The following is a 55945-nucleotide window of genomic DNA, read 5'->3' on the forward strand; positions in this document are numbered from 1 at the left end:
CGCAGGGTGAGCCGACGCAGGTCGGGAAGGGTGGCGACCGAGTCGAGGTTCGCCACGGGACCCTCGACCGACAGCTCCTGCAGGTCGCGGTAGCCGGACAGGAACGACGGCAACCGCCGCTGGCCGCTCACGGCCAAGGACCGCAACGCGGACAGTCGGGCCAGCAGGTCGAGGTCGGCGCCCACCGGCGCCCGGACACCCAGCCGCAGCGTGTGCAGGTCGGCCGGGAGGAACCGCAACCCCGACAGGTCGACCGGCTCGCGACCCTGCATCGTGTCGATGCCGAAGCCGGTCAGGGCCGGGTACTGCCGCAGGAACTCCAGGTGCTGGATGTCGCGCCGGTAGTTGCCGAAGACCCGCAGACCCAGCTGTGGCCGGCCGGTCGCCCAGGCGCTCAGCACGGCGTGGTCGTCGGGCCCGAGCGCCTCGTGGAACTGCACGCTCGTCACCTCGGGGCCGACGGCCTCCAGCTCGCGCGCGTGCAGCGGCGGCGAGGCCTGGACGCGTCCGGGAGCGACAGTGGTGATCATCGACGGCGAATGTAGCGGCGGGACGGACGTGCGGTGGGCGAAACGGACCATCTGCACCCGTGCGGCCGCAGCGGGGCCGTCGTGCCAGCATGGCGCGTGTGAACGGGAGCATGAGGTGACCGGACCGCTGACCTTCGTCCTCGCCACGGGGTGTCTGCTGTTCGCGCTGTGGGTGGCCTTCCTGCTGATGCGCGACCGCCAGATCGGCCGGGCGACCGTGCTGGCCGCCGCGGCGCTCGAGGTCGGGTTCGTCGTCCAGGCGGTGCTCGGGATCGTGCTGCTGATCGGCACCGACCGGGACGTGAACGGCATCGTGTTCGTGGCCTACCTGATCGGCGCGCTGATCGTGCTGCCCGCCGGGGTGTGGTGGGCGCGGGCCGAGCCGAGCTCGTGGGGCACCGGGGTCCTGGTCGTCGCGGCCCTCGTGGACGCCGTCCTGCTGGCCCGCCTGCACGACATCTGGAACGGCCGGGCGTGAGCGCACCCGATCCGGCCACCCCGACGACTCGGCGTGGGCCCGGCCGCGTGCTCATCGCGGTCTACGCCGTGTTCGCGCTCGCGGCGACCTCGCGCGCCGTCTTCCAGATCGCCACCCAGTTCGCGGTGGCGCCGCTCGCCTACGTGCTGTCGGCACTGGCGGCGGTCATCTACATCGTGGCCACGGTGGCGCTGGCCCGCGGCGGCCGGACGTCGGTCCGGGTGGCGACCGCGGCGTGCACGGTCGAGCTGGTGGGTGTCCTCGCGGTCGGCATGCTCAGCGTGCTGCGGCCGGACGACTTCCCGGATGCCACGGTCTGGTCCGACTTCGGCGCGGGCTACGGCTTCGTGCCGCTCGTGCTCCCGGTGCTCGGCCTGCTGTTCCTGCGGCGGGTCCGGCACGAGGACGCGTCGGGGGACGACGGGTTGATCGTGGGCTGACACTGGTCAGCGCTTGGTGGCGTACAGGCAGCCGCTGGACCGGCCCAGGTAGTGCAGGCCCGTCCGGTCGCCGGCACCGAACACCGCGGCCTTGCGGGTCATCGTCGGGTACATGATCTGGTTGCGGTCGGTGGTGTGGTCCAACCCGACGGCGTGCCCGAGCTCGTGCATGACCAGCTGTCCGCGGGTCCCCTGCCAGCCGGTGGCCGGGCCGGCGCCGAAACCGTGCGCGAAGTGGTAGCCGGAGTTCAGCACCACGTAGCCCTGCAGGAACCGGCCCCACTGCCGGCCCTGGGCGTCCCAACCCGTCGTCCACGAGCCCCCGCCGTACCCGGCGACGGCGTACGTGCCCTTGCTGGGCTTGGGCAGGAACCGGGTGAGACCGGGCTTGCTCCAGGCGACGACGATCTGGGTGTCCTTCGGGTACGCCGCGGTCCCCTTGCCGGGCACCACGGAGGTCTGGCCGCGGTAGACCAGCGGGAGCCCCGTCGCGGCCCGGATCCGCTTGGCGGCCTCGATGACGTCCGCCGTGGCGCCCGCGCCGCCGCCGACCGAGCTGACCCGGTACCCGATCGCCGCGCACGGGTTCCACCGGGCCACCGGCGCCTTCGCGTTGACCTGTCGGGACAGGAACCCGTAGTGGGTGGAGGCGGCGGACGCCGAGCTGGCGGCCCCGGTCGACCCGGTCGCGCCAGTGGGCTGGTCGGCGGTCGGCGACGTGCCGATGCCGCCCAGCACGGCGGCGGTGGCGGCGAGCGCGACGACGAAGGTCTTCACGCCAGCCCATCGGCTCGGCGGGCCCGCAGTGTCGAGGTCGCCGCCCTGGTCCAACCGGTTGGCGGCGTGGGTGTTCAGTTGCGTGACCAGCGCGCGGGAGTGCTGGGCCGAGCGAGTGACACCGTCCGGGTGAGCGGCTCGGGCCAGGGGGGGCCGGGCTCAGGGCAGGCGGTCCAGCAGCCAGGTGGCGACGTCGATGTGCCCGGGCAGCACGGCGCCGTCCTCGGTGCACCAGGCGATCGTCTGGACGATGCTCCACCCGCGGGCCCGATCGGCGTCCAGACCCAGCTCCCCGACCAGCCGGTCGAGCCGGTACCGGACGTCGCGGGCGGAGTGCCCGAGCTCGGCCGACCGCACGATCGGAGCCACCGCGAACTCGCGCTCCCCGACCAGCGGGAGGGGGTCGATGACCAGCCAGGGCTCCCGCTCGGCGGCCAGCACGTTGTCGCCGTGCAGGTCCTGGTTGACCAGCACCTGCGGGCCTTGCGACCCGGGGAGCCAGCGCAGCAGCTCGGCCGCCGCGTCCACCAGCCGCCGGTCGACGCCGCGGCCGGTGCGCTCCCACATCGGCTCCAGCTGGTCGAACCAGTGCGCGGCCTCGTCCCGCAGGGTGGTGAAGGGTCGGTCGGTCGACACCCAGGTGCGCGGCAGCAGGCCGACGAGGACGTCCAGGGCGACCTGGCCGCCGGCGCTGGACAGCGGGTGGCCCGGCTCGCAGCGCTCGAGGAGCATGCCGGCCCCGTCGGGCGTCGACGCCAGCAGCCGGACGGCGCCCCGCCCGTCCAGGGTCGCGAGGGCGGCGCTCTGCAGAGCCCCCTCCCGGTCGGCGACCGAGACCTTCAGTGCGGCCGGGACCCCGTCCGGCGTCCAGGCGCGGTACACCCGTCCGCCCCAGCCCCGCTCGTACGGCTCGCCGAGACGGACCTGCCAACGCCCCGCCAGCGCGGTGGCCCGGGCCAGCAGCTCGGCGTCCCCGACGGTCTCGTCCACTCGCAGGAGCCTAGGGTGGCGAGCATGGTGAGCACCCCGGACATGACCTACCGCCCGCTCGGCCGCTCCGGCCTCATGGTCAGCAGGGTGGGGGTGGGCTGCAACGCTTTCGGTGCCCGCATCGACGCCGAGCAGACCCAGGCGGTCGTCGACGCGGCCATCGAGGTCGGCATCACCCTGTTCGACACCGCCGACATCTACGGTCGCGGTGAGAGCGAGGAGCTGCTCGGCCGCGCGCTGGGCGCGCGCCGCGGCGACGTCGTGGTGGCCACGAAGTTCGGCATGGACATGCAGGGCGACAACGGCCCGGACTGGGGCGCGCGCGGGTCCCGGCGGTACATCCGCAAGGCCGTCGAGGCCAGCCTGCGCCGGCTCGGCACCGACTGGATCGACCTGTACCAGCTGCACGAGCCCGACCCGGTGACGCCGATCAGCGAGACGCTCGCCGCGCTGCACGAGCTGGTGCTGGAGGGCAAGGTCCGCACCGTCGGCTGCTCGAACTTCGCTGCCTGGCAGGTCGCGGACGCCGACTGGACCGCCCGCACGTCCGGCTACGAGCGCTTCATCAGCGCGCAGAACAAGTACTCGCTGCTGGATCGCGACGTCGAGGACGAGCTGGTGCCCGCGTGCGAGGCGCTCGGCCTGGGAGTGCTGCCGTTCTTCCCGCTGGAGTACGGGCTGCTCACGGGCAAGTACCGGCGCGGCCAGGCCGCGCCGGACGGGTCGCGCCTGCAGCAGCAGACGGCCCGGCTGGAGTCCGCCGACTGGGACGCGATCGAGGCCGTCGAGGGGTTCGCCGGCGAGCGCGGGGTGAGCGTGCTGGACGTCGCCATCGGTGGGCTGGCCGCGCAGCCCGCCGTCGCCAGCGTGATCGCCGGGGCGACCCGCCCCGAGCAGGTCTACGCGAACGCCGCCGCCGGCGCCTGGGAGCCGACGCTCGAGGACCTCGCGGCCCTGGACGCCATCACGACGCAGGCGTAGTCGGGTATCCGATGTCACCATGGGTGTGACGGGGGCGGCGGCCGTCCTCGCGTGACCCTCGTGGAGGCCGGCGGTGACGGACACGGTGCCGCGCGCCGTCCAGCCGGCCCCTGCCTCGCCTGACCTGCGGACGCCCGCCCCGCCCCCTCGCCCGTCGTTGCGGACGGCGGCGCACGAGCGCGTCCTGGCCACCTGGGGCCGGTTCCTGACGTGGCCGTCGTGGGTCCAGGTCGTCGTGATCTACCTCGGCACCCGGGTGCTCAGCGCGGTCGTCATCGAGCTCGCGGCCCGATGGGGGCAGAACCCCGCCGGGGTCGGCGTCCTGAGCCCGCACTACCTCGACATGGTGCGGATCTGGGACGGCGAGTGGTACGAGCGCATCGCCCGGCACGGCTACCCGCACACGCTGCCGCACGGCGAGGTCGGCACCGTGGACTACAACAGCTGGGCGTTCTTCCCGTTGTTCCCCATGCTGGTGCGCGGCGTCCTCGTCACCGGGGTGTCCTTCTCGGTGGCCGCCACGGTGGTGAACCTCGTCGCCGGAACCGCTGCGGCCGTGGTGATCTGGCGGTTGTTCAGCCAGCGCCCGGGGCACGACCGGTTGGCCGTGCTCGCGGTCGGGATCTGGTGCCTGCTGCCCTCGGCGCCGGTGCTGCAGGTCGCCTACACCGAGGCGCTCGCTGCGCTGCTGCTGTCGGGTGCGTTGCTGCTGCTGGTCCGCCGGCAGTACCTGTGGGCCGTGCCCGTGGTGCTGCTGCTGGGCCTGACCCGGGCGGTCGCCGCGACCCTGCTGCTGGTCGTGCTCTGGCACGGCTGGCTGCGCTGGAGGGGACGGGCCGGCGACCCGTGGCCGGTGTGGCAGCAGGCGTCCTGGGCCGCGCTGGTCGTCGCAACGGGCGTGTCCGCCGTGCTGTGGCCGGTGATCGTCGGCGTGGCCACCGGCGTCCCCGACGCGTTCCTGCAGACCCAGGCGGCGTGGGGTCAGAAGCCGGCGGACGGGCCGTTCCTGCCCTGGCTGGAGTGGGCCTGGACCGGGCTCGGGCTGATCGGCGTCGCCCTGCTGCTCGGGGTGGTCGCCCTGTCGGTCCGGGTGCTCGCCGGCCGGCACACGGCGTGGCTGGTGCCCGAGCTGCGCGTCTTCGGCGTCGCCTACCCGGTGTACCTGCTGGCGGTGGTGCGGCCGATCACCAGCATGTGGCGGTTCCTGCTGCTGGACCTGCCGATCGCGGCGGCGCTGGCCAGCCTGGCGGCGCGCGGGTCGCGGGACCGGGTCGGCAGCGGCTGGTGGTGGCGGGTCGGGGCGGTGGCCGTGCTCGCGCTGGCCGCGCTGAGCTGGTGGACCGCCGTGTACCTGACCCGGATCCCGTGGGGCGACTCGCCGCCCTGACGTGAGCTGCCCCGCGATGGCAGACTGCGCCCGTGCCTGAGTTGCCCGAGGTCGAGGGACTGGCCGCCTTCCTGCGCGAGCACGCGGTCGGCCACGTCGTCGCGCGGATCGACGTCGCCGCCTTCAACGTGCTGAAGACGTTCGACCCGCCGCCGACGTCGCTGCACGGCCTCGAGGTCACCGAAGTCGCCCGGCACGGCAAGTGGGTGGACCTGGACGTCGATGGTCTGCACCTGGTCTTCCACTTGTCCAAGGCGGGCTGGCTGCGCTGGTCGACGAAGCTCAACCCGACGCCGTTGCGGCCGGGCAAGAGCCCGATCGCCCTGCGGGTCGTGCTGGACGACGACACCGGGTTCGACCTCACCGAGGCGGGCACCCGCAAGCGGCTGGCCGTGTACGTCGTCCGCGATCCGGCGTCCGTGCCGCAGATCGCCTCGCTCGGCCCGGACCCGCTGGACCCTGCCTTCGACCGGGCTGCCTTCGGGGCCCTGCTGGCCGGGCGGCGCACCCAGGTGAAGGGCCTGCTGCGGGACCAGTCCGTGCTGGCCGGCGTCGGCAACGCCTACTCCGACGAGGTGCTGCACGCCGCCAAGCTGTCGCCCTACGCGCTGGCCGGGTCGCTCGACGAGGGGCAGGTCGACGTCCTGTACGAGGCCCTGGAGTCGGTGCTGCGCGAGGCCGTGGCCGGGTCGGCCGGGCGGCCCGCGGCCGAGCTCAAGGACACCAAGCGCGCCGGGATGCGGGTGCACGGCCGCGCGGGACAACCGTGCCCGGTGTGCGGCGACACGGTCCGCGAGGTGAGCTTCGCCGACTCGGCGCTGCAGTACTGCCCGACCTGTCAGACCGGCGGCAAGCCGCTGGCCGACCGGCGGATGTCCCGACTGCTCAAGTAGAGCTGCTCACGGAGTGGTCGCAACAGGCGGGCGCCGCGGCGACCGTGGCAGGATCGTGCGCATGACTGGTGTGCCCGAGATCTCCGTCCAGGACCTGCCCGCCGACGCGGTGCTGCTCGACGTGCGCGAGCAGGACGAGTGGGACGCCGGGCACGTCGACGGCGCCGTGCACGTGCCGCTGAGCGAGGTGCCCGCGCGCCTGGGCGACCTGCCCGAGGCCGACCCGCTCTACATCATGTGCCGGTCCGGCAACCGGTCCGGCCGCGCGGCCGCCTGGCTGAACGCGCAGGGCATCGACTCGGTCAACGTCGCCGGTGGCATGAAGGCCTGGGCGTTCGCGGGCAAGCCGATGGCCGCGGCGTCCGGCTCCCCCACCGTCATCTGACGCCGCCCCCTGCGCCGCCCCTTTCCCGCATGTAGCGCGCTTCACGTGGTGATCGCGGCCCCATAGCCACGTGGAGCGCGAATGGTGCGAGGTCGAGGGTGGGCGACACGGTGATCGGCTAGTCTGCGGATGTATCGGCTCAGGGCTAGAGAGCCCGATAGTGTCCGATCGTGGACCCGATCCGGAACCCCTACGCCCCCGGCGCCGGCCAGCGGCCGCCCGAGCTGGCCGGTCGGGACGCCGAGCTGACCGCGTTCGACGTCGTGCTCGAGCGCGTCGCCCGCGGCCGTCCCGAGCGCTCGCTCGTGCTCACCGGCCTGCGCGGGGTGGGCAAGACCGTGCTGCTCGGCGCGCTGCGGTCGGCGGCGGTCCGAGCCGGGTGGGGCAGCGGCAAGCTCGAGGCCCGACCGGACACCTCGCTGCGCCGACAGCTCGCCGCCGCCCTGCACCTCGCGATCCGCGAGCTCGGCCCAGTAGAGGACGCCGACGACGGCACCCGGCACGTCCTCGGCGTGCTGAAGAGCTTCGCGCTGCGGGACGCCGGCCCGACCAGCAAGCTCCGCGAGCGCTGGCAGCCCGGGATCGACGTCCCGGCCGTGCCCGGACGCGCGGACTCCGGGGACATCGAGATCGACCTCGTCGAGCTGCTCGGGGACGTCGCGGGGCTGGCTGCCGAGCGCGGCCGCGGGGTCGCGATCTTCATCGACGAGATGCAGGACGTCGGGCCGGACGACGTCTCCGCGCTCTGCGCGGCCTGCCACGAGATCTCGCAGCAGGGCATGCCGCTGATCGTCGTCGGCGCCGGGCTACCGCACCTGCCGGCCGTGCTGAGCGCCAGCAAGTCCTACAGCGAGCGGCTCTTCCGGTACGTGCGGATCGACCGGCTCGACCCGCAGGCCGCCGGGCTGGCCCTGCGCTCGCCGGCCCACGAGGAGGGCGCCGACTGGACCGACGAGGCGCTCGCGGCCATGTACGACGCGACGGCCGGCTACCCGTACTTCGTGCAGGCGTACGGCAAGGCGGTGTGGGACGTCGCTCCGCGGTCCCCCATCACCGCGGACGACGTCCGGGTCGGTGCACCCGAGGCCGAGGCCGAGCTGACGGTCGGCTTCTTCGGCTCGCGGTACGAGCGTGCCACCCCCGGCGAGCGCGAGTACCTGCGAGCGATGGCGGACATCGAGAGTGCGGACGCGGAACCCGCCCAGGCCGGGGTGCCGACGTCCGCGGTCGCCGAGCAGCTGCAGCGCAAGCCGCAGTCGCTGTCGCCCGCCCGCGACGCGCTGCTGAAGAAGGGCCTGGTGTACAGCGCCGAGCGGGGCCGGATCGCGTTCACCGTGCCGCACTTCGGCCGCTACCTTCGCTCGCACGGCTAGGGACCTCGGCGGTGGCGGAGGTGGCTGGGGCGGCGCTGGAGGACCTGTGGCGCGGGCTGGCGCCCCAGGTGCTCGGCGCGGTCGTGCGCCGGTACGGCAGCTTCGACGCCGCCGAGGAGGCCGTGCAGCTGGCCGGCCTGGCGGCAGCGACGCAGTGGCCGGTGGAGGGGGTGCCGGACGACCCGAAGGCGTGGCTCATCACGGTGGCCTCGCGGCGGCTGATCGACCAGTACCGCAGCGACCAAGCCCGCGAGCGGCGTGAGCTGGAGGCCGTGGCCATGGCGCCGTCCGACACGTTCGTCGCCCCGGCCGCGGACGCCGACGACTCGGCCGGGCAGGACGACACCCTCACCCTGCTGCTGCTCTGCTGCCACGAGTCGCTCACAGCGCCGTCCCAGGTCGCGCTGACCCTGCGGGCCGTCGGCGGGCTGAGCACGGCGCAGATCGCCCGGGCGTTCCTGGTGCCGGAATCGACCATGGCGCAACGGATCAGCCGGGCCAAGCAGCGGATACGGGAGGTCGGCGCGCACTTCACGATGCCGACCGGCGACGCGCTGGCCGAGCGGTTGGGCGCGCTCCTGCACGTGCTGTACCTGGTCTTCAACGAGGGGTACACGGCGACGGCGGGGCCGGAGTTGGCGCAGGTCGAGCTGAGCACCGAGGCGATTCGCCTGACCCGGCTGGCCTTCGAGCAACTCCCGGACGACGGTGAGGTCGCCGGCCTGCTGGCCCTCATGCTGCTCACCGATGCGCGGCGTCCCGCGCGCACCACGGCGGCGGGCGCGCTCGTCCCGCTCGCCGACCAGGACCGGTCGCTGTGGCGTCGTCCGCTCATCGACGAGGGCGTCGCGTTGATCACGAAGACGTTGTCCAGCAAGGCCGTGGGGCCGTACCAGGTGCAGGCCGCGATCGCCGCCGTGCACGACGAGGCGCCGACCGCTGCGGAGACGGACTGGCGGCAGATCGTGGTGCTCTACGACCTGCTGGAGCGGTTGTCGCCCAACCCGGTCGTCTCGCTGAACCGGGCCGTGGCGGTGGCCATGGCGGGCTCGCCCACGGACGGGCTGGCCGTCGTGGAGGCGCTGGCGGCTGATCGACGACTCAGCGATCACCACCGGCTGCACGCGGTGCGGGGGCACCTGCTGGAGATGTCCGGTGACCCGGTGGGTGCCGAGGCCAGCTACCGCCGCGCCGCCCAGCTCACCACGAGCCTGCCCGAGCAGCGGTACCTCATCGAGCGGGCGGAGCGCCTGTCTCGCAGGTGATCTGTGATGTCACCGCTGGTCCGACACCACCGCGGCGAGCCCTCGGCGGGCGGTCTCGACCATCGACGGGTTGGTGTGCTGGTAGTACGGCAGCGCGATGGCCGCCCCCGACACGACGAGACCTTGCGCGCGGAGCCAGGTCGCGTCGTCCGGCTGGACGATCTCGCGGAAGGTCCGGCGGCTCGGGCCGTCGAGCACGTGCCAGGCCGCGGTGATGTCGTACGCCGGGTCGCCGGTGGCCATCGCACCGAAGTCGAGGACGCCGGCCAGGACCCCGTCCCGCACCAACAGGTTGCCGGGCAGCAGGTCGGCGTGCAGCCACACCGACGGTCCGGTCCACGCCGGTGCTGCGAGGGCGTCGTCCCAGATGCTGGTGACTCGCTCGACGTCCAGGAGACCGTCGCAGCGCACGATGAACTCACGGAAGGCCGGATCGCGGCCGACGAGCGGGCCGCCGCGCCCGAAGTCCTCTTGCGAGCCGGGCGGTGGGACGTCGGGGATCGCCTGCAGCTCGAGGACGACCTCGCCGAGCCGGCGGGCCGTGTCGGCGAGCGACGTGAACTCCTCGGCAAGGGCGTCGTTGCCCGGCAGCCAACGCACGACCGCCCACGGGAACGGGTAGTCCGCGGCCGGCGCGCCGGTGGCGACGACCTCGGGGACGTCGAGGGTCAGGTGCGGCCCGACGACGGGCAGCCAGCGGATCTCCTTGAGCAGCCCACCCACCGCACCGGGAGTCAGCGGCAGCCGCAGCGCGAGGTCGTCGCCGAGCCGGAACACCGCGTTCTCCGTGCCGCCGGACGCCACCCGCCGTACGGGCAGCGACGCATACCGGGGCAGCTGCTCGGCGACCAGCCGCTGCGCCAGCGCGATGTCGATCTCGACCTCGTCGTCGTGCAGGCGGGGCGGCGGCATCCGCACATGCTCGCGACCTGGGTGGTGGCAGGCAAGCGGATTGACGGCTACCAGATCGTCCGGAGGCCGGTCAGTCCGTGGAATGCCGCATCGCTGGTCACCAGGGTCAACGACTCCACCATGCACTGCGCCGCCAGCACTCGGTTGGTCAACCTCGTCGTGCGAGGTCGAGGACCTGTCCCACGCGCGCGGCGGCCTGCTCGGCCGACCAGTCGAGGTGGTCCACGTCGACGACGAACTCGACCTTGCTCCAGCCCGGCACCGCCGCGCTCGTGGCCCAGTCCAGCACCCAGACCTGCTCGGCCTCGGCGAACGCGATGCAGGCCTCGCGCAGGGCCTGCGGCTCGACGTCGGCGTAGATGACGAAGGCGTTGGTGTGCGGGGGATCCGGCGTCACGCGCACTCCCTCGAGGGCGCCGATCGCGGCCGCCCGCTCCCCGGCCAACCGGTGCAGCTCGGCGAACTGCCCGAGCCGGTCGCGCAGCCCCGCGCGGGCGGCGACCGCGTACGGCATGGACGAGAACAGCGTGCCGCCGTGCCGGTGCCGCCACTGGCGCACCTCGTCGACGACGTCGGACGGACCGGCGAGCGCGGCACCAGCCGGCGCCCCGAGTCCCTTGTAGAAGGACACGTAGACGGTGTCGGCCAGGGCGGCGATCTCGGCGAGGTCGCGGCCGTAGAACGGCTGGCTCTCCCACAGCCGCGCGCCGTCGAGGTGCACGGCGATGCCGCGCTCGCGGGCCGCCCCGGTCAGCGCGACGAGCTCGTCCCAGCTGGGCAGCAGGTAGCCGGCGTCGCGCAACGGAAGCTCGACCACCAGGGCGCCGAGCGGGCCGGGGTGCCCGGCCAGGTCGTCGGCCACGAGCGGGCTGGGGCCGTCCGCGAGCTCGCGCATCCGGATGCCGTGCAGCTCCTCGAGCGCGGCTTCCTCGTGCACGACCAGGTGGGACAGGGCGTGCACCCCGACGGCCCGGTGGCCCGTGCGATCCGACCAGACGCGCAGCGCGCACTGCTGCGCCATCGTGCCGCTGGGGACGAACGCCGCGGCCGGCTTGCCGAGCAGCCCGGCCACCTCGACCTCCAGGGCCGTGACGTCGCCGCCGGCGGCGTAGAAGTCACTGCTCGGCTCCTCCGCCGAAGCGGCCAGCGCCTCGAGCTGCTCGCGCGGGGTCCGGTGCGGGCGGCCCTGCAGGAAGCGGGTGCACTGCGCGCGGGCGGCGAGGCGACGCTCGTTCACGGCCTTGAGGTCGTCGGGTCCAGGCATCCCGACACCCTAGGGCCGCCGCCGAGACGAGGACGGCTCGCACCACGAGCCTCTGCCCGGATCGGCCCGAGCCGTGCCAAGATCGTGCGCGTGAACGGCGGCCCCGAGGTGGTGGCGCACCGTGGCTCGAGTGCCGAGAAGCCCGAGCACACCCTCTCCGCGTACCTGCGTGCCATCGAGCAGGGCGCCGACGCCCTCGAGTGCGACGTCCGGCTCACCGCCGACGGGCACCTGGTGTGCGTGCACGACCGCAAGGTCAACCGGACGTCCAACGGTCGCGGCGTCGTCTCGACCCTCGAGCTCGCGCACCTGGAGCAGCTCGACTGGGGATCCTGGATGCAGGACTGGGACGACGCGGACTCCGTCGAGACCCCCGACCGCGACCACGGCCGGCTCCTGACCCTGCGTCGCCTGCTGGACGCCGTCCGGGACTGCGGTCGCCCCGTCCAGGTGGCCATCGAGACCAAGCACCCGACCCGGTACGCCGGGCTGGTCGAGCGCACGCTGGCCCGGGTGCTGGCCGAGTACGGCTGGGACGGCGCGCACCCGCAGTTCCCGTCGCCCGTGCGCGTCATGTCCTTCTCGTCCCTGGCGTTGCAGCGGATGCGTCAACGCTCGCCGGACGTCCCGCGGGTGCTGCTGGTCGAGGACCGGATCCCCGTCCGGATGCGGGACGGAACCCTGCCCAAGGGCGTGGGGACGGTCGGGATCGACGTCCGGCTGCTGCGCCGTCACCAGGGCTTCGTGCGCTCGGTGCAGGGCCTCGGCGGCAAGGTGCACGTGTGGACCGTGGACCGGGACGAGGACGTCGAGCTCTGCCTCGCCCTCGGGGTCGATGCGATCATCACCAACCGCCCCCGGCACGTCCTGGAGCTGCTCGGACGCGGCGTGCACCCGGCCTGACGGGCATTCTGCCCAGAAGGGGTGCACCTTGGCCGTCCTCGGGTTAGTGTGAGCCGGTAGCAACGGGTGACGCGCCGTGACTCACGGCAATCCAGCACAGTATTTGTCCGTTTTGACGGCGACCGGGGCGAGCAAGGGAGGTTCCGTGACACAGGTGGCCACGCGCATTCCGACCCGCACGCGCACCTTGCGGGTGCCGCACGCCTTCGCCTCGGTGCCCCGCACCCGGCGAACGGTCGTCGAGGACCTGCGCGGCCGCGACGTCCCCTCGGCCGTGGTCGACGAGGTCGAGATCGTGGTCACCGAGCTGCTCGGCAACGCCGTCCAGCACGCTGCCGCCCTACCCGACGGCACCGTGCGCGTGCACTGGCAGGTCAAGGGCGGGGTCGTCGAGCTCGACGTCACCGACGGCGGGGGCAGCACGACGCCTCGCGCCCAGCAGCCCACGGTGTACGCCACCCGCGGCCGTGGCCTGCGCATCGTCCGTTCGCTCGCCCACGAGTGGGGTGTGCTGGACGAGGACCGGGGCCGCACGGTCTGGGTCTGCCTCGGTGGACCGTCCCGCCGCCGCCGTCCCTGAGCGCCGCCGTCCCTGAGCGAGCGCCTAGAGTCTTCGCCCATGGGCAAGTCCTCGCGCCGTCCCTCGACCACCTCCACCGCCAGCGCGGTCGCTGACGCCGACGTCCCCGTCGTCGGTCAGCGTGAACCGTGCCCCTGTGGTTCCGGCAAGAAGTACAAGGCCTGCCACGGCCGGGCCCGCGCCGTCGCGGCGCCGACGCCCACCGGCCGGACGTTCGAGGGCCTGCCCGGCGAGCCCGACTGGGTGGCGCTGCGCGAGGTGGTGCCGGCCGCGACCGCGACCCTGACCCTGGCTCCGGCCCTGCGCCGCAAGAAGTCCGGCGACCAACCGGCGTTGAACGAGATCACCGTCGCGACCGTGCTCCCGCTGGCCTGGCCGGCCATGCGTCGCGCGGACGGTCGGGTGCTCGTCGGGCTGCAGACCGGTGGTGGCTCCGGCGACCCGAGCCGGGACGTCGGGTCCGCGGCCGCCGCGGCGGTGGCCGCCGAGCCCGGCACCCCGATCACGCTGACCGACCTGCCGTCCGACGGCCCGCGCCTGCAGGCCGTCGTCGCGCCCGACGCGACCATGACCGTCACCCTGCACGAGGGCTTCGACTTCTGGGTCGAGGGCGCGGACGACCTCGACGCCGAGGTCCGCGAGAGCCTGGAGCGGGCCAACTCCGCGGTGATCCCGACCGCCCGGCTGACCGGGGTCGAGGCGGCGTACTGGTGCCAGATCGGCGACCGGACGCACCTGCGCTGGGTGCTGCCGCAGGGCGAGGACGAGCTGCTGGACGGCCTGGCCCGCCTGCACGCGACCGGCGAGAGCAGCCTCGGCGACGGCACCCGGTACGTCGGGGCGTTCCGCGCGCACGGACTGCTCGTGCCGGTCTGGGACCTGCCGCAGGAGTGGACCGCCGACGACGTCGAGGGGCCCGCCGCGGCGTTCGCCGAGCGGCTGGCCGAAGCGCTCGCGAAGGACGAGCCGCTGACCTACGACGAGCGTCGCGCCCGGGCCGGGGTCGTCAGCCGCCAGCTCACCCTGCGCTGACCTGCACGGCGCGTTCGGCGGCCAGCCCGACCAGGCCGGACGGCGAGAGCAGGTCGCGCACGATCGCGAGGGCCTGCTCGCGGTCGCGCGCCGGCAGCCGGACGTCGAGGGCCTGGCGGGTCCAGTCCGTGATGTCCTCGAGCGCTCGGCGGCAGGCGTAGAAGGCGAGCAGCTCGGGATCGAGGGCCGCGTCGGTGATGCCGTAGCCGGCGTCGAACGCGGTCCGCTGCTCGGTGTCGGCGGGGCCGAAGAACGGCAGGCCAACCCGCCCGAACATCAGGTCGCACTCGCGTGGGGCCAGCACCGCGTCGTCCCAGTCGATGAGCCAGACCTGGTCACCGCGGACGAGGAGGTTGCCGCGGTGCGGGTCGGCGTGGCAGAGGACGAGCCGGAACGTCCGGCGGCTCAACCGGTCGGCCTGCTGGACGACGCCGTCGATCACAGTCGCGAGCGCCTGCGCGGCGGCCGGCCACTGCTCGGCGAGTGGTCGTGCGTCGTCCACCAGCTCGCCGTGCCAGAGGTCCTCCGACCGCAGCACCGCGGCCAGCTCGGCCGGCACCGGTGCCGCGTGCACAGCGGCCAGCACCCGGCCGAGGTCGGTCCACTGCGCCAGCGTGGGATCGACGTCCGCTGCCCGGTCGCCCGCGATCCAGGTCATGACGGACAGGCGTCCACCCGGCCGCTCGCTCCACGGTCGGCCATCGGTGGCCGTCAGGGGTTCCGGGACGCCGGGGACCCCGGTGCCGGCGAGGTGCTGCGTCACGAGCAGCCCCGCGGCAGAGCCGCCGGTGCTGAGCTTGACCGCGAAGGAGGACCCGTCGTCGCAGGTGCCACGCCAGACCTGGGCCTGCCGGTCCGCGCCGTGCGGGACGGCGACCAGCGAGGACAGCCGCAAGCCAAAGTCGTGCGCGACCCAGCCCACGACCTCACCCTCGCTGCTCACCCGGCCACCCTGACACCGCGGCCGCAGCGCGTCCTGTGAATTTCGGACGTAGCCTGGCGCGATGGAGTACCGACGGCTCGGCCGGCTCGGCCACGAGAGCTCAGTGATCATCTACGGCGCGGCGGCGCTCGCCGACGTCGACCAGGACACCGCTGACCGCTCGATCCAGCAGGCCCTGGACGCGGGGGTGAACCACCTCGACGTCGCGGCCAGCTACGGGGACGCCGAGCTGCGGCTGGGGCCGTGGATCCCGCAGATCCGGGATCGGGTCTTCCTCGCGACGAAGACCGGCCTGCGCGAGCGCGAGGCGGCGTGGGCGCAGATCAACGACTCGCTGGAGCGGTTGCAGACCGACAGCGTCGACCTGCTGCAGCTGCACGCCGTCGGCGACCTGGACGAGCTCGACCTGTGCACCCGGGACGGCGGCTCGCTGCAGGCGGCCCTGCGCGCGCGGGACGAAGGGATGGTGTCCGCGATCGGCATCACCGGGCACGGCTCGCAGGCACCCGCCACGCACCTGGAGGCGTTGCGGCGCTTCGACTTCGCGACCGTGCTGAGCCCGCTGAACTACCGGCTGGCCAGCGACCCGGCGTACCGCGCGGACTACGAGGCGCTCGGCGCCGAGGTGCAGCGTCAGGACGTCGGCCTGATGATCATCAAGTCCGTCGCCCGGCGGAACTGGCCCGGCGTCGGAGCGGGCGAGGACCGGGGTCAGCAGGCCTACGACACCTGGTACGAGCCGTTCGACCAGGCCGAGCGGATCCGCGCCGCGGTGTCCTGGGTGCTGTCGCACCCCGAGATCACCGGACTGGCCAGCGCGGGCGACGTCCGGCTGCTGGCCGACACCCTCGCGGCCGAGGCCGACCGGCTGCCGGTCCCCGAGGCGGAGGCCCTGCTCGCCGGCGTCGACGACTACACGTCCCCGTTCCTGAACCAGCCCGCCTGACCCCACCGCCCGCCACACCGCAGATGTCCCGCTTTCCGGGCTCACAGCGCGCGGATGGCCCCGAATAGCGGAACATCTGCGCGGGCCGGGCGAGAGTTTGGGGGCGGGGTTACGGGGTGAGGGAGTCGCGCTCGATGGGGCAGGACATGCACCGGGGGCCGCCGCGGCCGCTGCCGAGCTCGCTGCCCGCGATGGCCACGACCTCGATGCCGGCGGCCTCGAGGCGGGTGTTCGTCTCGCTGTTGCGCTCGTAGGCGACCGCGACCCGCGGCGCGAGCGCCAAGGTGTTGTTGCCGTCGTCCCACTGCTCGCGCTCGGCGGTGACCGGGTCGAGGCCGGTGTCCAGCACGTGCAGGCGCTCGATGCCCATGGCCCGCGCGGCGACGTCCAGGAACGGCCCGGCCGCGTCGACCCGCAGCACGTCCTCGCCGTTCAGCGTGATCGCCAGCGCCTGCAGCGAGTGCGCGACGTTGGGGTACATGACGATCGCGTCGACGTCGACCATCGTGCAGACGGTGTCCAGGTGCATGGTGGCCCGCTCCTGCGCGATCGGCACCGCCAGCACGGTGTGCGCGAGCCCGGCCCGCAGCAGCCGCCCGGCCAACCGCTCCACGCCGGCGGGCGTCGTCCGCTCCCCGGTGCCGACCGCGACCACGCCGGACGCGAGCAGCAGGACGTCGCCGCCCTCGACGTGCTCGAGCTCCGGCTGGTACGCGAGCGGGGTGCCGGCGAACCGCGGGTGGTGCTGGTAGATCGCCTTGGTCAGCGACGTCTCGCGCCGACGCGCCGGCATGGCCAGGCTGGTGACGGCGACCTGCGGACCCACCCAGGCGCTGGAGTCGCGGGTGAACAGCAGGTTGGGCAGCGGGTCGATGACGAAGTCCTCGGGCGAGGCCAGTGACGACACCACTCCGGGGCGCAGCATCGGACGCCGGGCCGAGAGCTCGTCGTGCCGCAGCCCCGAGATGAGCACCTCGGCGAGCTCGGCCTCGTCCAGGTCGCCGAGCAGCGCACGGGCGCGGCTGGCCAGCCGGTCCCCGACGTGCGGCTCGCCCAGCGCGTACTCGACCGTGTCGTGCCGCGCCTGCGGCACCGTCAGCGCCTCGCGCAGCAGGTCCGCCAGGTAGAGCACCTCGACCCCGCGGTCGGTCAGCGCGGCGGCGAAGGCGTCGTGCTCGTCCTGGGCGCGGTCGACCCACGGGATGCCGTCGAAGAGCAGGCGGTCGTTGTTCCGCGGGGTGAGGCGGCGCAGCTCGTGACCGGGACGGTGCAGCATCACGGTGCGCAGCCGTCCTACCTCGCTGTCTGCTCCTGCCATGGCGCCGACCCTACCTGCGGCTAGGCTCCACCGGGTGAGCGAGCAGCCGACGTCCGTCGCCGTGGTGATCCCGGCCAAGGACGAGGCGCAGCGCATCGCGGCGACCATCGCCGCGGCCGCGACCATCGCCGGCGTCGACCTGGTGGTCGTGGTGGACGACGGGAGCAGCGACGAGACGTCGACGGTGGCCCGCGAGGCGGGGGCCGAGGTGGTCCGGCACGACCGCAACCAGGGCAAGGGCAAGGCGATGCAGACCGGCGCGGCCTACGTGGCCCGGCACGAGAGCACGCCGCACGCCTTGCTCTTCATCGACGCCGACCTGGAGGGCTCCGCGGTCGAGACCGGTGCCCTGGTCGCTCCGGTGGTCAGCGGCGCCGCGGACATGACGATCGCGGTGCTGCCGAAGCAGAAGAGCGCCGGGGGTGGCCGCGGGTTCGTCGTCGGGCTGGCCAGCCGCGGGATCGAGCGGGCCACCGGCTGGACGCCGACCCAGCCGCTGTCCGGGATGCGCTGCCTGACCCGGCCGGCCTACGAGGCGGCCCAACCGCTCGCGGCCGGCTGGGGCGTGGAGGTCGGCCTGACCATCGACGTGCTGCGGCGCGGGATGACCATCGAGGAGGTGCCCTGCGAGCTGCACCACCGGGTCACCGGCACCGGCCTGAGCGACCAGCTGCACCGGCTGAGCCAGTACCGCGACGTCTGGCGCGCGCTCGCCGTCCGGCGCGTGCGCGCCGCCCTGCGACGTCCATGACGGACGCGCCGTCCATGACGGACGCCGGGTCGCGGCGCCGGGTCTCCCCGTGGGCGCTGCTCGCGGTCGGCACGTCGTTCGTGCTGCTGATCGGCACCGCGGCGTTCGGCCCGTCGGCGGCCTCACCGGACCTGGGCGCCGATACCGGTTGGCGCGCAGCACTTCCACCCTGGTCCATCGGCTTCCACGCCTCGTCCGCGCTGGTGACCGGCCTGGTCGACACGGGCTACCTGATCGGCGGTATCGGCGTCGCGCTCGGCCTGTGGGCGGCGTACCGGGGGGAGCGGGTGCCCCCGCAGGCCCTCGGGGTCGCCGGCGCCTTCGCGGTGCTGGCCGTCCTCGTCGCCCCGCTCGGCTCCGCCGACCACGTCAGCTACGCGGCCTACGGTCGGATCGCGGCGAACGGCGGTGACCCGTACGTCGTCCCGCCGCAGAGCTGGGCTGGCGGGCACGACCCGGTGGCCGGCGCGGTCGAACCACCGTGGACGACGACCCCGACCATCTACGGGCCGGTGGCCACCGCCATCCAGGCCGTGTGCAGCCTGGTCGGCGGGGACAGCCTGCGACTGACCGTGTGGTGCTGGCAGCTCTGCTGCCTGGCCGCCTGGCTGACCGTCGGCTGGCTGGTGATCCGATTGTGCCGCAACGCCTTCGGCGCGACGTCGTGGCAGGTGGACCGCGCCGCCTGGGTGTGGCTGCTCAACCCGGTGCTGCTCGGCGTCCTGTTGGTCGGTGCGCACGTCGACCTGCTCGGCGCGGCGTTCGCGGTCGGTGCGCTGGCGCTCGCCGGGCGTCGTCCGTTGCTGGCCGGCCTGGCGCTGGGGGCCGCCGTCGGCGTGAAGGCAACGTTCGCGCTGGTGGGCCCTGCACTGCTGATCGCGTTGTGGCGCAGGGACCGTGGCAGGTCCTGGCGGCCCGCGCTGCTCGGCGTCCTCGGCTCGGCGATCGTGCTGCTGCCGGCGCAGCTGTGGGCGGGCTCGCACGTGTTCGACCAGCTCAGCCGGGCCCGGCGCTTCGTCTCGCTCGCGACGCCGTGGCGCCCGTTCGTGGAGTGGGCGACCGGACCGTTCACGAACGACGCGGTGCGCGACGCCGTGGTGCTGCTCACCCCCGTCGTGGTGATCGGCCTGGCGGTGCTGCTGTGGTTGGTGATCCGGCCCGGCGCCGGCGAGCCCGTGGCCGACGCGGCCGACCAGGTCACCGTCGACGCGGCCGGCTGGGCCCTGGTGCTGGGCGCCGCCTACGTCCTCGGCGCGCCGTACTCGTTGCCCTGGTACGACGCCGTGGCCTGGGCGCCGCTGGCGCTGGTCGCGGTGCCGGGGGTGGACGCCCTGCTGCTGGTCCGGCTGGTCGCGTACTGCGTGGCCTACGTGCCGGGCCGGGTGATCGGGTCGAGCCGGCACGTGCAGGACGTCACGCTGGGCTATCGCCGGGGCTGGGCTCCGTGGATCGGGCTGGCGCTGCTGCTGGCGCTGGGCTGGCTCGCCGCTCGTCGTCCTCGAGGGCCTGCACGCTCGCCGCGATGATCAGCGGGATGGCCAGGGTGAAGCCGACGGCCGGGATCGCCGTCCCGGAGTCGTTGACCGCGAAGCCGATGCCGAGCAGCAGCAGCAGGCAGCCCAGGCCCTGGCGCAGGGTGGGGCTGCGGTCGTAGGCCCGTTGCAGCGCACCGGCTCCGACGGACGACGGCCGCATCAGCACCAGCACCACGAACAGCGCCGCGAAGGGCACCAGGATCGACAGGACGCTGCCGAACAGGATCGACAGGTTCTGCTCGCCCTTGCGGGAGATGACCTGCCAGGCGCCGCCGTCGATCACGGTCTGCACGAACCGGCCCAGGTGGGTCTGGCTGTCGGTCGGCCGCAGCCAGTCCAGCACCGAGACCACCGTGAGCATGGCCACCGTGCCGACGCCGATCAGGATCACCTTGCGCCAGGTCAGCCGGATGCCGAGCACCAGCAGGGTCAGCACCGCGAACGCCGGGACCATGCCCAGCGGCCCGCCGAAGTCGCTGCCCCACGCGGGGCTCACGTCCAGGGCCGTGGCGATGACGCCGATCAGCGCCACCGCGGCGGCGGCGACCTTGCGGCGTCCGGACTGGACGAAGTGGTCGGCCACCGCGATGGCGAACAGCATCGCGCCGGTGCCGAAGAGGGCGAAGGCCACGTTGGAGAAGCCGTAGAACCGCCCGGCCACCACGGGTTGCAGGCCCATCAGGCTCGAGGTCTGCAGCCGCGACCCGGTCACGATGTCGGCGGCCAGCACCAGCGACGTCAGCCCGGCGACCGCGCCGAACGGGCCGAGCAGCCGGCGGCGCCACGGGCCGAGCTGAGCGACCAGCGTCAGGGCCGTCACGTAGGCCGCGACGACCAGCACGACCATCAGCAGCGCGTGCTGGTAGCGCCACCACGGCACGGTGTTGGCCAGGTACGTCGACACCGGGACGCACGCGAACACGAGCGCGGTCCGGCGCACCAGCGTCAGCAGCCGGCGGCGCTTCGACCCGGACGCCCAGCGGTGCCGCAGCACGATCGCGGCGCCGCCGTACAGCAGCAGCTGCGCGATCACCAGGCCGTTGAAGAACGGCGCCACCAGCTTCTGCACGCGCTGCGCGGCCTGGTCGAGGTCGCTGACCTTCTCGAGCCGGTCGGCCGCGCTGGCCGGCGCCTGCCCGGAGGCCACCGACCGGTTCGTGATGGGTGAGCCGACCAGGGTGTTCGGCTCCGGGACGTCGAGCAGGTGCAGCAGGGTCGGCGTCACGTCCGTGGCCTGCACGAGCGCCACCTGCCGGGTGGACGACGTCCACAGCCAGCCCGGCCCGTAGCCGGGACCGGTCGCCGCGCCCAGCTGCAGGTGCGGCGTCGCCCCCGCGTCAGCCAGCGACAGCACGAGGACGCGAGCGCCGTCCGGCACGGCCGCCAGCACCTGGCCGACGGCGTCGTCCACGGCCTTCACCTGCTCGGCGCGCGAGCCGTCGGTGATCGCCACGCCCTGCTCGGCCGGCCCCGGCAAGGGGTCGCCCGGGTCACGCACCGCGCCGACGTCCACGACGGTCAGCGGGCAGTCGGACGACGACAGCGCGCCGCCGAGCCCGGTCAGCGGGCTGTACCGGGCGACGGTGCCGTCACGGCGCGCCAGGGCGGCCGCCGCACCCGGCCCGACCGCGGTAGCGCACACGTCCGCCGTGGCCAGGGTGTCGCCGAGCAGACCGGGTGTGGCGTCGAACTTCTCGCCGTCCGCCTCTGTGACGTACCGCGGCCAGGTGGTCACGGTGGCGGAGCCGAGGGGGGCGACGCCGCCGCTCACCTCGACGGGCCGGCACACCCGCACCGCGGGGTCCTTCGCCTTCGGGTCGCGCTCGTCGGCGGCCCGGCGTCCGGACGAGACCGCGAGCCAGCCGTCCACCGGGCACGCAGCGGGCTTCACGCTGCGCACGGTCACGTCCCCGATCGAGCCGACCTGCGCGAGCCGCGCCAGGTTGGGGGTCGCTTGCGCCGAGACGTCCGACCACTGCACGCCGCCGGTGCCGATCAGCACGACCGGGGCGACCGGACCGGACGGCGCCGCGGCCGCGCTCGGCGCCACGGCCGCGGTCGCGGTCGCACTCAGACCCAGGGCGCTGATCCCCAGCAGAACGGCGACGAGGCGTGGTCGGATCGGCACCTGCACAGAGTAGGGGCCCCATCGGCCAGACTGTGACCTGTGACCCGTGCCCCCCGCCCCGCCGTGCAGGCACTCGTCGTCGTCGCGGTCCTGGTGCTGGCCGAGCTGCCGATCGCCTGGCACTACCTGGTCACGTGGCCCGGTGACCAGTGGCAGGTGGACGTCGAGGTGTACCGCGAGGCGGCCCGTTCGGTGGTCTACGGCCGGCCCATCTACGAGCAGCTCACCGAGTCCCCGCAGCTCCTGCCGTTCACCTACCCGCCGTTCGCGGCGCTGGTGTCACTGCCGATGACGCTGGTCTCGTTCCACGCACTGGGCTGGATCTGGACGGGGATGCAGGTCGCTGCGACGTACGCGACGGTGATGATCGCCTTCCGCCGGTTGCTCGCTCGGGTCGAGCCGTGGCGGTGGGTGGCCGGCGCCCTGGTGACGGTGCCGATGCTCTACCTGCTGCCGGTCTCGGACGGCGTCCGGTTCGGTCAGGTGAACGCGTTCCTGGTGCTCGCCTGCCTGGGTGACCTCGCGCTGCCCCTCGGGCCGTGGCACCGGGTGCGTGGGATCTGGATCGGGCTGGCGACGGCCATCAAGCTGACGCCCGGGGTGTTCTTCGTGCACTTCGCCGTGTGCCGGCGCTGGCGCGAGCTCGCCGCGGGCGTGCTGGCCGCAGCGACCGCGACCGTGGCGGCCGCGCTGGTGCTGCCGGAGGCGACGGTGGCGTTCTGGGGCGGCGCGCTCGGCGACCCGAACCGGTTGGGGCCCAACCGCGGCACGTCCAACCAGTCGCTGCGCGGGGTGCTGCTGCGGCTGGGACCGGAGGGTGCGGCCGGCACCGCGCTGTGGCTGCTGGCCGTGCTCGTCGTCGGGGTGATCGGCTTCACGTTGGCTCGGCGCGCCTACCGGGCGGGTGACCCCATCGCGGAGGTCGCGGCCGTCGGTCTGATGGCGGTGCTGCTGTCGCCGGTGGCATGGGTGCACCACTACGCCTGGGTCGTTCTCGTGATCGCCGCGCTGGTCGGTGACGGGCGGGACCGGCGTCGGCTCGTCTTCGCCGGGATCATCACGGCCTGGTTCCTGGCCCGGCTGCCCTGGTGGGGGATCAGCTGGGTCGCGAACGATTGGCCCGTCCTGTGGTTCGGCCGGATCCTGCAGAACTCCTACTGCCTCGGCGGTCTCCTCGCCCTCGCGCTGCTGTGGCGGGTGGTGCCGTCGCCGGGCGCCGCCGGGCGTGTCGCGCAGGATGTCCGGGACAGCGAGCAGGACATGCCACTCGGGCATTGAGGTGCCCGTGCGGCATGGACCGCTCCGACGTGGGCGCTTCCGGCGCGCCCGGTCAGCCGCCGAAGTCCTGCGTCCAGTAGACGCCGTAGCTGCCGCCCCGGGCGACACCGACCCCGAGCTTGCTGAAGCCGCAGTTGAGGATGTTGGCGCGGTGCCCCGGGCTGTTCATCCACGAGTCCATCACCGCGGCGGGGCTGCGCTGACCGGCGGCGATGTTCTCGCCCAGCAACCCGCCCGAGTACCCCGCGGCGTGGATGCGCTGGTCGAAGGTCCGCCCGTCCTGGGACACGTGCGAGAAGTAGTCGTGCGTCGCCATGTCGGTGCTGTGGCCGACGGCGGCGCGGGTGAGCGCGGCGTCCGAGGTGACGGGTCGGCACCCCGCCGTGGACCGTGCCGTGTTCACCAGGGCGAGCACCGCGCTCGCCTCGGACGTCGACGGGGTGGTGCTGCGCGGCGGTGAGGTGGCGCGGGGCCCGCTGGTGGCGTGGGGCGTGCGGGTGGCCCGCGGCTTGGCGCTGGCTGCGGGCGTGGCAGCGGCGCGGACCTTGGCCCGGGCCGGGGGCTTCGCCGTGGCGGTCGGGCGCGGGGTCGGTGATACCGACGGGCTGCTCGTCGCCCGGCTCGTCGTGGTCGTGGTCGTGGTCGTGGTGGCGGCGAGGCGGTCGGCGGCCGGCGCGAGCGCGTCGTCCGGTCGGGTGGCGAGGTAGCCGAGGGACGACGCGACGCACAGCACGACGACGCCGGCCAGGGCAGCGGCGACGCGGCCACGAGGTCCTGCGGGGGTGTCCGGACGCATCCGGACGATCTTGCACTACCGGGACAGATCACTCAACCGCAGCGGCTCAGGACTGCTGCCCCAGTGCCTTGGCCTCCTCCTGCTCGGCCGCCGCGTTCCAGTCCCGCTTCGAGGACTGCCAGCCGTCCTCGTTCAGCCCCACGCGCCAGTAGCCCGAGATGGACTGCTGGGTCCGGTCGATCCCGCGGTCGATCCGCAGGTGGGCGCGCAGCTCCTTGACGAAGGTCGCCTCGCCGTGGACGAAGAACTGACCGCGGCCGGGTGGGAACGCCGCCGCCTTCACCTGGTCCACCAGCAGCGCACCGACTTTGCGGTCCTCGCGGTGCAGCCACACGACGTCCACCTCGGCGGCCGACTCGATCGGCTGCTGGTCGGCGGCGTCCGGCACCTCGATGAAGGCGGTCGCGGTGGCCCCGGCGGGCAGCGCCTCCAGCGCGGCCGCGATGGCCGGCAGGGCGCTCTCGTCGCCGGCGAGCAGGTGCCAGTCCGCCGCCGGGTCCGGCGCGTAGCCGCCACCCGGACCGTTGAACAGGATCTCGTCGCCGGGCTGCGCGTTCGCGGCCCACGGCCCGGCGACGCCCTCGTCCCCGTGCACCACGAAGTCGATGGCGAGCTCGCGGCGCTCGGCGTCCCACCTGCGCACCGTGTAGGTGCGCACGAGCGGCCGCTCCTGCCCCGAGTCGAAGAGCAGCTTCACGTAGTGGTCGGTGTACTCGCCGGCGGCGAACCGGTCGAGGCCGGCGCCGCCGAGGACGACGCGCACCAGGTGCGGGGAGACCTGCTCGGTGCGCAGCACCACGCCGTGGTGCGGGTCGGGGCGCGGGCGGCGAGGTTGCTCGGTCACGAGGTTGGAGCCTTTCGGAGAGTGCGGGATCAGATGGGCAGGTCGACGCCGGCGGCTTGCAGCGCGCAGATCGCGGCCAGCAGCAGGCAGACCCCGCCGCCGATCCGTTGCACGGTGGCCAGCCTGACCCGGCGGAGCAGCGCCCGGCCGGCGACCGCCCCGAGCGCGGAGACCAGCAGCAGGCCGACCCAGGCGCCGACGAACACCGAGAGCGGGTCCTTCGTGCGGACCACCAGGCCGGCGGTGAGCAGCTGCGACAGGTCGCCCCACTCGGCCACGAACAGCACGGTGAAGCTCGCCACGACGGCGCGCCAGCCGGTGGCTGCCTTCGTGACCTTGGCGCCGAACTCGGCCTCGGTCTCGGCCTCCTCCTCGTCGGCCTTCTTCGCCCCGCGCAGCAGGACGATGCCGCCGATCAGGAACATCACCGCGGCGAACGCCACCACCGGTCGGTGCGGCAGGCGCGAGATCAGCCCACCGGCCGTGACGGCCACCAGGGTCTGCACGAAGAACGCGAGCCCGACGCCGATCCAGACCAGCAACGGCCGGTACCGGGTGGCCAGCACCAGGGTGGCGACGAAGGTCTTGTCGGGGAGCTCGACGGGCACGATGAGGATCAGCGCCGTCAGTGCCACGGTCAGATCCACGCGGACCAGCCTTTCACGCGAGCAGGTCGGTCGCCGCCGCGGTCGCGTGGGCCAGGACGACCTTGAGCGGGACGCCGGTCGCCGCCGCCACCGCGAGGACGTCGTCGTGCTCGGGCTGGGCGTTGACCACCCGGCCGTCCAGGTGGGCCAGCTTGACCCGCACCGGGTGCCCGTCGACGTCCACGGTCGTCTCGGTCCGCGAGAGCGCGGTCTTGCCCACCGGGACGACCCGCAGGCCGATCGCGCTGGTCTCGGTGAAGACGGTGCGCTCGAGCTCAGCCTGCACGGCAGAGTCGTTCGGGCACAGCACGTGCAGCGTGTGCGCCGGGCGCCCCTTCTTCATCAGGATCGGGGTGAGCCAGGCGTCGGAGGCGCCGGCGTCGAGCAGCCGGGCGAGCACCTGCGGCCACACCCGCGGGTCCAGGTCGTCGACGTTCGTCTCGAGCACCACGGCAACACTGCTCACGGACCCGCTGTCACCGCGCACCAACCGCAGCGCGCCGTGCCGGCCGGGGAGCACCCGTGAGCCGGCACCGGCGCCGGTGCCGGTCACCGCCATCGCGGGCATCGGGCCGTACCCGTCCGCCAACGTGGTGAGCAGGGCCGCGCCCGTGGGGGTGCAGAGCTCGACGTCCACCGGGCCGCCGTGGGCCGGCGCACCCGCCCCGGTGAGCAGGTGCAGCACCGCCGGCACCGGAACCGGGATCTCGCCGTGCGCGCTGCGCGCCGTCCCACCGCCGAGTGCGATCGGACCCACCGTGACCCGGTCGCCGAGCCAGCCGAACCCCGCGCACACCCCGACGACGTCCCCGATCGCGTCGTGCGCGCCGACCTCGTGGAAGTGCACGTCGTCCGCGCCGGTGCCGTGCACCCGGCCCTCGGCCTCGGCCAGCCGGGCGAACGCCGCGTGCGCGGTGGCACGCACCGCGTCGTCGAGGTCGGCGCCGTCCAGCAGTTCGCGGACGTCGGCCCAGGTGCGGTGCGGGACGTCGTCCTCGACCCCGCGCACGTGCGCGCGACCGACCGCGAAGCCGTGCCGCACCTCGCGGTCGAACGTGATCTCGACGGGCGCGACGGCCCGGGCGGCGTCGGCCATCACCTCGGCCGGGACGCCCAGGTCGTGCAGCGCGGCGAGCAGCATGTCGCCGCTGGCGCCGGACGAGGCGTCGACCCAGACGTCTCCCATCAGACGGCGTCCCGGGGCCGCGCGCGCCGGGCGATCCGGGCCGCGTGCACGCCGGCGCCGTAGCCGTTGTCGACGTTCACCACGGCGATCCCGGGCGCGCAGGAGTTGAGCATGGCCAGGAGCGCGGCCAGGCCGCCGGCGCCGGTGCCGTAGCCGATGGAGGTGGGGACGGCCACGAGCGGGACGCCGGTCAACCCGCCGACCACGCTCGGCAGGGCGCCCTCCATGCCCGCGACGACGATGAGCGCGTCGGCGTCGTCCAGCCGGTCCCGGACCGCGAGCAGCCGGTGCAGCCCGGCCACGCCCACGTCGTCCACCCGCTCGGCGCTCGTGCCGTGCACCCGCGCGGTGATCATCGCCTCGGCGGCGACCGGGGCGTCGGACGTGCCCGCGGCGACCACCAGGACCCGCCCGCTCGGCGTGGGCAGCGGGCCGAGGACGGCGGTGCGCGAGACGTCGTCGACGTCCGCGTCCGGCAGGGCGAGCCGGATCGCGTCGCGCGCCTCGCCGTCCAGCCGGGTGGCGAGGATGGCGCGCTCGGGGTGGCTGGCGTGCAGCGTGGTCAGGGCCCCGACGATCTGCTCCGGCGTCTTGCCCTGGCCGAACACGACCTCGGGGTCGCCCGTGCGGCGGGCGCGGTCGACGTCCAGGCGCGCGAAACCGACGTCGACGTAGCCGACGCCTGCGGTGGGGGCGTCCTCGTGGGGCGGGTGCTCGGGCACAGGCAGAGGGTACGTGGCGCGCCGCTGCCGCGTAGGCTCCGGGGCGTGCTCGCCCTCCCCCTCGCTGCTGACGCCGTGCTCGATCCCGCCCCGACCAGCTGGGTCGCGGTGGCGGCTGCGGTCGTCGCGGTGCTGGCGCTGCTCATCGCGATCGGGGCGCAGCTGCGGCTGAGCCGGATCAAGCGGGGGCTTCGCGTGCTGCGCGGGCACTCCGGCGAGGGCGACGTGCTCGAGGTCGCCACCAAGCACGCCGCCGAGGTGAGCCTGCTGCGCGAGCAGGTCGAGCGTCAGCAGGCCGAGCTCGCCCGGATCAGCACGGACGTCGCCGCCAGCCTGCGGCACGTCGCCGTCGTCCGCTTCGACGCCTTCGGCGACATGGGCGGGCGGATGTCGTTCTCCGCTGCTGTCGTGGACGACGCCGGCGACGGGCTCGTCATCACGGCGATCCACGGTCGCGGCGAGACGCGCTCCTACGCGAAGGGGCTGGTGGGCGGGGCGTCCGAGCACACGCTGAGCCCCGAGGAGCAGCAGGCGGTCGACGCTGCGCGCACCGAGAAGACCGAGAAGCAGGGGTCCGACAAGAAGGCCCGCCGATGACCGCCGTGCCGGCCGGGGCCGAGTACGGCTACCTCGGTCCCGCGGGCACGTTTACCGAGGCGGCGCTGCTGCAGGTGCTCCCCGAGGACGCGGTGGCCCGACCCATGCCGAGCGTGGACGCCGCCCTGGCCGCGGTGCGCTCCGGCGACCTCGCCGCCGCCGTGGTGCCGATCGAGAACTCCGTCGAGGGTGGGGTCAGCGCGACGCTGGACGCGCTCGCGAACGGGTCCGCGCTGCGGGTCACCCGCGAGATGCTCGTGCCGGTCACCTTCGTGCTGGCCGCGCGCGCTGGGACGGCGCTCGCCGACGTCCGGCGGGTCGCCTCGCACCCGCACGGGTGGGCGCAGTGCCGTGGCTGGGTGGGCTCGCACCTGCCCGAGGCCGTGTACGTGCCGGCGCTGTCCACGGCCGGGGCCGCGGAGGGATTGGCCGTCGACCCGGACGCCCCGTACGACGCGGCGCTGTGCGCACCCCTGGCGGCGCAACGGTTCGGGCTCTCGGTGCTGGCCACCGACGTCGGCGACAACGCCGCCGCGGTGACCCGCTTCGTCCTGGTGCAGCGGCCCGGGGCGGTGGCGGCGCCGACCGGCGCGGACAAGACGTCGCTCGTGGTGTTCCAGCGCGACGACCACCCCGGTGGCCTGCTGGAGATGCTGGAGCAGTTCGCGACGCGGGGGATCAACCTGTCCCGCATCGAGTCCCGGCCGACCGGGGAGTCGTTGGGGCAGTACTGCTTCTCGATCGACTGCGAGGGCCACATCGGCGAGGCGCGGGTCGGCGAGGCGCTGATGGGACTGCACCGGACCTGCCGCGAGGTCCGCTGGCTCGGGTCCTACCCGCGGGCCGACGCCAAGGCCATCACCGTCACGGTCTCGACCACCGACCAGGCCTTCGGCGACGCCGGCGACTGGCTCACCCGGCTCCGTTCCGGCGAGGCCTGACGCAAGGGTGGGGGTTAGGCGCGCTGCAGGGCCCGGCGTGCGATGAGCATGCAGATCAGCCCGTTCAGCATCCCGAAGGTCACGTCGGACGGGTGGTGCATGCCGCGGTAGAGCCGGGCCGTCGCCACCGCGAACGGGATGATCGCGAAGCCGACCCCGAACAGCACCCGCAGCCACCGCCGCTCGAACTGCGTCGCGCAGATGATGGCGAGCCCGAAGTACAGGGCGGACGACGCGCCGGTGTGCCCCGAGGGGAAGGACGACGTCGGGGGCGACTCGTCAAGCTTGGGGACGTCGGGGCGCTTGCGGTCGATCATGATCGTCACCAGCAGGAACACCAGCGCCTGCATCGAGACACCGACGATCAGCGCCACCGGCTCACGCAGCCGCCCGCTGAGCCGCCAGATGATGAACGCCGAGACGAACATCCCGATGATGATCGTGCTGGTGTTGCCCAGGTGCGAGACGACGAGCGTGATGTCGTTCCAGCCCGGCGTCCGGTGCGAGGCGAACCAGCGGTTGACGCCGTCCTCCCCCGAGATCGAGTCCTTCAGCTGGTGGCCGACGAGGTAGCCGACCCCGCAGAGGATGACGAACCAGCCGGCCACCGGCAGCAGCACCTGGAGGGCGAGCACGGAGGCCAGCCGCCCGGCCGGGGGCAGCGAGCCGTCCGCCGGCTCGAGCCGGGGGTTGCGCGAACGCGTCGTCCCGGGGTCGACGAGTCCGGTCATGGGGGTGCTCCTTCAGTCGGTCTGATCTTCGACGGCGCGCTCGGCGCCGCGCAGGGCACGCTGCCGCAGAATCGGCCCGAACGCGACCCAGGACGACGCCACGACCAGCCCGCCGACCAGGAACCCGGCGAGGACGTCGCTCGGGAAGTGCACGCCGAGCAGCAGCCGGTCGAAGCCGGTCGCCAGCACCAGCAGGGCGGCGACGGCCAGCAGGGCCGCCCGCCGGCGGCGCTTCTCGGCCGGTCGCCACAGCAGCACCACCAGCAGCGTGCAGCCGAGCATCGCGTTCAGCGCGTGCCCGGACGGGAAGCTGTACCCGCTCGCGGACGACACCGGGTGGTCGAGCACCGGCCGGGCCCGGGAGACGCCCAGCTTGATCAGCGCGCCGAGCAGCGTGCCGACGAGCATGGTGATCGCCGCCCACAGGGCCGCGGTCCGGGCGTCGCGGCGCCACAGCCAGATCGCGGCGAGCAGCACCGCGAACCGGAAGACGAAGGGGTGCAGCACGTAGCCGCCGATGTCCGCGGCATCGGCCAGCCACTCGTGCCGCAGCGCCCAGCCGGTCGTCGTCGTGACCACCCGCTGGTCGAACCGGACGACGGGTCCCGACGAGTCGCGCACGAGCAGGGCCAGCACGGTCACCAGGACGGCGCTCACGGCCATCGCCACCACCCCGGCGAGCAGTCGCGGCCGGGCCCGGCGGGTGTCGACCTCGACCGGGCTGGAGCTGCCGGCGTCGCCGGGACGACCAGCGGTCACGAGGAGAGGACCCGGTCCGCGGGCAGCCGGATCACCAGGGCACCCGGGTCGACCCGGGCCCGCAGCGCCCGCACCTGGCCGACGACGTCGCCGTCCAGCTGCGCCTCGGTCGGCCGGTCCACCCGCACCGAGATCTCGTGGCAGCGCATCCGCTCCACCCGGTGGTGGCCGCGGCGGGTGAGCACCCGGACCGCGACGGTCGCCCAGCTGACCAGCCCCTTGGGGGTCAACGTGACCGCGTCGAGCCACCCGTCGTCCACCTCGGCGTCCGGGATGAGCCGGATGCCGCCGGTCAGGGTCCCGCAGTTGCCGACCAGCAGGGTGCTGACCCGGCGGCTGAACTCGGGCTGGTCGTCGCGCACGATCGTCGCCTTGGCGCGCGGCGCCCGCAGGTGCTTGGCGCCCGAGACGGCGTAGGCGAGCCAGCCCACCTTGGCCTTCAGCTTCTCCGGCGCACCGGCCATCATCTGGGCGTCGAAGCCGAGCCCGGCCATGACCAGGAAGACCAGGGTCTGCGGGCGCTCGTCCTCACCGGACGGGTCGAACTCGACCAGCCCGACGTCGATCGCGTGGTCCTGGCCGGTCAGCGCCACGGCGAGCGCGTCGTCGATGCTGGACAGCGGCAGGTCGAGGTTGCGGGCCAGCAGGTTGCCGGTGCCACCGGGCAGCAGCCCGAGCGGCACCCCGGTGTGCACGAGGGCCTCGGCGACCTCCCGCACCGTGCCGTCGCCGCCGAGTGGGCAGACCAGGTCGACGCCGGCGTCCAGGGCCTGCCTCGCCTGGCCCTTGCCGTGGTCGTCCTCGGTCGTCTCCAGGAACATCGGGTCGGCCCACCCGTGCGTCCGGCAGACCCGCCTGACCTGGCTGCGCACGGCGTCCAGGTCGGAGAACTTGGTGGGGTTGATGATGATCGCGGCCTGCCGGATCGACCCGTCGTCCGGCGTGCTCGGCTCGAGCTCCTGCACCCGCGCGCGGTAGCGGTACAGCTGCACCGCGAGGCCGGTGAACGCGACGACGATCACGACGGCCGCGATGGCCAGGGCGATCGGGTGGACGGTCATGGTGCGCCAACATATCGGTGAGGTCGGCCATGCCGCGCGGGATAGGCTCGAGCGCGTGATCGATCTCAAGGTCCTCCGTGACGACCCCGACGCTGCTCGGGCCAGCCAGCGCGCCCGTGGCGAGGACGTCGAGCTGGTCGACGCCGTGCTGGCCGCCGACGAGGAGCGTCGCAGCAGCCTGGCCGAGTTCGAGCGGGCCCGAGCCGAGCAGAAGAGCTTCGGCAAGCAGGTGTCCACCGCCGCCAAGGAGGACAAGCCCGCGCTGATCGCCCACGCCAAGACCCTCAGCGAGCGGGTCAAGGAGCTCGAGCAGCAGTCGGCCACCGCCGCCGACCACCTGAGCGGGCTGGTCCGCCGGGTCGGCAACCTGATCGAGCCCGGGGTGCCGTCGGGCGGCGAGGACGACTTCGCGCTGCTGCACGAGGTCGGCGCCGCCCGCGACTTCGCCGCCGAGGGCTTCGAGCCGCGCGACCACGTCGAGCTCGGCGAGCTGCTCGGTGCCATCGACATCGCCCGTGGCGCCAAGGTCGGCGGCTCGCGCTTCTACTTCCTCACCGGCCAGGGCGCGCGGCTCGAGCTCGGCCTGCTCAACCTGGCGATGAGCCGGGCGATCGAGGCCGGCTTCAGCCCGATGATCGTGCCGACGCTGGTCAAGCCGGACGTCATGGCCGGTGCCGGGTTCCTGGACGCGCACGCCAGCGAGGTCTACCGGCTCGCGGACGACGACCTGTACCTCACCGGGACGTCGGAGGTCGCGCTCGCCGGGTACCACGCCGACGAGATCGTCGACCTGAGCGACGGCCCGATCCGGTACGCCGGCTGGTCGACCTGCTACCGCCGTGAGGCGGGCTCGCACGGCAAGGACACCCGCGGCATCATCCGGGTGCACCAGTTCCAGAAGATCGAGCTGTTCAGCTACTGCCCGGTCGAGGAGGCGGCCGCCGAGCACCAGCGGCTGCTGGCCTTCGAGCGCAGCCTGCTGGACGCCGTCGAGCTGCCCTACCGGGTGATCGACGTCGCCGCCGGCGACCTCGGCGGCCCCGCGGCCCGCAAGTACGACTGCGAGGCCTGGGTGCCGACCCAGGGCCGCTACCGCGAGCTGACCTCGACGTCCAACTGCACGACGTACCAGGCCCGCCGGCTCGGCACCCGCGAGCGCGACCCGGAGCGGGACGGCGCGACCCGGCCGGTCGCGACGCTCAACGGCACCGCGGCCACCACCCGGTGGTTGGTCGCGATCCTGGAGAACCACCAGCAGGCCGACGGCTCGGTCGTGGTCCCGCCGGCCCTGCGTCCCTTCGTCGGGCTGGACGTGCTCGAGCCGGTCCGGCGCGCGTGAGCGCTCCGACGCGGCCCCGCTGGCCGGTTGTCGCCCTCGACGTGGACGGCACGATCCTGGACCACGACGGCGGACTGACCGACCGGGTGCGGTCGGCGGTGCAGGCGGTGGCGGACTCCGGTCGCGAGGTGGTGCTGTCCACCGGGCGCTCGCTGATCGCCACCACCCCGGTGCTGGACCGGCTCAGCCTGACCCACGGGTACGCGGTGACCAGCAACGGCGCGGTGACGCTGCGGCTGGACCCGAGCCTGGACGACGGCTACGAGCTCGCCGACGTGGTCACCTTCGACCCGCGGGACGCGCTCACCCTGCTGCGCGAGCACCTGCCGCAGGCCGTCTACGCGGTCGAGGACCTGGGCACCGGCTTCCGGCTCACCGCACCGTTCCCGGACGGCGAGCTGATCGGCACCATGTCCATCGTGCCGTTCGAGGACCTCTTCGAGCGGCCGGCCACCCGGGTGGTGGTCCGCAGCCCCGAGCACACCCCCGAGGACTTCCTCGAGCTGGTGGAGCGCCTCGGGCTGCACGGCGGCAGCTACACCGTCGGCTGGACCGCCTGGCTGGACATCGCGCCCGAGGGCGTCAGCAAGGCGCACGGCCTGGCCTTCGCCGCGCAGTCCCTGGGGGTGGCCGCCGTCGACGTCCTCGCCGTGGGCGACGGTCGCAACGACCTCGAGATGTTCGCCTGGGCCGGCCGCTCGGTGGCCATGGGCCAGGCGCCGGCCGAGGTGCAGGACGCCGCCGACGAGGTGTGCGCCGACGTGTACGCGGACGGGCTCGCCGACGTCCTGGAACGCCTTGTCGCAGAGGGGAACTGAGCCGATGGCCGGATCGACGGACGAGCTGGACCTGGACGGCTGGGCGCAACGGGCCTGGGCCTGCCTCGAGATGCTGCACGTGCCCGGCTACTTCTCCGCCGAGTGCCGCACCCAGTACAAGGCGCTCGGCCTGCACCCCGGGCTGGCGTACTTCCCGGTGCGGGCCGCCGCGATGGGGCCGGTGCCGGCCGAGGTCGTCGAAGCCACGTTCTACGTGTTCGCGCCGCGCCGGGTCCGGATGATCGTGCCCGAGTGCTGGCAGCAGGCGTCGCCCGAGCAGGTGCTCGCCGCCCGGCACGAGGGCGTGCAGCAGACCTTGCACGCGATCCTGGACGAGACGCTCGCCGCCGCCCCCGAGGGCGCGCTGGACGAGGCGGTCGCGCTGGTCCGGCAGGCCTGCGAGGGACTGACCGCACCCGGCCGGCCGCTGTACGCCGGGCACGCGTCGCTGCCCTGGCCGGACGACCCGCTGCTGCAGCTCTGGCACGCCGCCACCCTGCTGCGCGAGCACCGCGGGGACGGCCACGTCGCCGCCCTGCTGACCGCGGGGCTGAGCCCGCTCGATGCCATGTGGACGTACGGGCTGGCTGACACGGGCGGGCCGACGCTGCACTTCCTGCAGCAGAGCCGGGGCTGGACCGAGGCCGAGTGGCAGGAGTCCGCCGACCGGCTCATGGAGCAGGACCTGATCGGGAACGCCGACGGTGCCGGTGAGGCCGCAGGCGGCGTGCAGGGCAGCGGTCTGGAGCTCACCGCATCCGGCCGCGAGCTGCGCACCGAGCTGGAGGAGACCACCCAGCTGTCCGCGCTGGACGGCTGGGCCCACCTCGGGCTGGACGGCACTCGACGCCTCGCCGAGCTGCTGAACCCGTTGCGCCGCAGCGTGATCGCGTCCGGCGTGCTGGCACCGACCCGCGCGACCGCGGCCTGAGCCAGCAGGGCCTGAGCTAGACCGGCCGAGCGGTCTGCTCGACGGCGTCGCGGACGACGTCCGCCATCGTGACGTCCCCCGACAGCGCGCCGCGGTGAAGCACCGTGCGCTGCCGCACCGCGCCCGGCCCGCGGTGCAGGAGGTCGGCGACACCGTCCTGCACCTCGTCCAGATCTCCGCTGTCCGCCAACGCCGGCCGGACGTGCTCGACCAGGGAGGCGACGACCTCGCTGGCCCGACGCGGTCGCCAGGTGCCGGGGTCGACGAGGTTCTCGTCCAGTCCGGAGCGCCCGGCCCGCCAGGAGGCCAGGCGCAGCAATGCCGTCGGGACGTCGTCCGGTGGCCGCCCGTCCCGCCAGTCGCGGACGGCGGTCTCGACCAGCGCCCGGCACAGCGCCGCGACCAGCACCGTGTCCTGCGCCAGCAGGCACACGTCGGCCACCCGCACCTCGACCGTCGGGTACTGCGCGGACAGCCGCGCGTCGAAGTAGAGCATCCCGGCATCCAGCGGCACGTCCGTGGCCAGGTGCTCGGCGACCAGGCGGTGGTAGGCGTCCGCGGATCCCAACAGCTCCAACGGTCCTGCGGTCGGCCACCGGTTCCACAGCTGCGACCGGAAGCTCCCGTAGCCGGAGTCGACGCCGGACCAGAACGGCGAGTTCACGCTGAGTGCGATGAGCGTCGGCAGCCACACCCGGATCCGGTCCAGCGCGGCCACACCCTCGTCGTCCGACTCGACCCCGACGTGCACGTGCAACCCGCAGGTGAGCTGCTCGCTCTCGGTCAGCCCGAACCGTTCGGCCATGGTCAGGTAGCGCGCGGCCGGCGTCGTGCGGGGAGTTGTCGGCAGCGGGGACGTCGCCAGCGCGGCGATCTGCGCGCCTACTCTGCCAGCGGCTTCAGCGGCCCGGGCCCGGGCGGCGACCACGTCGTCGGCGAGCGCGGACAGGTCGGTCTGGGGGTGGGTGTCGACCTCGACCTGCTGCAGCTGGAGCTCGCCCTCGAGGGTGCCCCCCGGTGCGCCCGCCCCGTCGTCGCGGCCGTCCAACGCGACGACCGCCGCGGCGAGGGCCAGGGCCTGGCCGGTTTCGGGGTCGACGACGAGCAGCTCCTCCTCCACCCCGACCGTGCGCATGCGTCGAAGTGTGGCGTGCCTACTGCTCCGGGGCGACTTCGAACCAGACCACCTTGCCCGCGACGTCGTCGGACACCCCCCAGGACGTGGAGAGCAGGTCGAGGATGTCCAGGCCGCGGCCGTCCAGCGCGTCGTCCTGGCGCTCGGCCCGCAGCGGGTGCCGGGAGTTGTCGTCGCCGACCTCCACCCGGATCCGGTCGGTTCGCATGATCAGCCGGAGCCGGGCCTCGCTGCGGCCGTGGATGAACGCGTTCGTCACGGTCTCGCTGGTCAGCAGGACGACCGTCTCGGTCGTGGCGATCAGGTACCCGGCCTGCCGGCAGTGCTGCTGGACGAACGAGCGAGCGCGACGGACGGCCCCGACGTCCGGCGGCAGCACCAGGGACACGTCCGAGCGACGGGCCGGCGTCGGAGCCCGGAGCTCGCTGTCCGCGCGGTCCGCGCGGTCGTCGGGGGCGTCCACCGCGGACCGGACGAACGTCGGCAGCTCCCCCGAGTCGTCCACCGGGTTGCAGCGGATCGCCAGCAGCGCGACGTCGTCCTCGGCGTCCGTGGGCAGCTCGCCCAGCAGCGCGTCGCACAGCGAGCCCAGCGGCAGGTTGGCGAGGGCCTGCACCCGGTGCCGCAGCCACTCCAGCCCCTGGGTCAGGGACTCGCCGCGCCGCTCCACCAGGCCGTCGGTGTACAGCAGCAACGTCATCCCCGGCTCCATCACGAGCCGGTGGTCGGTGCGCGCGGTCCCGGGCAGCAGGCCCAGCAGCAGCTCGGGCTCACTGACCAGCAGCTCGCCCTGCCCGTCCGCCGTCAACAGGATCGGTGGCGGGTGCCCCGCGTTCGACCAGCGCAGCGACCGCGTCACCGTCGTCCGGTCGCCCTCGACCTCGGCCTGCAGGTCCCGCTCGACCCGAGCCAGCACCGCGGTGGCCAGCGCGTCGACGTCCAGGTCCCGCAGCGCGTGGTCCAGACCCGTGAGCACCTCGGCCGGCGAGCCGTCCAGGCTGTGGGCCACCCCGCGCAGGACACCGCGCACCTGGGCCATCGAGGCGGTGGCCAGCCGGTCGTGCCCGGCGACGTCCCCGATCACCAGCATCGTGTCGCCGTCCGGCAGCGCGAAGGAGTCGTACCAGTCCCCGCCCACGTAGGCCTCGCGGGCCGCCGGCAGGTAGCGGGCGACCAGCTGCAGGTGCGCGGGCTGCGCCGGGTCGGTGAGCAGGCTGCGCTGCAGCGACTCCGACAGCAGTCGGGACGACATCGTCGCCTCCCGCTCGGCCTGGCGCGCCTGGATCCGTTGCAGCGCCTGGGCGCACTGGGCCGCGAACGCCGCCAGCAGCTCCTTCTCGTCGAGGGTGAAGGCGCGGGGCTCCACCCAGCTGACGGTCAGTGACCCGAGCAGCCGACCCTCGGCCAGCAGCGGCAGGGAGGCCCACGCGTCGCAGCCGGACGTCGCGTAGACGAGCTGCATCTCCTCGCCCCAGGCCAGTCCCTCGTCCCGGTTGCCCAGGTAGATCGGCTCCGGCACCACTGCGGCCACCACCGACGGCAGACGGGTCGACGTCGGCATCTCCTGGCGCAGCCGCTGACCCTCGCGGCGGGTGTCCGTGATGGTCAGCCGCACCACCTGGTCCTGGTCGTCGCGCACCGCCACACCGCCGCCGTCGCAGCCCATCGCCGCGACGCCGCGGACCACGATGAGGTCGGTGAGCTCCTCGACGGAGTCCGCCGCGGCCAGCTCGAGGGCGACGAACGCGAGGCCCTGCAGCCGCCGTCCGACCTGGGCCTCCGCCGCGCTGAGGACGGCCATCTCGCGCTGCTGGACCACCAGGTCCGACTCCAGCCGCTGCGCGTGCTCCAGGAGCTCGACCTCGCGGCGCTCGTGCACCCGGCGCCGCTCCTCGTCGTGCACCGTGGCGGTCACGTCCGCGACGGTGCTGAGGACCAACCGGGTGTCCTTCGTGTCCTCGAGCGGCGAGTTCGTGACCGACCACCAGCGCTCGACGAAGGTCCCCGAGTCGGCGGGCAGCTCGATGTCGTGCCGCATGCGGGGGACGACGTGCGTCGCTCCGCTGTGCAGGGCGCGGGCGACGGAGTCGGTCAGCGGGCCGCCGGGGCCGACGACGCCGGGCTGGTCCGGGTTGGTGGGGAAGCTGTCCGCCACCGGACGGCCGACCAGCTGGTCGCGGCTGCGCCCGGTGAGCGCCAGCAACGCGTCGCTGACGGCGACGACCACGAGCTGCTCGTCCAGCAGCCAGCAGGGCAGCGGGACCGCAGCCAGGACGGCCCGGTAGTCGAGGACGGCATGCTCGTCCGCCACGGCCCTCCCTCCGCAGTCCTTGGCTGCCGCCATTGGCCGCCCATCGATCCCCGCACCCTGCGTGCGTCCCCAGAGTCTCCACCAGGATGCGCTCCGAACGCGACGCATCGGACATGTCGCCGCCAATTCCACCCCATCGGGCCTGTCCGCCTGGAGGGACGCGCCTTCCGTGCTCGCGCTCTGAGTGGCAGGGTCCGGCCTGGGGGGCTAGGTATGAACCTCACGACCCCGCACGCGACTCGAGGAGGAACCCATGAGCGACGACACCCAGGACCCGACCACGGAAGGCCCCGCCGACGGCGGTGCCAGCGGCACGCCCGGCCAGCACGACGGTGGTGCTGACGGTGGCGCGGATGGCGGTGCTGACGGTGGCGCTGACGGCGGTGCTGACGGTGGCGCCGATGGCGGTGCTGACGGTGGCGCCGATGGCGGTGCTGACGGTGGCGCTGACGGCGGCGCTGACGGTGGTGCTGACGGTGGTGCTGACGGTGGCGCTGACGGTGGCGCCGATGGCGGTGCTGACGGCAGCGCCTGAGTGCAACCCGCTCCGCCGGCGCAGGTGCCCGGGCTGACGCCCGGGCACCTCGCCCTGCCACGGTTGGTGTCCGCCGACCCGGACGCCTTCGCCCGCGAGGTCTGGGGTCACGAGGCCTGGCTCAGCCAGGCGGCTGACCTGCCCGGCGACGTCCACGACCTGCTGGACGCCGACGCCGTCGACGAGCTGGTCTCGTCGCGCGGGCTGCGCACCCCGTTCCTGCGGGTCGCCAAGAACGGCAGCACCCTGCCCGACCGGTCCTTCACCGCCGGCGGCGGCATCGGCGCCGCCGTGGGCGACCAGATCAGCGACGACAAGCTGCTGCGGCTGTTCGCGGACGGCGCGACGCTCGTCCTGCAGGGCCTGCACCGCACCTGGCCGCCGCTGGTCGCGTTCTGCCAGCAGCTCGCGGCCGAGCTCGGGCACCCGGTGCAGGCCAACGCGTACGTGACGCCGCCGCAGTCGCAGGGCTTCGACGACCACTACGACGTGCACGACGTGTTCGTCCTGCAGGTCGAGGGTGAGAAGCGCTGGCGGATCCACGCCCCGGTGCACGAGGCGCCGCTGCGCGACCAGCCCTGGACGGACCGCCGCCAGGACGTCGCCCGGGCCGCCGCCACCGAGCCGCTGCTCGACGTTGTCCTCACCCCCGGTGACTGCCTCTACCTGCCGCGCGGCTTCCTGCACGCGGCGACCGCGCTCGGCGCGGTCAGCACCCACCTCACGCTCGGGGTGCACACCTGGACCCGGCACTCGCTGGCGCAGCAGGTCCTGGACCAGGCCCTCGCCAGCCTCGCCGCCGACCCTCAGGTGCGGCACTCGCTCGCCCTGGGCGCGGACGTCGCGGACCCCACGGCCATCGCCGACGACCTCGAGCTGATCCGCGGACGCCTGCTGGACGCCGTCCGGGACGTTGACGCGGCCGCGGTGGCCCAACGGCTGGCGGCGCACCGGCTGGCCGCTCAGCGCGCCGCGCCGGTCGCACCCCTCGCCCAGCTGCGCGAGGCGGCAGCGCTGACCGACGACGCTCCTCTACCAGCCGGGCTCGCGCTCCGTGCGCACCTGCTGCCGCAGCTGGTCGACGAACCCGACGGCGGAGCGGTCCTGCGCAGCCGGGCCGGCGACGTCCGGCTCCAGGCCGACCAGGTGGACTCCGTGCGCGAGCTCCTCAAGACCGGGCGCGCCGACGACCTCGGGTCTGCCCTGGCCCGCACCCTGCTGCTCACCGGGATCCTCGTAGCGCCGAACCGATGACCGACACGACCTTCCGCTGCGCCGACGCCGCTCGCGACCGGGACGACCCGATGGTGGGGACGGCGGCCCCGGCGCGCCGCTGGCTGCTGATCGAGCACCCGGGGCCGTGGGCGCCGGAGGCGTTCGCGGAGTCCGGCATCGAGCGCGGCGTCCAGGAGCAGCTGCGCTCGGCGGCAGGGGCGTCCGGTGCCCGGATCCTGCTGGTGCGCCGTCCGGGGCGGGCGGACCCGCAGCGCGGTCCGCGGGCGTGGGCCGTGGTGGACCACGCGTCCGGCGTCCCCTCGGTGTGGGGCACGTGGACCGAGGACGGCGACCTGCTGGACGCTGCGCTCGCCCTGGATCCCGAGCGGGCGCCGGTCGGTCCGGTGCACGCCGCCGAGGAGCCCGTGCTGCTGGTGTGCACGCACGGCCGGCACGACACGTGCTGCGCGATCCGCGGTCGCCCGGTGGCGGCGGCGCTGGCGCAGCGCTGGCCGGACTGGACCTGGGAGTGCTCGCACGTCGGCGGCGACCGGTTCGCGGCCAACGTCGTGCTGCTCCCGGACGGCGCGTACTACGGCTACCTGGACGCCGAGTCCGCGGTGCGGGTGGTCGAGCAGCACCTGGCCGGCCGGGTCGATGCCGACTTCCTGCGGGGGCTGTCCACCGAGCCGCCGGTGGTGCAGGCCGCCGTCGTGGAAGCGTTGCGGCAGTGGGGTCCTGTCGGTGCTCGGACGTTCCGCTCGGTGCACCTGGAGGCGTTGGACGACGGCGGCTGGCGGGTCGAGCTGGCCGGGCAGCCGGGGGCCGGCGTGCCGGACCGGGTGGGCCTCACGGTGCGACGAGCGACCCGCGCCGCCGCGCAGCTCACCTGCCGCGCCGGCGGCCCGGCCGCCTCGACGACGTACGAGGTGGTGGACGCGCGGGTGCTCGGGCCGACCTCGCCGGATGCGGCAGGATGACCGCATGCGGATGGTGGCGACCGACCTCGACGGCACGATCGTCGGAGCGGACGGCGCGGTCAGCGCTCGCACGGTCGCGGCCCTGCAGGCCTGCCAGGACGCCGGGGTGCTCGTCGTCTACGTGACCGGCCGGCCGGTCCGCTGGATGGCCGAGGTGGTGGAGCAGACCGGGCACAGCGGGATCGCCCTGTGCGGCAACGGCGCCGTGGTCTACGACCTCGCCGCCGAGCAGGTGGTCACGGCGCGCACGCTGTCACCGGAGGTGGCGGTGGAGGTGGCCGACCGGCTGCGCGCGTCCATGTCGGACGCCCAGTTCGCCGTCGAGACGCTGGCCGGGTTCCGGCTCGAGCCGGGCTTCCAGCCGCACTGGGACGACGCCTTCCGGCCGTTCCCCGAAGGTGACCTCGGGCAGCTGCTGGCCGACGACCCTGGCCTGCTGAAGCTCTTGTGCCGCAGCGAGTCCCGGCTGGCCGACGACATGCTGGCCCGGGCGATCCAGGCGCTGGACGGGCTGGCCGCCCCCACCCACTCGAACCCGCGGGACTGCCTGCTGGAGGTCTCGGCGCTCGGCGTCGGCAAGGCGAGCGCGTTGGCCGAGCTGGCCGCCGAGCACGGCATCGACCCGGCGGATGTCGTCGCCTTCGGGGACATGCCGAACGACCTGGACATGCTCGCCTGGGCCGGCCGCGGCTACGCGATGGACGGCGGGCACGCCGACGTCCTGGCTGTGGCCCAGCACGTCGCGCCGCCGATCCACGAGGACGGCGTCGCCCAGGTCCTGGAGTCCCTCCTCGCCCCCTGACGCAGATAGGCCACTATCCGGGGTCATGGGGGCTCGAAAGGCCCGGATAGCGGGCTATTTGCGCTAGAGGTACTGGCCGGTGTTGGGGGGCTGCTGGCTGGGGTGCTGGGGCTGGCCAGGGTGCTGGGGATGGCCGGGCAGGCCGTCCGGGGGCATCGCGCCGGGCGGCAGGGCGCGGCGCATCTCCTCCAGCTGGGCGCGGGCGGCCATCTGCTGGGCCATCAAGGCGGTCTGGATGCCGTGGAACAGCCCCTCCAGCCACCCGACGAGCTGGGCCTGGGCGATCCGCAGCTCGGCGTCCGAGGGGGTCTGGTCACCGCTGAACGGCAAGGTGATCCGGCGCAGCTCGTCGACGAGCTCGGGGGCCAGACCCTGCTCGAGCTCGGTCAGCGAGCGCTCGTGGATCGCCGCGAGGCGGCTGCGCCCGGCGTCGTCCAGCGGCGCGGAGCGCACCTCCTCGAGCAGCTGCTTGATCATGCTGCCGATCCGCATGACCTTCGCGGGCTGCTCGATGAGGTCGGCCGGGTTGCGCTCGGCGTCCTCACCCTCCCCGGTGCCGTCTCCGGACCCGCTACCGGACGACGACACGCCCATCCCGTCCTGGGTGACCACCACGAAGCGGTCCTGCTCGGGTCCCGGGTTCGTCTCGTCAGGCTGGCTCATGCCCCCATCCTGCCCCCATCACTGGCCCAACCGCCGGGTGAGCGGCAGCCGGGAGCGCACCCCCAGCCCGGCGGCGGCCGCCGCCAGCAGCGGGACGCCGATCCCGATCAGCGCCAGCATCAGCCACGGGATGGCGATGATGGGCGTCCCCCAGACGTAGTTGCCGTTCGCGTCGTTGTGCTGGGCCGTGAGCGGCCACGCCACCGCGATCCCGGGCACGAGGCCGACGGCGATCCCGGCCAGGCTGCCGAGCAGCCCGATCACCACGGCCTGGGCGGCCGCCATGGTCCGGCGGGTGCGCGGGCGGGCGCCGATGGCGGCCAGGGTCGCGGCATCCGGTCGGCTGTCCACCAGCGCGAGCCCCGTGGCCGTCAACGTGCCGACGAGCACCGCCAGCGCGGCGACCGCGATCAGTCCGACCAGCGGCAGCGCGAAGGACTCGTCGAAGCCGCGCTCGGTGTAGACCTCGGCGTACCGGGTGGTGCCGAGCAGGCTCTCCTGCAGCTTGTCCTGGGCACTCCGGCTCAGCGGGTTCGCCGACGGGGACAGGACCGCGCTGGTCTGCTGCCAGGCGATGCCGAGCTGCTTCGCAGTCGTCGGCGTCATGATCGCGCCGACGACCGTGAGCATCGTGCCCTGGCGCATCGGCGGCAGGGCGGCGGCGCGCACCCGGTGCACCTGGAGGTCACGGGTCTTGGCCGTGCCGCCGTAGTACACGTCGTACGTCATCAGGGTCGCGTGGCTGGTGCTGTCGATCAACGCGGGACTGGGTAGCAGCACACCGCCGGCGTCCAGCACAGCCTGCTGGTTGGCGTCGAGCTGGTACCCCAGTGCGGCGAGCGCCGCTCGGTCGGCCACCACGCTCGGCGTGCTGCTGTAGCTGTTGGGTCGGTCGTTCAGGCCCGCGGTCTGCCAGTTCAGGCAGTCGTCGGCGGGCTGGCTCGCCTCGCTCGCCAGCTCGATGGGCTCGGCCGGGCAACCCTTCGGCGGGACGTAGACGCTCGGGGACCAGCTCGACCCTGGGTCGGTCCGTCCCAGCGACCCGACCGGCAGCAGCTCACGCCCGGGAGCCAGCTGCTTCGCGGTGGTGTTCGCGGCGGTCCACCAGGCGTCGTCCACGCTGTCGGCAGTGATGGTCGTGACGCCGGCCGCCTGCCGCGGCTGGTAGTCCCGCCGGCTCTGCGCGAAGTCGCTGCTGGCGCCGATGGCCAGCGTGGTGACGCCGGCCACGGCAGCCATCACCGCCGCGACGGCCGGGGCGGTGCGGCCGCGCTGGCGCGCGCTGTCCCGGGTGGCCAGCCGCAGGCCCAGGGGCAGGTGGCGGCCCAGCCGCCCGATGCCGCCGACCACGGACGGCATGAGCGCGATGGCGCCGAGCACCATGACCAGCGTGCCGCCGGCCACCCAGTACTCACCGCCCTGCTTCGTGCCAAGCACCAGGGCGGCCGCCGCACCGGCGCCGAGCAGCACCGCCCCGAGCACGGGCAGCCCGCGCCGTGACCGCACGGTCCCGCGCCGCCCCGCGAGCACGGCGACGACGTCCTGACGGGCGGCGGCGCGGGCCGGGAAGTACGCCGCGGTCAGCGCCGCGACCGCCCCCAGCGCGGCCGCGACGAGCAAGGGGAGCCAGGCCACGTCGAACGGTCCGAGCACCGACTGCGGCCTGACCCGCGGCACGGCCCACACGATCAGGGCGCCCAGCGGGATGCCGAGCAGTGCGCCGGCCACCGCGGCGAGCGCACCGGTGGTGAGCGCCTGGGCCAGCACGATCCGGCGGACGTCGCGGGCCGTGCCGCCCGCGGCGGCGACGAGCGCGAGCTGGCGGCGCTGGCGGCGCACCCCGACGGCGAACGCCGGCCCGGCCAGCAGAATCACCTCGAGCACGATGGAGAACACGACCAGGACGAGCACGGCCCGGTCGGCGTTGCTCGAGCCGTACTCGGTGAACGCCTCGGGGTTCGTGAGGGTGGACTGCCAGTCGGCGGGCGGGTGCTGCACGACCGAGCGGGAGGTGACGGCCAGCCCGACCTTGTTGAGCTCGCGGACCCGCGCCCAGCTGACCGGGTCCGGGCCACGCAGCAGGTAGATGTGCTGGACGTCGTCCCCGCTGGGCTGGGCGAACGGGGCGTTCGGCAGTCCCAGCACCATCGCGTCGTCGTACACCGTGGGCACCACCCCGGTGCCGACGACGCGCGCCGTCCGGCCGGCGTCCGCGCTGTCGGCTCCGGCCGGCAGCAGCTCGATCGTGTGGCCCACGCCGAACCCGTGATCGGCGACCCACGGGGAGACCAGCACCTCGTCGTCCGTGCGGGGGTAGCGCCCCTCGCGCAGCGTGCTGAAGCCGGCGAGCTGCGGCGAGCCGGCGTCCGCGGCCACCACGTGCACGGGCAGCCGGCCGCGTTCAGTCCGCATCGTGCTGCTCGTGGACGTGATGTCGAGCAGGTCGCCGCCGACGGCCGTGCGCACCTTGTCCGGAGTCCACTCGCCGGCGTCCGAGCCCTGTTCCGAGAGCGTGCTCCAGTTCGAACCGTCCACGTTCTGGTCGATCGGGTCGCTGCCCGTGGGCGTGACGAGCGCCTGGGCCTGGCCGAGCTGCTGGTTGAGCTGCTCGACGGACGTCATGTCGTTGGTCTCGTAGACGGTGGCGAAGGTCGAGACGGCGAGCACGGGCAGACCGACCATCACGGCGACAAGGGCGTTGCGTCCCTTGTGCCGCACCAGGTCTCGTCGGGCGACCCGCAGTGCGGGTCGCCATCCGGCCAGGCTCACGCCGTCCCCTCCTGGTTGTCGCGCAGCAGGACCTCGGCCTCGGGGGCGTCGCCGGTGGTGTCGACCACGACGCCGTCGCGCAGGAAGACCACCCGGTCCGCCCAGGCGGCGTGCCGGGCCTCGTGGGTGACCAGCAACCCGGCGCAGCCGGCGTCCACCCGGGCGCGCAGCACGCGCAGCACGGCCTCACCGGTCTCGGAGTCCAGGGCGCCGGTGGGCTCGTCCGCGAGGACCAGACGGCGGTCGCCGACCAGCGCGCGGGCGATCGCGGTGCGCTGCTGCTGCCCGCCGGACATCTCGTCCGGGAACCGGTCCGCCAGGTCGGCGACGCCGACCTCGGCGAGTGCCTCGCGGGCCTGCTTGCGGGCGGTGCCCGACCGGACGCCGTCCAGCTCGAGCGGGAGCATGACGTTCTCGACCGCGGTGAGGGCGGGGATGAGGTTGAGGTCCTGGAACACGTACCCGAGGCTCCGCCGACGCAGCGCCGCGATCTCGCCGCGCTTCAGCTGGGACAGGGGCTGCAGCTCGACGTACACCTCGCCGGACGTCGGGGTGTCCAGGCCGCCGGCCAGGCTGAGCAGGGTGGACTTGCCGGAGCCGCTCGGCCCCATCACCGCGACCAGCTCACCGGGGCGGACGGTGAGGCTGACGTCGCGCAGCGCGTGCACGGCCGTGTCGCCCTCGCCGTGCACGCGGGAGACGCCGCTCAGCTCGAGCACCGCGTTGGTGGTGCTGCCGGTGGACGTGCGCAGGCTCTCGGTGGCGGTCATCGCTGCGCCCCCTGCGTCGGCGCCTGCGCAACGTCCGAGTCAAGGGCGGCTACAGGTGCGATCGGTTCGGACGTCGTGGGGGGTGGCGGGGTCTCGTGGGCGCGGCGCAGCAGGCGGGCCTCGACGTGGTCGAGCCAGCGGACCTCGGCCTCCGCGGCGAACACCAGGCTGTCCAGCACCAGCAGCCAGGCCAGGTCGTCGTTCTCGGTGGCCCGCTGCTTGAGCCGGGTCAGGTCACGCAGCGAGCGCATGGTCTGGGTGCGCTGGGACTGCACCACGGCGGGGACGTCGACCCCGGGCACGGTGACCGCGAGCGCCAGCTTGATGGCGAGCTCGTCACGCGGCCGGTCCTCGCGGTCGACCGGGGTGAGCCACCAGCGCTCGACGGTCCCCCGACCGTCCGTCGTCAGCCGGTAGGCGATGCGCCCCTCCTCGTCCGGCCCCCCTGCGGCCTCGACGAGTCCGTCGCGCTCGAGCCGGTTGAGCGTCGTGTAGACCTGCCCGACGTTCAGCGGCCATGTCCCGCCGGTGCGGGCCTCGAACTCGGACCGTAGCTGCGCCCCGTACATCGGCTGCTCCGCGAGCAGCGCCAGCAGCCCCTGCCGGATCGACATCGACATCCCCTTCTGTATACCGAGTATTGCCTCGCTGAGCAGCATGTATACCCGGTATGTAGAGGGCAGTGCAAGCCCGCCGCACGACTCCCACCCCCCGCGGTGATCATGCACGTTCGCCCCGCTCACCCGGGGGCGGGCGCCCGCCGGACGTCGCCCGGCGGGGCGAACGTGCATGATCACCGCGGGGGTGGTGGGGGCTGAGCTAGGTGGTGAGCAGCACCTTGCCGATGTGCTGAGAGTCCTCGAGCAGCTGGTGGGCGCGGCCCGCCTCGGCCAGCGGGAGCACCGTGTCGACCACGGGCCGCACCCGGCCGGCCTCCACGAGCGGCCAGACGTGCTCGCGCACCGCGGCCACGATGGCCGCCTTCTCGGCGACCGGACGCGCCCGCAGCGACGTCGCGATCACCGCCGCGCGCTTGCGCATGAGCAGGCCCAGGTCGAGCTCGGCCTTCGTCCCGCCCTGCAGGCCGATGGTCACCTGCCGGCCGTTCACCGCCAGCGCCTCGACGTTGCGGGCCAGGTACTTCGCCCCCATGTTGTCCAGGATCACGTCCGCGCCGTGCCCGTCGGTCGCCGTCCGCACCGCCTCGACGAAGTCGTCCTCGCGGTAGTTCACCAGGATGTCGGCCCCGAGCTCGCGGCAGCGCTCCAGCTTCGCGGCCGACCCGGCGGTCACCGCCACCCGGGCGCCGACCTCCCGAGCCAGCTGGATCGCCATCGTGCCGATGCCGCTCGACCCGCCGTGCACGAGCAGCACCTCGCCCGGCCGCAGCCCCGCCGTCAGGAACACGTTGCTCCACACCGTGCACGCCACCTCGGGCAGCCCACCGGCCTCCACCAGCGTCACCCCGGACGGCGCCGGCAGCAGCTGCCCGGCCGGCACCGCCACCAGCTCCGCGTACCCCCCACCGGCCAGCACCGCGCACACCGGCGCGCCGACGTCCCAGCCCTCGACGCCCTCACCGAGCGCCTCGACCGTGCCACTGCACTCCAGCCCCAGGTACTCCGACGCCCCCGCCGGCGGCGGGTAGTGCCCCTGGCGCTGCATCACGTCCGCGCGGTTCACCCCCGCCGCAACCACCCGGACCAGCACCTCACCCGGCCCGGGCTCGGCGTCCGGGACCTCGGACAACGACAGGACGTCGGGCCCGCCGGGGCCACTCATCGTGATCGCGCGCATGGCCCGACCCTAGGCAGGAAACCCGTGTGCGGCGACAGCGCCTCCGGGAGCACACTGGCCGATCATGCGCACGCTGCTCTCCGACCCCCGCTACCGGGCCTTCTGGATCGGCCAGGCGACCAGCGTCATCGGCAACGGCATCACCCTGGTGGCGCTCGCGGCCCTCGTCATCCCGCACCGGGGTGGGCAGGCGTTCGGGCTGGCGCTGGCCGCCGAGTCGCTCACCATGGGCGTGCTGCTGCTCGGCGCGGGCGTGCTGGTCGACCGGTACTCCCGGACGGCGGTCATGGCGATCGCGGACGTCGCCCGCGGGATCGGGGTGGTCGGGATCCTGCTGTTCGCGGCGTCCGGGCCGCTGGCCGGGCTGCTGGTCGCGTGCGCCTTCGTGGGCGCCGGCATCGCGCTGCACCAGCCCGCGCACCGGGCCGCCATCCCGCAGCTGGTCCGGCCCGACCAGCTGCAGGCCGCCAACGCGCTCGACTCCGCCACCATGCAGCTCGGTCTCGGCGCCGGCACCGCCCTCGGCGGCGTGCTGGTGTCGGTGTGGGGGCCGCGGCACGCCGTGCTCGTGGACCTCGCCACCTTCGCGGTCAGCCTGCTGACCCTGCTCTGGCTGCGCCTGCCGCCGGTCGGCGAGCGGCCGGAGGGCACCGGGCTGCGGCACGCGCTGCACGAGGCGCACGAGGGCATCCGGGAGGTGCGCCGCCGGCCCTGGGTCGCCGTGGTCATGCTGCAGGGCACCGTGCAGGTGTTCTGCCTGTTCGCCCCGGCGTTCGCGCTGATCCCGGTCGTCGCCCTCGCGCGCTACGGCAACGGTGCCTACGGCTGGTACACCACGTGCGGCTTCGTCGGCACCGCCATCGGCGCCGCGCTGGTCGCCCGCACCCGCCCGCAGCGCCCAGGCTGGTCGGCGATGAACGCGGTCGCGCCGTGCGCGCTGCTGCCGCTCCTGCTGGTGGTGGACCTGCCGCTGTGGGCGTTCTGCCTGATCAACGCGGTGGCCTGGGCCGGCATCGGCTGGTTCGCGGTGCTCTGGTTCGGCGCCCTGCAGACCGAGTTCCCGGCCCAGGTGCAGGGACGCGTGTTCAGCCTGGAGAGCCTGGCGACCTTCGGGCTGCAACCACTCGGGCTGGCCATCGCTCCCGTCGTGGCCGCGGCCGTCGGCCTGACAACCGTGGCGGTGGTCGCCAGCCTCGTGATGATCGTGACGACGTACGCCGTGTTCCTGGTGCCGGGAGTCGCCCGCTTCAGGTCCCCGGACCTGGTGCCGGCTCAGCCCTGACCTGCCGCCGCGCCCGGTCCAGGTCGGCCTCGGTGTCGACGTCCAGCAGCAGGGGCTCGGGCACGGCCACCTCGACGAGCGCCAGCCCGGCCAGCACGGAGCGCATCGAGCGCCCCACCGGGCTCGGCCCCACCGCGGCCCGCAGCGCCCCGGCCCGGTAGAGCGCCAGCAGCGGCTGCCGCCGGCCACCGTCGTCCACCGCGCACACCCCGTCGTCCTGCGCGGGCCACGCGGCCAGCAGCGCCGGCAGCGCCGCGCCCGCGAACGGCTGGTCACCGGCCAGCACTGCCAGGACCGCCTCGTCCGGCACCTCGTCGAGCGCCCGGGCCAGCCCGGCGACCGGCCCGCCCCCCGGCGGCTCCTCGCGCACCCACCGCACCGGCACGGACGTCGCCCGCCGGGCCCCCACCACCAGCACCGGGACGTCGGGCGCCGCCCCGCGGACGCCGGCGAGCAGCCGGTCGAGGACGCTCACGCCGTCCAGCCGCGCCGCGAGCTTGTCGTGGCCCAACCGCCGTGATCCGCCGCCGGCGAGCACCACGACGACGTCCAGAATCCTCCGCTCAGCCGCCACGGACTCAGTATCGCGGTCGGCTGCAACTACTCAGGAACGCTCAGCCAGCCCACGGGACACGCCGAAACTAGGCCGAACGGGTGACTGGCGGGCCCGCCGCGTTCAATGTCCTCTCCCTGCACGCCGAAGAGCGATGGACCGGCGACAGAGGGAAGGGCACCATGCTGCGTAACCGAGGGATCAGGACCAAGCTACTTGCGGTCCTGGCACTACCGATCGTCGTGCTGATCATCGGTGCTGCCGTCATCTCTGCCCAGGGATTCACCCGAGCAGCGCAGGCCGCGAAGGTCGAGAAGCTGGCCAACGGTGGCAGCGCGCTCGGTGACCTGATCACGCGCCTGCACCAGGAGCGCACGCTCGCCGTGCAGGTCGCCAACGGCACCGCCACGCCCGAGCAGGTGAAGCAGCTGAAGGGCGCGCAGGGCGGCACCGACAAGGCCGTGCTCGAGACCCGCAGCTTCGTGCAGAGCCTGAGCCTCAGCTCGCTGTCGCAGGAGGCCATCCAGGCCGTCGCGGCGTCCGAGGCCGGCCACATGCAGCTGCCCGCCGTCCGCGCGGACGTCGTCAGCGGCCACGGCCAGCCCGACCAGATCGCCGCCAAGTACGACGACATGATCGCGCTGGACGCCGAGCTGCCGGCCCGCATCGGTGACTCGCTGACCGACCGCCGGATCGGCCGCAGCCTCGTCGCCTACGCCAACCTCGCCAACCTCGTCGAGAGCGCCAGCCAGGAGGCCGAGATCGGCGCCGTGGCCGTCGCGACCAAGGGCATCGACGCCCAGACCGCGGTCAAGCTCTCGCTGCTGCAGTCCGCGCAGAACCAGCAGGTCGAGGCCTTCCGCCTGAACGCCAACTCGCACCTCGCGAGCATGATGGACACCGCGCTGTACCAGCCCATCGAGTCCCGCGCCGCGTTCAACACCGAGCGCGCGGACATCATGGGCAGCCTGGGCGGCACGCCGACCGTCACCACCCAGCACGACTGGATCAAGAACGCCGGCCAGCGAGTGACGTCGCTCTCCGCGCTGCTGCAGCCGCTGGCCCAGCAGACCGCGAAGGACGCGTCCGCCGCGGCCGCCGACGCCCGCCGTTCGGCCGTCATCATCCTGGCCGCCAGCCTCATCATCGTCGCCTTCGTCATCGTGCTGGGTCTCTTCCTGGCTCGCGCCATGACCCGCCCGCTGCGCCGCCTGACCGTCACCGCTGGTGAGCTCGCCGACGAGCTGCCGAAGATGGTCGAGCGGATGGCCACGCCGGGCGAGGGCCCGGGTGTCCAGCTGCCCGAGATCGAGGTCTACTCCGAGGACGAGGTCGGCCGCCTGGCCGAGGCGTTCCGGAACGTCAACGAGACCACGGTCCGGGTCGCCGAGGAGCAGGCGGCACTGCGCGCCTCGATCGCGGAGATGTTCGTCAACGTCGCCCGGCGCAACCACGTCCTGCTCTCGCGCCAGCTGTCCTTCATCGACCAGCTGGAGCGCACCGAGGAGAACCCGGACACGCTGGACAACCTGTTCCGCCTGGACCACCTCGCCACCCGGATGCGTCGGAACGCCGAGTCGCTGATCGTCCTCGCGGGCCTGGACAGCGGTCGTCGTCTGCGTCGTTCCATGCCGCTGTCCGACGTGATCCGCACCGCCGTGTCCGAGATCGAGCGGTACGACCGCGTCGACCTCGCGCTGCAGGCGGACCCGCCGCTCGTCGGCCACGTCGCGCTGACCACGGCGCACATGATCGCCGAGCTGCTGGAGAACGCGACCCAGTTCTCCAACCCGGACACCCGCGTGGTGACCTCGACCGCCTTCAGCAGCACCGGCGTCCGCGTCACCATCACCGACCTCGGCCTGGGCATGACCTGGGACGAGATCACCGACGCCAACCAGCGCATCGCCAACCCGCCGGTCACCGACGTGGTCGGCTCGCAGCGCCTCGGCTTCTACGTGGTCGGCCGCCTGGCCCGCCGCCTGGACGCCACCGTCGCGCTGCGCCCGGGTCGCACCCAGGGCACGGTCGTCACCATCGACCTGCCCCCGGCGCTCTTCGTCCCGGGCACCGTCTCGGACCTGGCCGTCAGCGACCTGGAGGCCAGCGACCTGCCGGCCATCGAGTCGAGCTCGTCCGACCAGCCCGTGTCCGACTCGGCGCCGATGCTGCCGAGCCTGCCCAGCCTGCCGGCCGCCCCCAGCGCGCCGGTCCCCGCCCCGGCCGGCTTCGACGTGCCCGTCGTCGCCTCCGACTCCGGAGTCGACCTGCCGCGCCGCGGCCAGGTGGACGCCGTCGTGGACGCCGGTGCGGACGAGGCGCGGGTCGAGCCGCGGGTGCCGGTGCAGCCGGCCCCCGAGGCCTTCGTCGACGCGACCGGTGACGGCGCCTCGCTGCCCAAGCGCGGCACCGCCCCGATCGAGGCCGCTCCCGCGGTCGACGTCGCGGCCGCTCCGCCGCCGCCGCGGTCGGGCATGTTCAACAGCTTCCGCTCACGTCGCGACGTCGACGAGACGGTCGACACCACCGTCCCCGAGGTGCCCGCGCTGAGCACCCCGCTGGACGACGGCACCGGCGAGGTCTTCGTCCCGGTCCTCGAGGAGGCCACGCCGGCTCTGCCGACCCGTGACGTCGCCGAGGTCGTCGAGGCTCCTGCGGCTGAGGTCGAGGAGGTCGAGGAGGTCGAGGCCACTGAGGCCGAGGTCGCCGAGGTCGCCGAGGTCGAGGTCGTGGAGGCCACGCCGGGTCCGCTGGACGCCGGCTGGGTCCCCGAGGCCGACGCCGAGTGGGTCCCCGAGGCCACGGAGGCTACGGAGACCGCGGAGGCCACGGAGACCGCTGAGGTCGAGGCCGTCGAGGTCGAGGCTGCTGAGGTCGAGGCCGTCGAGGTCACCGAGCCGTCGTTCGAGTTCGAGCCGGCTTTCGAGCCGGTCGCCGAGCTCGAGCCCGAGACCGCGTCGCTGGCCTTCGTCCCGGCACTGGAGCTCGAGCCGGTCGCCGAGGTCGAGCCCGTCGCCGAGGTCGAGGTCGAGGTCGAGGTCGAGCCCGAGGTCGAGCCCGAGGTCGAGCCGGTCAGCGCATCCGCTGCGCAGGACGGTCCGGACGCCCGCTCCACGCTCAGCGAGCTGGCCCGTGAGGCCCGCGCCGCTGGCGACGAGGCGCTGCACGGACAGCCCGAGGACGTCGTCGAGGACGAGCCGCAGGTTCCCGCGGTCCCGGCGCTGCCGCCGGTCGGGGTGCCCGCGATGGACATCCTGCCCGCTCGTGGTGGCCGCGGCCGCCTCGGACGGCGCTCGCCGAAGCCCGCCCCGGCCCCCGCGCCGGTGCAGCAGGCGAAGTCGTGGCCGACGCCGTCGCCGATCCCGGCGGCCCGTCAGCCGGAGCCGTCGGCCCCGGTCACCCCGGTGGCACCGGTCGCTCCGGTCGCTCCGGCCGTGCCCGAGCCCGCCACCTCGGTGTTCGCTCCGGTTCCGGCTCCCGCGCCGGTGGAGTACCAGGAGCCGGTGCCTGCACCGTCCTCCTTGTTCGCCCCGGTCCAGCCGGCCGCACCGGTCGAGTACCAGGAGCCCGTGCCCGCGCCGTCCTCCCTGTTCGCCCCGGCGATCAGCGAGGCCGACGAGCCGGCCTTCCAGCCGTCGTTCGAGCCTGCTGTCCCGGCCCTCGCGGCCGCCGTCAGCCTGCGCGAGCGCTCCGCCATGGCCTCCGAGGCGCTCTCCGAGCTGTCTGCGCTGTCGACGTACAGCCCGCAGGCCGTGGAGGAGACCGCCCCGGCGTCCCTGACCCGACGCACGCCGTTGGCGACCGAGGCCGGCCAGATGGCCTCGCGACCCGCGGCGGATGAGCCCCTCGGCGCCCGCCGTGGAGCCCGCAACGCGGCAGACGTCCGCACCATGCTCAGCGGCTTCCGGGCCGGCGTGGAGCGTGGCCGTACGTCGCCGGCAAGTCACAGCAGCAACTCGGCTACCGAGGACGCAGACGCCTGATCCTCGGCTACTGCCAGTGGGTGCACTTGCCCGCGACCGTTAAAGACCCGCACCACCCTGTCCGATCAACCAGCAAGCAACAGCAGCGCAATGCAGACGGAGGACCACCACCGTGACGACGATGAGCACCGAGGCAGCCAACTTCAGCTGGCTTCTCGACAACTTCGTGAAGAGCGTGCCCGGCGTGCGGCACACGCTCGTCGTGTCCGCCGACGGACTTCTGATGGCCATGTCAGACGATCTCGACCGCACCAGCGGTGACCAGCTGGCAGCGATCGTGTCGGGCATGGCCAGCCTCACCCGGGGGGCTGCTCGCCAGCTCCGCTCGGGCGAGGTTCGGCAGTCCATTGTCGAGATGGACACGCTGTTCCTGTTCACCATGAGCATCAGTGACGGCTCCGTGCTGTCGGTGATGGCAGACGCCACCTGCGACGTCGGCCTCATCGGGTACGAGATGGCCCTCCTGGTCAGCCGCACCGAGGCCACGCTCACCCCGCAGCTCGTGTCGGAGATGCGCTCGCGCCTCCCCGTCGCCGGCGCGCTGCGGGCCGTGGCAGGGGGGTGATCCCGGTGGACCCCCTCGACTACCCGTCCGACGTGACGGAGGACGAGGCGGACGAGGAGACCTACGCCGTCCGCCCCTACGCCGTCACCGGGGGTCGCACGCGGACCACGACGAACGAGCCGCTGCCTGTCGAGGCACTCGTCCAGTCCCTGCGCGGCCACGACGACATCGGCCTGACGCCCGAGCGTCGCAAGATCCTCGAGCTCACCCGCGACCAGTACCTGTCCGTGGCCGAGTTGTCGGCCCACGTCAAGCTCCCCGTCGGCATCATGCGCGTCCTGATCAGCGACATGTCCGACTCGGGAAACGTCCGGATCCACGGAGCCGGCGCCTTCTCGTCCACCACAGCCCCCGCTACCAGCCTCAGCGTCCTGGAGAGTGTTCTCAATGGCATTTCCTCGCTCTGACGTCGCCCCGCAGGGCACGCCCGCGGGAGCCCCGGGCACGCCCACTGCTGCGGGTACCCCCGACGCGCCCCCCACTGTCGTCAAGATCGTCGTCGCCGGCGGGTTCTCCGTCGGCAAGACCACCTTCATCGGGTCCTTGTCGGACATCGAGCCGCTTCGCACCGAAGCGGCGATGACCGAGCACTCGATCGGCGTCGACGACGCCGGTCTGGTCTCGGACCGCAAGACCTCCACGACCGTCGCCATGGACTTCGGCCGCATCTCGCTGCCGGGCAACCTGTGGCTGTACCTGTTCGGCACGCCGGGCCAGGACCGCTTCCTCTTCATGTGGGACGACCTGGTCAAGGGTGCGATCGGTGCGGTCGTCCTGGTCGACACCGACCGGCTCGACCAGTGCTTCCCGGCCGTGGACTACTTCGAGGCTCGGCAGATCCCGTTCGTCGTCGCGGTCAACTGCTTCGACGGCGTGGCTCGCCACCAGCTCGAGGACGTCCGTGAGGCCCTCGCGGTCCCGGCGCACGTGCCGATGCTCTACACCGACGCCCGCACCCGGGCGGCGACCAAGCAGGCCCTGATCTCCGTCGTCCAGCTGGCGATGCAGCGCCTGACCGGGGCCTGAGCCGACCGCTCAGCCCCACCCCTGACCCGGCCGGTGTCGGTGCCCCTGAGGCACCGGCACCGGCCGCGCCACGTTTGCGCGGGCCGTCAGCCGACGGTGGCCTTCGTGACCTTGCCGTCAGTGACGGTGAGGTTGATGCGGCTCGGGTTCAGGTCCATGGTGACGGCGAACTTCTCGCCGTCCCGCTCGACCACCCGCGTCGTCCCGCCGGCGTCGGCGACCGCCTTGACGGCATCGTCCTCGGTCATCCCGACGACGGACGTGGCGAGCTGCTGGGCCTTGGCGTCGTCCATGGTCGGCTCCTCCGCCGTCTGCTGCGTGGTGCTGCTGCTGCTGGCGGCCGGCGTGCCGTCGTCGCCGTTGCCGCATCCGGTGAGCAGCGCGGCTCCGGCGAGCACGGCTCCGGCCGCGACGATCCTGACGTGCTTCGTGATCATGGTCGCCTCCCGGGTGGGAGCGTAGCGGCTGCTGCGTCGTCCGAGAGCAGAGAAGTGGGGCACCCGAACTGCCGTAGGTGCCCCACTTCTCTGTTCTCGCCGCGCTGAGGTCCCCGGTCAGCGGGACCGAGCGGACTCCTTCACCGCGAGCACGGGGCACGCCGCCTCGAGCAGCACCTGCTGGGCGGTGCTGCCCAACAGGAGCTTGCCCACCTGGCTGCGGTACCGGATGCCGATCACGATCAGCGTCGCGCGCTGCTCCTCGGCGACCCGCAGGATCTCCTCGGCCGCGTCCCGCCCGGCCGTGGGCTGCTGGACCTCGTGCTCGATCCCCGCGCTCGTGAGCTCGGCGTCGATGGCGTCCAGGTCCTCGGCCGTGGCGAACGCCGCGTCCGAGTAGTTGCCGTGGTGCCCGGTGTTGACCACGACCAGACGCCCGCTACGACGTACCGCCTCGTCCTTGGCCCGCTCGAAGGCCGCGATCCCTTGCGGGCTCGGGATGTAGCCGACGACGATCCGCTCGGCCACGGCGGCACTTCCGGTCACGCCGCTTCCCCGACCTTCTTGGCACCGGTCATGATCGCCACGCCCGCACCCATGTCGTGCGTCTGCGGGGTGATGACGCCGGCTCGACCACCCAGCCGCTGGATGTGGATGCGGT

General features: G+C 73.9%; 56 protein-coding genes (2 of these 56 running past the window's edge). 29 read left to right on the plus strand and 27 right to left on the minus strand.

The window, feature by feature from the left end; genetic code table 11:
* Window positions 1-530, minus strand: partial view of a leucine-rich repeat domain-containing protein gene (locus ABEB17_RS07725; RefSeq protein ID WP_345716101.1) — the 5' portion only. Its footprint begins 475 nt before the window's first position; 530 of the gene's 1005 nt are visible here — the first part of the coding sequence; its start codon is at window positions 528-530; its stop codon lies beyond the left edge, outside the window.
* A 115-nt stretch (window positions 531-645) separates the two neighbouring features.
* On the opposite strand from ABEB17_RS07725, the gene ABEB17_RS07730 reads away from it, so the two are divergent.
* On the plus strand, window positions 646-1008 hold the full coding sequence (locus ABEB17_RS07730) for a hypothetical protein (RefSeq protein ID WP_345716102.1): 363 nt from the start codon (window positions 646-648) through the stop codon (window positions 1006-1008).
* Window positions 1005-1448 carry a hypothetical protein gene (locus ABEB17_RS07735; protein WP_345716103.1) on the plus strand — a complete coding sequence of 148 codons (444 nt, stop codon included), beginning with the start codon at window positions 1005-1007 and terminating at the stop codon, window positions 1446-1448. Before ABEB17_RS07730 ends, ABEB17_RS07735 begins: the two co-directional genes overlap by 4 nt.
* A 6-nt stretch (window positions 1449-1454) precedes the next feature.
* Here ABEB17_RS07735 and ABEB17_RS07740 read toward each other — a convergent pair whose 3' ends face one another.
* Together ABEB17_RS07740 and ABEB17_RS07745 are read right to left on the minus strand one after the other, a co-directional pair.
* Complete coding sequence (locus tag ABEB17_RS07740) at window positions 1455-2225, minus strand: matrixin family metalloprotease (RefSeq protein WP_345716104.1); 771 nt, start codon at window positions 2223-2225, stop codon at window positions 1455-1457.
* 159 nt (window positions 2226-2384) lie between these two features.
* Window positions 2385-3215 carry an aminoglycoside phosphotransferase family protein gene (locus ABEB17_RS07745; protein WP_345716105.1) on the minus strand — a complete coding sequence of 277 codons (831 nt, stop codon included), beginning with the start codon at window positions 3213-3215 and terminating at the stop codon, window positions 2385-2387.
* Window positions 3216-3239: 24 nt separating this feature from the next.
* Here ABEB17_RS07745 and ABEB17_RS07750 point away from each other — a divergent pair, with 24 nt between their 5' ends.
* The 6 genes from ABEB17_RS07750 (at window position 3240) to ABEB17_RS07775 (ending at window position 9499) form a co-directional block, all read left to right on the plus strand.
* Window positions 3240-4196 (plus strand): aldo/keto reductase, encoded by a 957-nt coding sequence (locus ABEB17_RS07750; protein ID WP_345716106.1) that lies wholly within the window; start codon window positions 3240-3242, stop codon window positions 4194-4196.
* Between the two features lie 73 nt (window positions 4197-4269).
* Entirely contained in the window at window positions 4270-5583 is a 1314-nt protein-coding gene (locus ABEB17_RS07755) for a hypothetical protein (RefSeq protein ID WP_345716107.1), read from the plus strand.
* Between the two features lie 32 nt (window positions 5584-5615).
* Window positions 5616-6476: an Fpg/Nei family DNA glycosylase gene (locus ABEB17_RS07760; protein ID WP_345716108.1), complete on the plus strand. Its 861-nt coding sequence runs from the start codon at window positions 5616-5618 to the stop codon at window positions 6474-6476.
* A gap of 61 nt (window positions 6477-6537) precedes the next feature.
* Window positions 6538-6861 carry a rhodanese-like domain-containing protein gene (locus ABEB17_RS07765; RefSeq protein WP_345716109.1) on the plus strand — a complete coding sequence of 108 codons (324 nt, stop codon included), beginning with the start codon at window positions 6538-6540 and terminating at the stop codon, window positions 6859-6861.
* A gap of 170 nt (window positions 6862-7031) precedes the next feature.
* A complete protein-coding gene (locus ABEB17_RS07770) occupies window positions 7032-8234 on the plus strand; it encodes an ATP-binding protein (protein ID WP_345716110.1) in 1203 nt (400 codons plus the stop codon).
* A gap of 20 nt (window positions 8235-8254) precedes the next feature.
* Complete coding sequence (locus ABEB17_RS07775) at window positions 8255-9499, plus strand: RNA polymerase sigma factor (protein WP_345716381.1); 1245 nt, start codon at window positions 8255-8257, stop codon at window positions 9497-9499.
* Between the two features lie 9 nt (window positions 9500-9508).
* Here ABEB17_RS07775 and ABEB17_RS07780 read toward each other — a convergent pair whose 3' ends face one another.
* Complete coding sequence (locus tag ABEB17_RS07780; protein ID WP_345716111.1) at window positions 9509-10411, minus strand: aminoglycoside phosphotransferase family protein; 903 nt, start codon at window positions 10409-10411, stop codon at window positions 9509-9511.
* Window positions 10412-10559: 148 nt separating this feature from the next.
* A complete protein-coding gene (locus ABEB17_RS07785) occupies window positions 10560-11675 on the minus strand; it encodes a threonine aldolase family protein (RefSeq protein ID WP_345716112.1) in 1116 nt (371 codons plus the stop codon).
* Between the two features lie 90 nt (window positions 11676-11765).
* On the opposite strand from ABEB17_RS07785, the gene ABEB17_RS07790 reads away from it, so the two are divergent.
* From ABEB17_RS07790 to ABEB17_RS07800, 3 genes are all read left to right on the plus strand, one after another.
* Window positions 11766-12578, plus strand: coding sequence for a glycerophosphodiester phosphodiesterase (locus tag ABEB17_RS07790; protein ID WP_345716113.1), 813 nt, complete (start codon window positions 11766-11768; stop codon window positions 12576-12578).
* A 154-nt stretch (window positions 12579-12732) separates the two neighbouring features.
* Window positions 12733-13158, plus strand: coding sequence for an ATP-binding protein (locus tag ABEB17_RS07795; protein WP_345716114.1), 426 nt, complete (start codon window positions 12733-12735; stop codon window positions 13156-13158).
* A gap of 39 nt (window positions 13159-13197) precedes the next feature.
* Entirely contained in the window at window positions 13198-14190 is a 993-nt protein-coding gene (locus tag ABEB17_RS07800; protein ID WP_345716115.1) for a DUF5926 family protein, read from the plus strand.
* Here the strand turns inward: ABEB17_RS07800 and ABEB17_RS07805 are convergent.
* On the minus strand, window positions 14177-15133 hold the full coding sequence (locus tag ABEB17_RS07805) for a phosphotransferase enzyme family protein (protein ID WP_345716116.1): 957 nt from the start codon (window positions 15131-15133) through the stop codon (window positions 14177-14179). The two genes, ABEB17_RS07800 and ABEB17_RS07805, sit on opposite strands and share 14 nt — an antisense overlap.
* A gap of 61 nt (window positions 15134-15194) precedes the next feature.
* Between ABEB17_RS07805 and ABEB17_RS07810 the strand changes: the two genes are divergently transcribed.
* Window positions 15195-16079, plus strand: coding sequence for an aldo/keto reductase (locus tag ABEB17_RS07810; protein ID WP_345716117.1), 885 nt, complete (start codon window positions 15195-15197; stop codon window positions 16077-16079).
* A 109-nt stretch (window positions 16080-16188) separates the two neighbouring features.
* Here ABEB17_RS07810 and ABEB17_RS07815 read toward each other — a convergent pair whose 3' ends face one another.
* Complete coding sequence (locus ABEB17_RS07815; protein WP_345716118.1) at window positions 16189-17397, minus strand: arginine deiminase; 1209 nt, start codon at window positions 17395-17397, stop codon at window positions 16189-16191.
* On the opposite strand from ABEB17_RS07815, the gene ABEB17_RS07820 reads away from it, so the two are divergent.
* Both ABEB17_RS07820 and mptB read left to right on the plus strand, forming a co-directional pair.
* Window positions 17396-18148 carry a glycosyltransferase gene (locus ABEB17_RS07820; RefSeq protein ID WP_378227011.1) on the plus strand — a complete coding sequence of 251 codons (753 nt, stop codon included), beginning with the start codon at window positions 17396-17398 and terminating at the stop codon, window positions 18146-18148. The genes ABEB17_RS07815 and ABEB17_RS07820 overlap by 2 nt on opposite strands.
* Window positions 18145-19674 (plus strand): polyprenol phosphomannose-dependent alpha 1,6 mannosyltransferase MptB, encoded by a 1530-nt coding sequence (gene mptB / locus ABEB17_RS07825; RefSeq protein WP_345716120.1) that lies wholly within the window; start codon window positions 18145-18147, stop codon window positions 19672-19674. The genes ABEB17_RS07820 and mptB overlap by 4 nt, the downstream gene beginning before the upstream one ends.
* On the opposite strand, the gene ABEB17_RS07830 is transcribed toward mptB, so the two are convergent.
* On the minus strand, window positions 19562-21811 hold the full coding sequence (locus ABEB17_RS07830; protein WP_345716121.1) for a hypothetical protein: 2250 nt from the start codon (window positions 21809-21811) through the stop codon (window positions 19562-19564). The genes mptB and ABEB17_RS07830 overlap by 113 nt on opposite strands.
* 39 nt (window positions 21812-21850) lie before the next feature.
* On the opposite strand from ABEB17_RS07830, the gene ABEB17_RS07835 reads away from it, so the two are divergent.
* Window positions 21851-23089: a glycosyltransferase 87 family protein gene (locus ABEB17_RS07835; RefSeq protein WP_345716122.1), complete on the plus strand. Its 1239-nt coding sequence runs from the start codon at window positions 21851-21853 to the stop codon at window positions 23087-23089.
* Between the two features lie 52 nt (window positions 23090-23141).
* Here the strand turns inward: ABEB17_RS07835 and ABEB17_RS07840 are convergent, their stop codons facing one another.
* Genes ABEB17_RS07840 through larB form a run of 5 tightly spaced genes read right to left on the minus strand, consistent with a single transcriptional unit; the run spans window position 23142 to window position 27284 of the window.
* A complete protein-coding gene (locus ABEB17_RS07840; RefSeq protein ID WP_345716123.1) occupies window positions 23142-23885 on the minus strand; it encodes a CAP domain-containing protein in 744 nt (247 codons plus the stop codon).
* Window positions 23886-23931: 46 nt separating this feature from the next.
* On the minus strand, window positions 23932-24729 hold the full coding sequence (locus tag ABEB17_RS07845; protein ID WP_345716124.1) for a siderophore-interacting protein: 798 nt from the start codon (window positions 24727-24729) through the stop codon (window positions 23932-23934).
* Between the two features lie 29 nt (window positions 24730-24758).
* On the minus strand, window positions 24759-25376 hold the full coding sequence (locus ABEB17_RS07850) for a TMEM165/GDT1 family protein (RefSeq protein ID WP_345716125.1): 618 nt from the start codon (window positions 25374-25376) through the stop codon (window positions 24759-24761).
* Window positions 25377-25389: 13 nt separating this feature from the next.
* Window positions 25390-26562, minus strand: a complete 1173-nt coding sequence (larC, locus tag ABEB17_RS07855; protein ID WP_345716126.1) for a nickel pincer cofactor biosynthesis protein LarC — start codon at window positions 26560-26562, stop codon at window positions 25390-25392.
* Window positions 26562-27284, minus strand: coding sequence for a nickel pincer cofactor biosynthesis protein LarB (gene larB / locus ABEB17_RS07860; RefSeq protein WP_345716127.1), 723 nt, complete (start codon window positions 27282-27284; stop codon window positions 26562-26564). Before larB ends, larC begins: the two co-directional genes overlap by 1 nt.
* Window positions 27285-27329: 45 nt before the next feature.
* Between larB and ABEB17_RS07865 the strand changes: the two genes are divergently transcribed.
* Both ABEB17_RS07865 and pheA read left to right on the plus strand, forming a co-directional pair.
* On the plus strand, window positions 27330-27881 hold the full coding sequence (locus ABEB17_RS07865) for a DUF4446 family protein (protein WP_345716128.1): 552 nt from the start codon (window positions 27330-27332) through the stop codon (window positions 27879-27881).
* The gene (gene pheA / locus ABEB17_RS07870; protein ID WP_345716129.1) at window positions 27878-28822 is read left to right on the plus strand and encodes a prephenate dehydratase; all 945 of its coding nucleotides are present in this window, start codon (window positions 27878-27880) and stop codon (window positions 28820-28822) included. Before ABEB17_RS07865 ends, pheA begins: the two co-directional genes overlap by 4 nt.
* A gap of 14 nt (window positions 28823-28836) precedes the next feature.
* Here pheA and ABEB17_RS07875 read toward each other — a convergent pair whose 3' ends face one another.
* Genes ABEB17_RS07875 through ABEB17_RS07885 form a run of 3 tightly spaced genes read right to left on the minus strand, consistent with a single transcriptional unit; the run spans window position 28837 to window position 31373 of the window.
* Window positions 28837-29553: a phosphatase PAP2 family protein gene (locus tag ABEB17_RS07875; protein WP_345716130.1), complete on the minus strand. Its 717-nt coding sequence runs from the start codon at window positions 29551-29553 to the stop codon at window positions 28837-28839.
* A 12-nt stretch (window positions 29554-29565) separates the two neighbouring features.
* Window positions 29566-30312, minus strand: a complete 747-nt coding sequence (locus ABEB17_RS07880; RefSeq protein WP_345716131.1) for a phosphatase PAP2 family protein — start codon at window positions 30310-30312, stop codon at window positions 29566-29568.
* Entirely contained in the window at window positions 30309-31373 is a 1065-nt protein-coding gene (locus tag ABEB17_RS07885) for a diacylglycerol/lipid kinase family protein (RefSeq protein ID WP_345716132.1), read from the minus strand. The genes ABEB17_RS07880 and ABEB17_RS07885 overlap by 4 nt, the downstream gene beginning before the upstream one ends.
* A gap of 55 nt (window positions 31374-31428) precedes the next feature.
* On the opposite strand from ABEB17_RS07885, the gene serS reads away from it, so the two are divergent.
* Genes serS through ABEB17_RS07900 form a run of 3 tightly spaced genes read left to right on the plus strand, consistent with a single transcriptional unit; the run spans window position 31429 to window position 34461 of the window.
* Window positions 31429-32712, plus strand: a complete 1284-nt coding sequence (gene serS / locus ABEB17_RS07890) for a serine--tRNA ligase (RefSeq protein ID WP_345716133.1) — start codon at window positions 31429-31431, stop codon at window positions 32710-32712.
* Entirely contained in the window at window positions 32709-33530 is an 822-nt protein-coding gene (locus ABEB17_RS07895) for an HAD family hydrolase (protein ID WP_345716134.1), read from the plus strand. The genes serS and ABEB17_RS07895 overlap by 4 nt, the downstream gene beginning before the upstream one ends.
* A gap of 4 nt (window positions 33531-33534) precedes the next feature.
* On the plus strand, window positions 33535-34461 hold the full coding sequence (locus tag ABEB17_RS07900; protein ID WP_345716135.1) for an SCO6745 family protein: 927 nt from the start codon (window positions 33535-33537) through the stop codon (window positions 34459-34461).
* 16 nt (window positions 34462-34477) lie between these two features.
* Here the strand turns inward: ABEB17_RS07900 and ABEB17_RS07905 are convergent, their stop codons facing one another.
* Window positions 34478-35596 carry a carboxylate-amine ligase gene (locus tag ABEB17_RS07905; protein ID WP_345716136.1) on the minus strand — a complete coding sequence of 373 codons (1119 nt, stop codon included), beginning with the start codon at window positions 35594-35596 and terminating at the stop codon, window positions 34478-34480.
* Window positions 35597-35615: 19 nt separating this feature from the next.
* Window positions 35616-37907, minus strand: coding sequence for an ATP-binding SpoIIE family protein phosphatase (locus ABEB17_RS07910; protein WP_345716137.1), 2292 nt, complete (start codon window positions 37905-37907; stop codon window positions 35616-35618).
* Between the two features lie 353 nt (window positions 37908-38260).
* On the opposite strand from ABEB17_RS07910, the gene ABEB17_RS07915 reads away from it, so the two are divergent.
* From ABEB17_RS07915 to ABEB17_RS07930, 4 genes are read left to right on the plus strand one after another with little or no spacing between them, the layout of a single operon-like run.
* Window positions 38261-38479 carry a hypothetical protein gene (locus tag ABEB17_RS07915; protein WP_345716138.1) on the plus strand — a complete coding sequence of 73 codons (219 nt, stop codon included), beginning with the start codon at window positions 38261-38263 and terminating at the stop codon, window positions 38477-38479.
* The gene (locus tag ABEB17_RS07920) at window positions 38467-39696 is read left to right on the plus strand and encodes a cupin domain-containing protein (protein WP_345716139.1); all 1230 of its coding nucleotides are present in this window, start codon (window positions 38467-38469) and stop codon (window positions 39694-39696) included. Before ABEB17_RS07915 ends, ABEB17_RS07920 begins: the two co-directional genes overlap by 13 nt.
* On the plus strand, window positions 39693-40637 hold the full coding sequence (locus ABEB17_RS07925; protein WP_345716140.1) for a ferredoxin family protein: 945 nt from the start codon (window positions 39693-39695) through the stop codon (window positions 40635-40637). Before ABEB17_RS07920 ends, ABEB17_RS07925 begins: the two co-directional genes overlap by 4 nt.
* A gap of 4 nt (window positions 40638-40641) precedes the next feature.
* Window positions 40642-41439 carry an HAD family hydrolase gene (locus ABEB17_RS07930; protein ID WP_345716141.1) on the plus strand — a complete coding sequence of 266 codons (798 nt, stop codon included), beginning with the start codon at window positions 40642-40644 and terminating at the stop codon, window positions 41437-41439.
* A 63-nt stretch (window positions 41440-41502) separates the two neighbouring features.
* On the opposite strand, the gene ABEB17_RS07935 is transcribed toward ABEB17_RS07930, so the two are convergent.
* From ABEB17_RS07935 to ABEB17_RS07955, 5 genes are all read right to left on the minus strand, one after another.
* Entirely contained in the window at window positions 41503-42102 is a 600-nt protein-coding gene (locus ABEB17_RS07935; protein ID WP_345716142.1) for a bacterial proteasome activator family protein, read from the minus strand.
* Between the two features lie 18 nt (window positions 42103-42120).
* Window positions 42121-44871, minus strand: a complete 2751-nt coding sequence (locus tag ABEB17_RS07940; RefSeq protein ID WP_345716143.1) for an FtsX-like permease family protein — start codon at window positions 44869-44871, stop codon at window positions 42121-42123.
* Window positions 44868-45641: an ABC transporter ATP-binding protein gene (locus ABEB17_RS07945; protein ID WP_345716144.1), complete on the minus strand. Its 774-nt coding sequence runs from the start codon at window positions 45639-45641 to the stop codon at window positions 44868-44870. Before ABEB17_RS07945 ends, ABEB17_RS07940 begins: the two co-directional genes overlap by 4 nt.
* The gene (locus ABEB17_RS07950; protein WP_345716145.1) at window positions 45638-46255 is read right to left on the minus strand and encodes a PadR family transcriptional regulator; all 618 of its coding nucleotides are present in this window, start codon (window positions 46253-46255) and stop codon (window positions 45638-45640) included. Before ABEB17_RS07950 ends, ABEB17_RS07945 begins: the two co-directional genes overlap by 4 nt.
* 205 nt (window positions 46256-46460) lie before the next feature.
* Entirely contained in the window at window positions 46461-47438 is a 978-nt protein-coding gene (locus ABEB17_RS07955; protein WP_345716146.1) for an NAD(P)H-quinone oxidoreductase, read from the minus strand.
* Window positions 47439-47502: 64 nt separating this feature from the next.
* On the opposite strand from ABEB17_RS07955, the gene ABEB17_RS07960 reads away from it, so the two are divergent.
* The gene (locus ABEB17_RS07960; RefSeq protein ID WP_345716147.1) at window positions 47503-48720 is read left to right on the plus strand and encodes an MFS transporter; all 1218 of its coding nucleotides are present in this window, start codon (window positions 47503-47505) and stop codon (window positions 48718-48720) included.
* Here the strand turns inward: ABEB17_RS07960 and mobA are convergent.
* Window positions 48686-49294: a molybdenum cofactor guanylyltransferase gene (gene mobA, locus ABEB17_RS07965; protein ID WP_345716148.1), complete on the minus strand. Its 609-nt coding sequence runs from the start codon at window positions 49292-49294 to the stop codon at window positions 48686-48688. The genes ABEB17_RS07960 and mobA overlap by 35 nt on opposite strands.
* A gap of 161 nt (window positions 49295-49455) precedes the next feature.
* Between mobA and ABEB17_RS07970 the strand changes: the two genes are divergently transcribed.
* From ABEB17_RS07970 to ABEB17_RS07985, 4 genes are all read left to right on the plus strand, one after another.
* A complete protein-coding gene (locus tag ABEB17_RS07970) occupies window positions 49456-53256 on the plus strand; it encodes a sensor histidine kinase (protein WP_345716149.1) in 3801 nt (1266 codons plus the stop codon).
* Window positions 53257-53368: 112 nt separating this feature from the next.
* Window positions 53369-53821: a roadblock/LC7 domain-containing protein gene (locus ABEB17_RS07975; protein WP_345716150.1), complete on the plus strand. Its 453-nt coding sequence runs from the start codon at window positions 53369-53371 to the stop codon at window positions 53819-53821.
* A 5-nt stretch (window positions 53822-53826) separates the two neighbouring features.
* Window positions 53827-54228: a DUF742 domain-containing protein gene (locus ABEB17_RS07980; protein ID WP_345716151.1), complete on the plus strand. Its 402-nt coding sequence runs from the start codon at window positions 53827-53829 to the stop codon at window positions 54226-54228.
* Entirely contained in the window at window positions 54209-54847 is a 639-nt protein-coding gene (locus tag ABEB17_RS07985; protein WP_345716152.1) for a GTP-binding protein, read from the plus strand. The genes ABEB17_RS07980 and ABEB17_RS07985 overlap by 20 nt, the downstream gene beginning before the upstream one ends.
* A gap of 86 nt (window positions 54848-54933) precedes the next feature.
* Here the strand turns inward: ABEB17_RS07985 and ABEB17_RS07990 are convergent, their stop codons facing one another.
* The 3 genes from ABEB17_RS07990 to ABEB17_RS08000 all read right to left on the minus strand — a co-directional run.
* A complete protein-coding gene (locus ABEB17_RS07990; protein ID WP_345716153.1) occupies window positions 54934-55284 on the minus strand; it encodes a hypothetical protein in 351 nt (116 codons plus the stop codon).
* A gap of 117 nt (window positions 55285-55401) precedes the next feature.
* Complete coding sequence (locus ABEB17_RS07995) at window positions 55402-55830, minus strand: universal stress protein (protein ID WP_345716154.1); 429 nt, start codon at window positions 55828-55830, stop codon at window positions 55402-55404.
* On the minus strand, window positions 55827-55945 hold the final stretch of the coding sequence (locus ABEB17_RS08000) for an ATP-binding cassette domain-containing protein (RefSeq protein ID WP_345716155.1). The gene runs 721 nt beyond the window's last position; only the last 119 of its 840 coding nucleotides appear in the window; the start codon falls outside the window, past its right edge — the gene reads right to left on this strand; it ends in the stop codon at window positions 55827-55829. The genes ABEB17_RS07995 and ABEB17_RS08000 overlap by 4 nt, the downstream gene beginning before the upstream one ends.

Origin of the sequence: Angustibacter luteus, assembly GCF_039541115.1 — a bacterium.
In the GTDB taxonomy this organism is placed as follows: domain Bacteria; phylum Actinomycetota; class Actinomycetes; order Actinomycetales; family Angustibacteraceae; genus Angustibacter; species Angustibacter luteus.

Bases quoted from the DNA above. Each gene is read 5' to 3' on its own strand.
- ABEB17_RS07820 (WP_378227011.1), top strand. From the start codon at position 17,396: ATGGCGCCGACCCTACCTGCGGCTAGGCTCCACCGGGTGAGCGAGCAG.
- ABEB17_RS07765 (WP_345716109.1), top strand. From the start codon at position 6,538: ATGACTGGTGTGCCCGAGATCTCCGTCCAGGACCTGCCCGCCGACGCG.
- ABEB17_RS07915 (WP_345716138.1), top strand. From the start codon at position 38,261: ATGGCGGTGCTGACGGTGGCGCTGACGGCGGTGCTGACGGTGGCGCCG.
- larC (WP_345716126.1), bottom strand. From the start codon at position 26,562: ATGGGAGACGTCTGGGTCGACGCCTCGTCCGGCGCCAGCGGCGACATG.
- ABEB17_RS07900 (WP_345716135.1), top strand. From the start codon at position 33,535: ATGGCCGGATCGACGGACGAGCTGGACCTGGACGGCTGGGCGCAACGG.
- ABEB17_RS07815 (WP_345716118.1), bottom strand. From the start codon at position 17,397: ATGGCAGGAGCAGACAGCGAGGTAGGACGGCTGCGCACCGTGATGCTG.
- ABEB17_RS07930 (WP_345716141.1), top strand. From the start codon at position 40,642: ATGCGGATGGTGGCGACCGACCTCGACGGCACGATCGTCGGAGCGGAC.
- ABEB17_RS07925 (WP_345716140.1), top strand. From the start codon at position 39,693: ATGACCGACACGACCTTCCGCTGCGCCGACGCCGCTCGCGACCGGGAC.
- ABEB17_RS07990 (WP_345716153.1), bottom strand. From the start codon at position 55,284: ATGATCACGAAGCACGTCAGGATCGTCGCGGCCGGAGCCGTGCTCGCC.
- ABEB17_RS07935 (WP_345716142.1), bottom strand. From the start codon at position 42,102: ATGAGCCAGCCTGACGAGACGAACCCGGGACCCGAGCAGGACCGCTTC.
- ABEB17_RS07810 (WP_345716117.1), top strand. From the start codon at position 15,195: ATGGAGTACCGACGGCTCGGCCGGCTCGGCCACGAGAGCTCAGTGATC.
- ABEB17_RS07960 (WP_345716147.1), top strand. From the start codon at position 47,503: ATGCGCACGCTGCTCTCCGACCCCCGCTACCGGGCCTTCTGGATCGGC.
- ABEB17_RS07955 (WP_345716146.1), bottom strand. From the start codon at position 47,438: ATGCGCGCGATCACGATGAGTGGCCCCGGCGGGCCCGACGTCCTGTCG.
- ABEB17_RS07875 (WP_345716130.1), bottom strand. From the start codon at position 29,553: ATGACCGGACTCGTCGACCCCGGGACGACGCGTTCGCGCAACCCCCGG.
- ABEB17_RS07785 (WP_345716112.1), bottom strand. From the start codon at position 11,675: ATGCCTGGACCCGACGACCTCAAGGCCGTGAACGAGCGTCGCCTCGCC.
- ABEB17_RS07800 (WP_345716115.1), top strand. From the start codon at position 13,198: ATGGGCAAGTCCTCGCGCCGTCCCTCGACCACCTCCACCGCCAGCGCG.
- ABEB17_RS07780 (WP_345716111.1), bottom strand. From the start codon at position 10,411: ATGCCGCCGCCCCGCCTGCACGACGACGAGGTCGAGATCGACATCGCG.
- ABEB17_RS07950 (WP_345716145.1), bottom strand. From the start codon at position 46,255: ATGTCGATCCGGCAGGGGCTGCTGGCGCTGCTCGCGGAGCAGCCGATG.
- pheA (WP_345716129.1), top strand. From the start codon at position 27,878: ATGACCGCCGTGCCGGCCGGGGCCGAGTACGGCTACCTCGGTCCCGCG.
- ABEB17_RS07840 (WP_345716123.1), bottom strand. From the start codon at position 23,885: ATGCGTCCGGACACCCCCGCAGGACCTCGTGGCCGCGTCGCCGCTGCC.
- ABEB17_RS07905 (WP_345716136.1), bottom strand. From the start codon at position 35,596: ATGCGCACGGTCGGGGTGGAGGAGGAGCTGCTCGTCGTCGACCCCGAA.
- ABEB17_RS07970 (WP_345716149.1), top strand. From the start codon at position 49,456: ATGCTGCGTAACCGAGGGATCAGGACCAAGCTACTTGCGGTCCTGGCA.
- ABEB17_RS07750 (WP_345716106.1), top strand. From the start codon at position 3,240: ATGGTGAGCACCCCGGACATGACCTACCGCCCGCTCGGCCGCTCCGGC.
- ABEB17_RS07985 (WP_345716152.1), top strand. From the start codon at position 54,209: ATGGCATTTCCTCGCTCTGACGTCGCCCCGCAGGGCACGCCCGCGGGA.
- ABEB17_RS07885 (WP_345716132.1), bottom strand. From the start codon at position 31,373: ATGACCGTCCACCCGATCGCCCTGGCCATCGCGGCCGTCGTGATCGTC.
- mptB (WP_345716120.1), top strand. From the start codon at position 18,145: ATGACGGACGCGCCGTCCATGACGGACGCCGGGTCGCGGCGCCGGGTC.
- ABEB17_RS07945 (WP_345716144.1), bottom strand. From the start codon at position 45,641: ATGACCGCCACCGAGAGCCTGCGCACGTCCACCGGCAGCACCACCAAC.